Below are 57,671 nucleotides of genomic sequence, written 5' to 3'. Positions count from 1 at the left end.
CGAAGGGGCGCCGGTCCAGACCCAGGACGATGTCCGCCATGGGCGGCTGGACCTGGCCTTTGGCTATGCATGGCAGGCCGACACCGATCTGCGCCGCGAGCACATCGCAGACGTCCGCCTCCAGGTGATGTTGGCCGCCGGGCACCCCCTGGCCGGACGCAAGTCGGTGCACTTGGCCGAGATCGTGCACGAACCGGCCGTGATCCTCAATGTGCCGCCCACCGCCGAGCGGCTCATTGCGCTGGTCCAGTCGCTTGGGCTCGAGCTGGACATCAAGTTGACCAGCACCAACATGGAAACCATTCGCTCGTTGGTGGGACGCGGACTGGGGTTCTCGTTCGTCAACAGCGCTCCGGCCACGGGGACCACGTTCGACGGGCTGGAGGTCGTCTACATCCCGGTGGCCGATGCGATGCCGCAGAACTCCATCGTGGCGATGCTTCCTGCCGGGCATGCGGTGCCGCGCAGGGTTTCGGCGGCGCTCGAGGTGCTGCGCGACGACGTCCGGTCCCATCCCTGAACGCAGGTCGCCGGCACGACCCGCACACAGCGGCGACTGCCACCTCCGCGTTGGTCGGCCATGGCAGATCGTCGGAATCCTTGGATTGGAGGTGTTCTTACGGAGATTGGCCCGGGATGTCTGCTGCTTTCCGTGGGGATGGGCGTGGTGGTTCATGAGATCCATGGCGCGTTGTTGACGTGTCCGATGCCCGTGGTAATCGCGGACGAATAGCCGTGTCGACGCAACAACAATGCCCGGGGTACTCCGAGCGGAACGGAATATCCCAGGCGTTGCCTAGCTAGCTTGAATGGAGTGAGGCTTACCCTTGCAGGCTTGCGTTTCTTTCGCGGCGCGAGGACTCGTTGACAGGCGCCTGGATTGCCGCACCCATGTCCGCATCCAGGTTCTGGATGTCGGATCCTGAGCGGTCCTTGGCGTACAGCAGGGCAACCAGCGACATGGTCGAGAAGGACATCCAGAGCAGGGCTACCAGCCAAAGGTCCCCGCCGCCGGCGATGACCAGGGCGGTGGCGATCATGGGGGTGAATCCTGCGCCAAGTGTGGAGGCCATCTGGTAGCCGATGGAGGTTCCCGAGTAGCGCACCGCAGTCGGGAAGAGCTCGCCGGCGAAGGCGCCGTAGGGCCCGGAGGTGAAGCCCTGGACAAGGCTCAGACCCAGCACGATGGCCAGCATGAAGGCAACCGTGTTGCCCATGTCGAGCAGCGCCATGACCGGAAAGGCCAGGACAATGGCTCCTGCGTTGCCCCAAATGAGGATCTTTCGACGGCCGAGCTTGTCGCTGAGCTTCGAGGCAACGATGATGGCCAAGACGGTGAAAACGCCGCCGAAGGCCTTGATGTTCAGTACCTCGGTCTGTGCCAGGATGGCTTGCTGCACAGCGAAGGAGATAGCCCAGGCACCCATCAGGCCCTGCGCCATCTGGCCGGAAAGCCCGGACACCATGGCAATCAGCAGCGGCTTGCGGTGATGGCGGAAAAGCTCGGCAATGGGAATGCGCTTCTTGGCCTCCTGCGAAGACTTGGAAACCTCGGTAAAGACGCGGGATTCGGAGACCTTCATGCGGATGAAAATGGCCAGCATCATCAGCACGGCGGAGAACACGAACGGTACGCGCCAGCCCCAGGCCAGGAACTGTGCCTTGGGCAGGGTCGACATCGCCGAAAGGATCAGGGTGCCTAGGATGGTTCCGGCCGGCGCCCCCATGTAGGCGAAGGCGGAGGCGAAACCGCGTGAGCCCTTCTTGGAGTTCTCAAAGGCAAGCAGCATGGCCCCGCCCCATTCCCCGCCCACGGCCAGGCCCTGGAAGACACGCAGGGAGACCAACAAGATGGGCGCCCAGATCCCGATCTGTGCGGTGGTGGGCAACAGGCCGATCAGCGTGGAAGCGATGCCCATGGCCAATACGGTGGTGATCAAGATGGCCTTGCGCCCGATCTTGTCTCCCAGGTTGCCGAAGAGGAACGCGCCGAGGGGCCGGGCGATGTAGCCGACCGCCAGGGTGCCGAAGGAAACGAAGAGCGCAACGTTCGGGTCCAGGTCTGCAAAGAACACTTGGTTGAACACGATGCCTGCGGCCGTCGCGTACAAGATGAAGTCGTAGTACTCGACCGCTGTGCCGAGGAAGCTGGAAAACAGGATCCTGCGCATCTCCTTCGGATTGGCGTGATAGACCTTTCCTTCCGGTGCTGGGCTTGCCGGATCGGCAGTGCTGCTGTGGCTCATGGCGTGGTCCTTTCAGTGCTCGAAATTGGGAATTAGCGACTGGTCGCGCTGGAGGAAGACAATCGGGCGGCGGCGCGGGCGGCGGGGCCGAATGGAATGACTTCCAGGTCGTCCGGGATCGAGAGGGTCCCGGCAAAAGTCGAGCGGGCCTCTTGCCAGGCTTCCGGCGGTGAATAGCTCGGTACCAGGTGATGGAGCGCCAGGTGGGTGGCATCGGCATCGCTGGCGATTCGGCCGGCTTCCGCCGCCGTGGTGTGTGCGCGGCGGTGGTGGTCCATGGTTGCCTGCAGCATCTGTGCGTCGGAGTATTGTGCGGCAAGGACTTCCAGATTGATGGCCTCGTGTAGCAATAGGTCGGTGCCCCGGGCAAGGCGAACCACGTTGCTGCAGGGTGCGGTATCCCCGGATATGGTTACGGATCCGCCAACGGTCTCGAAGCGGAAGGCGTAGGCCGGGGCGGTGGGATGGTGGGAGACCAGAATGGCCGTGACGGTCACATGTTCGTCCCGGAAGACTTCGATGGGTTCCATCTCGGGGGCGACGTCGGTGTCGGGGTCAAACCCGATTCCCCCGGGCAACCGGATCTCTCGCGGATCGAACTGCGCCGCAGGGGAAACCGCGAGGGAGTCGAAGATCCGGTCGTTGCAGTCGGTCGCGTAGGCCGAAAGGATGCCTGACACCAGACCCTCGATGCCGGGTGTTGGGCGATGCGGGGCAATCGGCGTTGGGGTGGCCGTGGCCCGCGGGGAGAGCGGCGGCAGCTTGCCGCGGTCGCCCGGTCCGACGATGGGAATCGGTCCGCGGAGGCTGTTTTTGAGTTCGAACGCCCCGAAGAGGAGCAAGGAGGGCAGATCGACGGTGTGGTCGGAGTGCATGTGGGTGATGAAGATACCGCCGAGGTTCGACATCGATAGGCCGGCTGCATTCGCCTGGCGGCCGGCACCCTGACCACAGTCGACCAGGTACCAGGTTTCGCCGACCACCACCGCAGTGGCAATACCGAACCGCGGCGTACCCTCGTGGTCCTTCCACCAGCGGGGTCCGCCCGCGGTGCCGAGGGTGACTACATAGGGAATCATCGGAGATGGGCTGGCATCGGTCATGGTGGAGCTTCTCGCTTTCCGGCGGGTGGATGAATAAGTCGGAGACGGGGCTCCTGGCAGGAAGGCTTGCGTGCCGACTTATTGCTTGACTCCATCTTGGTGTCGCCCATCACATTTGCCTAGCTAGAATAGTTGCACGCGGTCATAAGGAGAGCTAATGAGCGAAATCACGCTGCGGCAACTCGAGTACTTCGCGGCGATCGCGGAAACCCAGTCGGTCACCAATGCGGCCCGTCATTGCCATGTCAGCCAAGGGGCGGTGAGTCTGGCGCTGGGACAGTTGGAGCATGCCCTGGGAGTCACGCTTGCGATGCGGCAGCGGGGCCGCGGCATTGCGCTGACGCCAGAGGGGCAGGAGGTTGCCACGCGGGCTCGATTCATTGCCGACCAGGTCGAACGGCTGCGCGACGCCGTCTCCAAGGCGCACACCGGCCTGTCGGGGCGGCTGAGTATCGGGGTTTTCACGACGTTGGCGGTCCACGTGGTCCCGCATCTCATCGATTGGTTCTGCGCTCGCCACCCCGAGGTGCAGCTGGTGTTCGTCGAGGGCAGCGGCCCCGAAATCCAGGAGGCATTGTTTGCCGGGCGCACGCAGCTGTCAATCGGCTACGAGACCCAGTTCGGCCAAGACTGCACGATGGAAGTGCTCCAGGAATTCCACCGGAAGGTCGCTGTGAGCCCTTCGCATCCGCTGGCAGAATACGAGGAAATTGGTTTTGCCCAGCTTGCCCAATTCCCTGCGGCCTTCCTGAACCTGGAACCGGCACTGCAGCATACGCTGGCGGAATTCCAGCGTCATGGCGTCACCGCGAACGTCGGCTGGCTTCTGGCCAACGTGCCCTCCATCCATTCGATTGTGGGCCGGGGATTGGCCTACTCGCTGCTGATGCAACCGACCGAGAACAGCATGGAGGATCGCCCGCTGGTCTTCCGTTCCCTCTCCGATGAAACCCAGGCCAACTCGCTGGTGGCAGCGGTGCCCACGGGCGTCAGTCGCAGTGCCATGGTGGCGGAAGCGCTGGCCGCCCTGCATGCCCAATGGAAATGAGGCAGGTCGGGCCGGATGCCTTCCGGACGGGAATCCGCCCGGATGCTGTCCGGGTATCTGCCGTGGATTGGAATTTGCGGATCGGCGGCGCTCCGCACGCTTCTCCAGTGGAAGAAATTGGGGTGGCGGATCCTGAAGGTCTACGGCTTGGGACCATGGCCGGACATCGGCCATCCGCTATTACTGAAAATGTAGGGGACGAGTCCGCGGCGCCGCTGGAGGTCAACCAATCCTGATGGCCCGAACACCCAGCGCATGGTTCCTGCCCGCCGCCTTGCCGGTCCGGTCCAGGATCGAGGTGATGAGCTCTAGGGGTGGCGGGTGATCCGGCAGCGCGGCAAGGTAGGCTTCATGTGCGCCGAGCGAGGCGACCGCGAGGTCCACCGACTGCTTGCTGACGGGTATGGCGTGGGTGTTTCGGGACTCGGTGACCAACAGCCATGAGACTGACCACGCTTCGTCCACCGCTTCGCCGCCGGGGGTGCGAAAGAGCCATGGGTTGTCAGCGTCCCGGATTGCGTCCACGATGGCAAGCCCCGCAGCCCTGTGGTCCGCGTGGTTGAGTCCCCATGGGGTCTCCAGGTCCCACGTCATGGTCATGACCGCATCGGGTTTGAATCGGCGAATGTGCATGGCAATTCGCTGCCTCAGGGCAAGCCCCGGTTCCAGCAGCCCATCGGGAAAATCCAGGATGGCCAAGTCGGAAACCCCCACGATTTCGCAAGCGCGCCTTTGTTCTTCGGCGCGAAGGGGACCCGCGGCGGCCGGTGGCAGGTTCCGTATGCCTGATTCGCCCGATGTCAGCAAGAGATAGCCCACCTCGACTCCCTTGGAAGTCCACTCGGCCACGACGGCCGAAGCGCCGTATTCCATGTCGTCGGGGTGCGCCACCACGCATAACACGCGTTGCATGGCTGAATCGTCCAAAATCGGAAGCGGTTTTACTGGACCGAAATCTTTTGCAACCGCGGAATCCTTGCCCATTCATTCAGTGTAGGGCTTCATGCATTGCCTCTGGCGCGGTGGTTTCGGGCGATCCACCGCTGTTTCCCCGGGCAAGGGACGCTTTCCCGGCAGCCCCCTATTTCTCACGAGCCTTGAACCATGCCGCTGTAGCGGCCATGGCTACTTCAGCTGCAGGGCTCAGGTGTCGGTCGCGGGAACCAGTGCGCGTCCGATGCCGCGCACCGCGGTCTGCAGGGCCATCACCGCAGCGGGCAAAAGGTCCGAGCCGCGCGGAAGCACCACCGCCAGGACCGCCAGCGCATGGCCGCGGCCATCGAGGATCGGTGCGGCGGCGCCGGTGGATTCCGGGTCGATGAGCCCGTCGAAGGTCGCGTACCCGCTGCGCCGGATCTCGGCCAGCTCGTGGCGCAGCTTCGGGTGGCGGGCCAGCATGGCCTCGCCGTGGCGTGCGAGGTACCCCTCCAGCACGCTGGCGGGGGAGTAGGCCAGCAGGGCCATGCCCATGGAGGTCAGGTGGACCGGCATGCGGCCAGCCACGTTGGCCTGGTTGACCACCGATCCGGGGCGCGAGAGCCGCTCGATGACCAGCACGTCGTCCTCGTGCAGCACCGCCAGCTGGGTGTTCTGGCCCACCAGCTGGTTGATGTCCTCCATGAAGGGCAGGGCCGCCTGGCGCAGGCTCAGCGTCGAGGCGCTGCGGTTGGCCAGTTCCCACAGCCGCAGCCCGAGGCGCACTTGGCCGTCGGTGTCGCGGGCCAACAGGCCGTGGGCAACCAGGTTCTCCAGCAGCCGGTAGGTGGTCGCCCGGGGCACATCGGCGCGGCGGGCGAGCGCGTTGACCGTCAACGTGGGATTTTGCGCGTCAAAGGCATCGAGGATCCGCACGAGGCGGTCCAGCATCGAGTCGCCGCTGCGCGAATTGGCCATGAAACCACTGTAGAACAGTTGGAATCCGGTATTGGCCGCGAGGGACAGCGGACGCGCGGCAGCGCCGCGTGGAGATTAAAGTAACCGCGGCCAATCTTCCGGATTTCGGCGGACAAAGCCTACGATGAGCACAGCAGGCAACCAGGTGCAATAGGTTCATCCGACCCCGCTTTTTGCTGTTTGACAAGCGGTTCCCCGTCCCGTGGACCCACATGTGGCAACACCTGGTCCACCGACCAAAGGAGAAGCACGTGGCCGAGCCAGAAGACCCCGGGAAGAAGCTGAACGAACGTCCCGAATCCATGCCCGAGCGCAGCCGCTTCGGCGTCAGTGAACGGCGCAAGGACCCGGTCGCCGAGGAATTCCGTGCCCCGATCACCAGCACCGAACTGAGCAAGGGGCCCGGCGAACTCGTCGAGCATGCTGGCCCCACGGTCAACTGGCGCGTCTTCCTGATCTCCGCGGCCATCATCCTCGCCTTTTCCATCTGGGCCATCATCGTGCCGGACAACGCTGCTGCCTCGATGCGGGCGGCTGTCTCCTGGATCTCGATCAATCTCGGCTGGTTCTACGTCGTGACGGTCACCCTGGTCGTCCTTTTCGTCCTCTGGGTCGCCTTCTCCAAGGAGGGTAGCGTCAGGCTGGGACCCGACCACTCGCGACCGCAGTACAACCTCTTCACCTGGGTTGCCATGCTCTTTGCCGCCGGCGTGGGCATCGACATGCTCTTCTACTCGGTGACCGGACCCATCACCCAATTCATCGCCCCGCCCTCCGTCGACGCCGAGTCGGCCGCCGCAGCGCAGGACGCGGTCGTGTGGACGATGTTCCACTACGGCATCGCCGGCTGGTCCATGTATGCGCTGCTGGGCATGGCCATGGGCTACTTCGCCTACCGCTGGGGCATGCCGCTGTCGATACGCGCGGCCCTCTACCCGCTGCTGGGCAAGCGCGTGCGGGGGGTGACGGGCGATGTCATCGACATCTTCGCCCTGGTCGGCACCGTGTTCGGCGTGGCAACCTCGATGGGCATCGGCGTGGTGCTGCTCAACGTCGGGTTCTCCTGGCTCTTTGGCCTGCCCGAGGGCCTGGCCCTGCAGATCGCCCTGGTGTTGGTGGCGGTCATCATGACCATTGCCGCCTGCACTTCCGGGGTCGACAAGGGCATCCGGCTGGTCTCCGAGCTGAACCTCTGGTCGGCTGCGGCCATGATGCTCTACATCCTGATCACCGGCAAGACCTCCTTCCTGCTCACCGCCTTGGTGGAGAACATCGGGCGCTTCATCTTCACGCTGCCCGAACGCACCCTGCAGACCTTCGCCTACGAGGACGGCGGGGCCGAGTGGATGGGCAGCTGGACCCTCTTCTTCTGGGCGTTCTGGCTGGCCTGGGGCCCATTCGTCGGCCTCTTCCTGGCCCGCATCTCCCGTGGCCGCACGCTGCGCGAATTCGTCATCGCCGCGATCACCGCCCCGGTGCTCTGCGACTTCTTCATCGTCTCGATCTTCGGCAACAGCGCCATGAGCGAGGTGCTCGGCGGCAACACGGAGTTCGCGAAGCTGGCCATCGAGAGCCCGGAACACGGCTGGTACGCGTTGCTGGAGATGTTCCCCGGCGCCCCGTTCCTGATCGGCCTGGCCACGCTCTCGGGCCTGCTCTTCTACCTGACCAGCGCCAACTCCGGCGCGATGATCATGTCCAACTTCTCCTCATCCATCCCCGACCCCTCGCAGGACGGGGCCAAGTGGCTGCGCATCTTCTGGGCGCTGGTCACTGCGGTGCTGACCGTGGCGATGCTGATAGCAGGCGGGGTGACGACCATGGAGCACGCGACGCTGATCTTCGCGCTGCCGGTGACGATCATTGCCTACCTGGTCATGGCCTCCTTCTCCAAGGTCCTGCGGATGGAACGCGCCGAGCGCGAGGGCCACGTCATGCGCCGCCGCTCGGTCGCCGCGCACGGCGGGGCCGCCCCGGAGAAGACCTGGCGCCAGCGGATGGCGCAGCTGCGCGCCTACCCGTCCAACAAGGCCGTCGCGCAATTCGTGGAGCGGACCATCCACCCGGCCCTGGAAGAGGTGGCGGGCGAGTTCAACAAGCTGGGCTACCAGGCGGAGCTGACCTCCACGCCGAACGCCAAGACGCACATCGACGAACACACGCTGCTGGTCCACATGCACGACCACCGCAACTTCCACTACCAGGTGGCGGCGGTGGAGGCGCCGGTGCCCGCGTTCGGCGCGCGCACCGTGTCCCGCGAGGTCGATGTGTACTTCCGCCTCGAGGTCTTCACCCAGACGGGAACCGAGGGGTACGACCTGATGGGCCTGAGCAAGCAGCAGGTCATCAACGACGTGCTTGACCGCTACGAGGCGCACCTGTCGTTCCTGAAGTACTCCTCCGAGCACGACTACGCCTCGATGCTCACGCCCCCGCGCCCGGCCACGGGCATGATCCCGCAGGTGGACGCCGCCGCCGACGAGGAGGAAGGGAAGGGCCGGGAGTAGCGGGGCGCCGCGGGGGACTCAGCCGTTCCGGGCTTCCCCCGCATCTGATCCAGCGAGAAGTACCGCATATTCTCCGGAAGGTTGCCAACGATAGGACGAAGGTAGTCGATTGTAAGTAGCCGCCCCCGCTCGCGGCCTGCTGAGTGCAGTAGACGCTTCTCAGTTGTCCACAACGCGTCTGCACAATCAGCCTAGAGTTCCGGAGAGGCGCACAGACTTGAAATATGGATCTATTGATTCAGGAACAAAGGCCTTCAGATGAGGTCTTGCCTGGCCGCAAAAGGATGCTGCGGTCGATTTCAGAACCCTTCGTTCTGGCTACGCCTGCCGGAGTTCGAATCCGTACTCGGCTCCGCCCAACAGCCGCCGAAGAATCCGCCTTAGCGATGATTGGCGAGCACCTTGGACGCCTATATCGTTCGGACCTCGCGGAACGAGTGTCCCTTGGACTTGTTCCGGCCGCTCAACGCCAACGCACACAACGTAAGCGGGCCATCACCAGCCGCTCGTCTTCCCGGTGGGCCGGAGCCATTACACGCTCTGCCGAAGATCAATATCAGCTCGCCATGCGTGCATTAGCTGCCGAAATCTCCCAGCTGCGCTCAACTGTCGATGCCTTGCAAAAGAGAATCGATGTACCGGTTGGAGCCAAAATTAATGGGATTCGCGGATATCAGAGTCGATCAGAGAGGTTTCGAAAGACACGTCGACTGGCCCAGATCAAAGGACGGCTCGCTGTTGCGGAAGAATCCCTCGGGGCCGGCAGGCCACGGATCACAGTGGGTGGTCGGAGGCTCTGGAAAACACGAAATCACCTAGACGAAGCTAGCCTGACTCAAGATGAATGGGCGCAAAAATGGGTAGCAGCTCGGCTTTTCCTAACTGCTGATGGTGAAACAGGGAAACGTGGAGGCAACGAGACAATCCGTATTGGTGCCAACGGCGGCATGGTGTTGAAGGTGCCGGCTCCGCTTTGCGAGACCCTGGGGGACCACCTTGCTCTCGAGGTACCGGTGACGTTCGCCCACCGACGCAGCGAATGGGAGGATCGGGCCGCTAATAATCGGTGTATTCGATACGACATAAGTTACGACCCGGTGAAAGAGCGTTGGTATGTGGATGCATCCTGGAGCTACGGCGATACTCCAGTCCCAAGGCTGGAAACACTGATATCGACTGGACTGGTCGGCGTGGATTTGAATGCCGATCACTTGGCTGCCTGCCGTCTGGATGCCTCAGGTAATCCGGTCGGGGCACCGATCAGCATCCCTCTGGAACTGGCAGGTAGGTCGGCTGGCTCCCGGGACGGGCAATTGCGGGCATCGATCACTGCTTTGCTGGATTTCGCTCGGGATACAGGTTGCCAAACCATTGCTGTCGAGGACCTGAATTTCCAGCGGGCACGGGACACCGGACGGGAAACCATGGGCCGAGGTGCCCGCGGCAAACGATTCCGCCGTACCGTCAGTAGTATCCCAACTGGCAGGTTTCGCGACCGGTTGGTGTCGATGGCCGCCAATCGGGGATTATGCGTGATTGCCGTGGATCCGGCCTATACCTCTCGGTGGGGTAGCCAGCACTGGCAGAAACCACTACAAGCTTCCGGTGGAACGGTGACACGGCACCATGCCGCGTCCGTGGCCATCGGCAGGCGTGCCCTTGGGTACCCGATCAGGCGACGGGAGGACGGACCCCGCACACGACAGAGGACGCTTGCGGGCGAGCCCAGTCCCAGGCCCGGTCAGGCGCGCAGGGGTCCAGCCGTCGTCATAGGCCGGGTTCGCCCAGCGGCCACGAGCCGCCAGGGTCCGCCGGGAACCAGATGATGGAGGACTCCCAGGACCGTTTGGGGAGCAGGCGCGCGATTCATGTGCGCAAAGTAGAGGAACGGTTGAGATGCATGATGCCGATTCGGTTTTGTGGCCAGTGCGATGCATACGACACCCCCGACGGGCGGGTACTGTATGTGCGCTGCGGCGCCGGTTGCGGTGCCCGGCGCATCGACCTCCAGGGTCCGTCCACTCTAGCGGGGAGTCCACGGCCGTATCGGGGTGGCGCGGGCAATATGGGTCAACCCCTTGATGGCCGACCCTCCCGGTGATAAAGTTCATTTAGTGAACAAGCGTTCGCGATGCGAACAAATCGACCAGGAAGCCAGGACCCCACATCATGAAGCAGGCGTACCTCTACGACGCGATCCGCACCCCCTTCGGCAAGATCGGCGGAAGCCTTTCCTCGCACCGCCCCGACGACCTGGCCGCGCACGTGGTCCGCGAGCTCGTTGCCCGCGCGCCGCAGCTGGATCCGGCTTCCATTGACGAATCGATCTTCGGCAACGCCAACGGCGCCGGCGAGGAAAACCGCAACGTGGCCCGCATGGCCACCCTGCTGGCGGGCCTGCCCACCTCGCTGCCCGGCACCACCATGAACCGCCTCTGCGGCTCCTCGCTGGACGCGGCCATCGCCGCCGCCCGCCAGGTCAACACGGACGACGCGGACCTGGTCCTGGTCGGCGGCGTCGAATCCATGAGCCGCGCCCCGTGGGTGCTGCCCAAGACCGAGCGTCCCTTCCCGATGGCCAACCTGGAACTTGCAAACACCACCCTGGGCTGGCGCCTGGTCAACCCGGCCATGCCCAGTCAATGGACCGTGTCCCTGGGCGAGGCCACCGAACAGCTGCGCGAAAAGTACGAGGTCACCCGCGAGGACCAGGACGAGTTCGCAGCGCTCTCACACACGCTGGCAGCCGAGGCCTGGGCCAACGGCAAGTACGACAACCTCGTGGTCTCCGTGCCCCCGGCCAACAAGCGCGGCACCGAGGTGACGATGGATGAGACCATCCGCCCCGGTTCCACCGCCGAGACCCTGGCCGGGCTGCGCCCCGTCTTCCGCGACGCCGCCACCGGAACCGTCACCGCCGGCAACGCCTCGCCGATGTCCGATGGCGCCTCCGCAGCCTTCATCGGTTCCGAGCGCGGCGGCGAGCTGCTGGGAGCTGCCCCGCTGGCCCGCATTGCCGGCCGCGCGTCCTCGGCACTTGACCCGCAGTACTTCGGCTTCGCCCCGGTGGAGGCCGCCAACAAGGCGCTGGCCAAGGCCGGGATCTCCTGGTCCGACGTCGCAGCAGTGGAACTCAACGAGGCCTTCGCCGCCCAGTCGCTGGCCTGCGTCCGCGCCTGGGACATCGACGCCGGAATCGTGAACGCCTGGGGCGGCGCGCTGTCCATCGGCCACCCGCTGGGAGCCTCGGGCCTGCGCATCCTGGGCACCCTGGCACGCCGCCTGCAGGAGAACAACCAGCGCTGGGGCGTTGCAGCCATCTGCATCGGCGTCGGCCAGGGCCTGGCCGTCGTGCTGGAAAACCCGAACGCCGCCTAGGCACCCTCGGGGGAGTTGAACCCCCCCCATCCCCTGACCGAACAGATTTAGGAGAGAACAACTTATGGCACCACGTATTGCCACTTCGGCGGCCGAAGCCGTCGCCGATATCAAGGACGGAGCCACAGTGCTCATCGGAGGCTTCGGCAACGCCGGCCAGCCGATGGAACTGATCGACGCACTCATGGAGTGCGGCGCCAAGGAACTGACCGTCGTGAACAACAACGCCGGGCAGGCCGACGCCGGCCTGGCCCTGCTCATCAAGGAACGCCGGGTCAAGAAGGTCATCTGCTCCTTCCCGCGCCAGTCCGATTCCTGGCACTTCGACGAGGCCTACCGCGCCGGCGAGCTCGAACTCGAGCTGGTCCCGCAGGGCAACCTGGCCGAACGCATCCGCGCCGCCGGCGCCGGCATCGGCGGGTTTTTCACGCCCACCGGCTACGGCACCATGCTTGCCGAGGGCAAGGAAACGCGCATGATCGATGGCAAGGGCTACGTGCTCGAGACCCCGATCAGTGCCGACTTTGCCCTCATCAAGGCGCTGCGCGCCGATGAGCTGGGCAACCTGGTCTACCGCAAGACCGCCCGCAACTTCGGGCCCATCATGGCCACCGCCGCGAAGCAGGCCATCGTGCAGGTTTCCGAGATCGTCCCCGCCGGGCAGATCGATCCGGAAACCGTGATCACCCCCGGCATCTTCGTCGATACCCTCGTCACCATCGGAGGCACCAAGTAATGAGCCAGTACAACTCCACCGAGGCCGCGCTGACCCGCGACGAAATGGCCAAGCTGGTCGCCGCCGACATCCCGGCCGGCGCGTTCGTGAACCTGGGCATCGGCCAACCGACCAACGTGTCCAACTTCCTCACCACCGAGCAGGGCGTCACCCTGCACACCGAGAACGGCATGCTGGGCATGGGCCCGGTCGCCACCGGCGAGGACGTCGACGAGGACCTGATCAACGCCGGCAAGATCCCGGTGACCGAGCTGCCCGGCGCCAGCTACTTCCACCACGCAGACTCCTTCGCGATGATGCGCGGCGGGCACCTGGACGTCTGCGTCCTTGGGGCCTTCCAGGTCTCGGCCGAGGGCGACCTGGCGAACTGGCACACCGGCGCTCCGGGCGCGATCCCGGCAGTCGGCGGGGCCATGGATCTTGCCATCGGTGCCAAGCAGACCTGGGTCATGATGGGCCTGTTCACCAAGACCGGTGAGTCCAAGCTGGTCGAGGCACTTTCCTACCCGGTCACCGGGCTGGGTTGCGTTTCGCGCATCTACACCGAGTCCGCGATCTTCGTCATCGACGAATCCGGGGTCACCGTTCGTTCGACGCACGGCATCACCTTCGAGGAACTCGACGCCAAGATCCCGGTGGACCTGATCAAGGCATAGCCCTGCAAGTCTGAAAGAATGGGGGCCGCCGAAAGAACGCCCCCATTCTTTTTGCCTTCCCCCGTCCATGTATTTTGGGCGGCAACCACCGATGAATACACAGGAGCCATTCGCCATGAGCCAGGATGCAGGAACCGCCGCAGCTGGCGGCTCCACCTCGGTCCAGTCCCTGGCCCGAGGCCTGGATGTCATCTGCGCCTTCGACGCCGAGCACCCCTCGATGACCCTGAGCGAGGTCGCCAAGCGCACCAACCTCTCCCGTGCCACGGCCCGCCGCTTCCTGCTGACCCTGCAGGAGCTTGGCTACGTGCGCGGGGACGGGAAGTTCTTCGAACTCACCTCCAAGGTCCTGCAGTTGGGATACTCCTACCTCTCCAGCGCCACGCTGCCGCAGCTGATGGAACCGGTGCTCGAGGAACTCTCCTCGCAGGTCCACGAGTCGGCCTCCGCCTCGGTGCTCGAGGGCAGCGAGATCCTCTATATCGCCCGGGTGCACACCCGCTCGATCATGCGCGTGGGCATCAGCGTCGGGACGCGTTTCCCCGCGGCCAACACCTCAATGGGCCGGGTGCTGCTGGCCTACCAAGCGCCCGGGGTGCTGGAGCAATTGCTGGCCGCGGGGGTGAGCGCGCCGACCGGACACGGGATCGGCAGCGTTGCGGAACTGCGCGAGGAACTCGAGCGCGTGCGCACCCAGGGCTACGCGATCGTCGACCAGGAACTCGAGGTGGGCCTGCGTTCGGTCGCGGTCCCGGTGTTTGCGGCCGACGGGGCCGTGGTCGCCGCGATGAACGTGTCCATGGGCGTGGGGCCGCAATCGCCGGTCAGTGCGCAGGACGCCGCGGCGCGCGTGTTGCCCGCGTTGCAGCGGGCCGCGCACCAGGTCCAGGAAGCACTGGCCGCCAGCCGCTAGGCGGAATCGGCGGAAGTGGCGACCCCGGTGGCCCGCGCCGGCACGGCAAGGGTGCGACGCGCGGCAAACTTCGCCGGTGCCGGACCGCTGCCGTCGGCCAGGTCCGCCAGGATCCTCCCGATGACCGGCGTGAACTTGAATCCGTGGCCGGAAAACCCGGCACCGATCACCAGTGGCCCGATGCGGTCCAGGACAAAATCCTCGTCCGGCGTGGTGGTGTAGGTACAGCTGACCTCAGTGAAGGAATCGGCATCGACGCCCGGGAGCCACTGCCGGGCGTAGTCCTGCAAGGCACGCAGCTGGAGCGGCTCGGCGGCGAAACTTCGCCGGTCGGGATGCGTCAACGCCCCGGTTCCGTGCCAGCCCGCCTTGATCCCCTCGCCGGGTGTCAGCATGCCGTAAACCGGGGAGTAGGCATTTTCAAAGCCGGGGGAACCCGGAACCAAGGTGTGGTTGAAGCCGGGCCACACATCCTCCTGCCGTCGCCGGGCAAAGTGCACCGGCTGTTCCTGCGTGATGCGCAGGGCCGGCAGGCGCACCGATCCGGGGAGCAGCTGGCCGGTCCAGGCGCCCGCGGTGACAACGACGCTGCGGGCCTCCACGGTTTCACTGCCTTCCGCGGTTTCCAGGGCCAGGTGGACCTCCCTGTCCCCGGTGATTTTCATCCCGGCGACCCGCACCCCGTGGCGGATGAGGGCGCCGTGCCGCTGCGCCACCTGCTGGAAGGACGGCAGGGCCAGGTCGGGGTTGAGCTGCCCGCCGTCGGGCATGTGCAGCGCGGGGCCCGTGAAGCGAAGGCCGCTCCAGCGCTCACCTGCCTCCGCGGCCGACAGTTCCTCCGCCGCGATGCCCGCAGCCGTCAGGGACGCCAGCACCCGTGCCTGTTCCCGCGGGGCGCCGTGGTTGACGATTCCCGCGCGCGTCACCTGGGTCTGGCCGCTTTGCTCGCCGAGCAGGTCCCAGAGTCCGAGTGCCTCGGCGAGCATGGACACGTAGACCGGATCCGCATAGCCAAGGTTGAGGTTCCGGGTACTGCCGTGGGATGCGCCCAGGGTGTGCCCGGGGGCGAACTGCTCCAGCAGCGTGACCTCGCGGCCGCGTGTAGCCAGCGCCCAGGCGGTGGCCGAGCCCATGGCCCCGCCGCCAACCACTACGGTATCCAAGCGGGTAACCATGTCGCGTGTTCCTTCCGTCGAACCACCAACCAGTCTATGCATCAGCCCGCCTGTCCGCCGCCGAGGCGCATGCCCGTGCATTGCCGCACGGCACATGTGCCCAAACGGGCCACCTCATCCCGGGTGCAAACGCTTCCAACTTCACTGTGACCTGGGCCATACTCGGAGGCGTGATCGGCAAGCGGCAATTGCCCCAGGTGCCGTCCGTGGAACCTTCGGAGGTTGGAAGTGGCTTCATCTCGCCCCAGCAGTGACAGTATCCAGGAGCGCAAGGGACTCAAGCGCGTCGTGGTCGCCTCGATGGCCGGAACGGTCGTCGAATGGTACGAGTTCTTCCTGTACGCGACGGCGGCAACGCTCGTCTTCAACAAGATCTTCTTCCCCGAGGCAGCCAACGAGCTCGACAACATCATCAAGGCGTTCCTGACCTACGCCGTGGGCTTCATTGCCCGGCCCATCGGCGGCATCGTCTTTGGCCACTTCGGGGACAAGTACGGCCGCAAGCACCTGCTGCAGGTGGCCATCATCCTGGTGGGCGTCACCACCTTCCTGATGGGCTGCCTGCCGACCTTCGACGCCATCGGCTACGCGGCGCCGATCTTGCTGGTGGTCCTGCGCTTCTTCCAGGGCTTTGCCGTCGGCGGCGAATGGGGCGGGGCGGTGCTGCTGGTCGCCGAGCACGCACCGGACAAGGAACGAGGGTTCTGGGCATCGTGGCCCCAGGCCGCGGTGCCGGCAGGCAACCTGCTCGCCACCATCGTGCTGCTGGTGCTCTCCTCCACACTGTCCGAGGAGGCCTTCCTGGCCTGGGGCTGGCGGATCGGCTTCTGGCTCTCGGTGGTCATCGTCGCGGTGGGCTACTACGTGCGCACCCGGATCTCCGACGCCCCGATCTTCCAGGAGGCCAAGGCTGAGCTGGAGCAGAACGCCGAGGCCGGCTACGGCGTGGCCGAGGTCTTCCGCCGCTACCCGCGCGGCGTGTTCACCGCCATGGGCCTGCGGCTGGGCGAGAACATCCTCTACTACATGGTGGTGACGTTCTCCATCACCTACCTCAAGACCCAGCTGAAGATGGACACCTCCACGATCCTGCTGCTGATGCTGGTGGCACACCTGATCCACTTTGCGGTCGTTCCGGTGATCGGGCGCTACACCGACAAGCTGGGCCGCCGCCCGGTCTATGCCCTGGGCGCCGCGCTCATGCTGGTCTGGGGATTCGTGGCCTTCCCGCTGTTCAACACGCAGAACGACTTCGTGATCCTGCTGGTGGTCGTGGCGGGCCTGCTGGTCCACGGCCTGATGTACGCCGGGCAGCCGGCCATCATGGCCGAGATGTTCCCGACCCGCATGCGCTACTCCGGGGTCTCCCTGGGCTACCAGGTCACCTCGATCGTGGCCGGCTCGATGGCACCGATCATCGCCACCTTCCTGCTGAGCATCTACGGGTCGTGGGTGCCGGTGGCGATCTACATCGGCATAGCGGCGATCATCACCCTGGCCGTCGTGTACTCCATGCGTGAAACCAACGGTATTTCCCTGCACGACATCGACGAGGCCGACCGGGCCCGGACGATCGTCATCAACACGGAGGCTTCGGAGGCCGCGGCGCGCGACAGCGTGAAGTAGTACCGAGACATGAGGCAACAATGCCTGTGGGAAGCGGCCATGGCCGCTTCCCACAGGCATTTGCGCGCCCGGGTTCCTACGCGGTGGCATCTCCCATGGCCGCAACCGCCGCCAGCACCGCCGGGTTGCGCAGCGCCTCTTCGCGCCCGACCACCCAATAAGTGGCGGCATGTGCATAGTTGCCCGGCAACAGACGCACCAGATCGGCCTCGAGGTCGGCCAGGAAGTCCGGCAGGATGCCGATCCCGGCCGAGGCCTTGGTCGCCGCAATATGGGAGAACACGCTGGTGGAGGTGATGCCCCGGGGCATCGGCGGCAGCGCTTCGGTCGCACTGTCCAGCTCGTCAATGGTCAGCGCGGATTCCACATAGTAGTTCAGGCGGTGCGAGACGAGATCGGCAAGCCCCTGCGGTTCCCCGTGGTCGGCAAGGTACTCGCGGGAGGCATAGAGCCCCAGGTGGTAGGTGAGCAGCTCGGTCGCCACCGCCTTGTGCACGTGGGGCTTGCCCACCACCACTTCCAGGTCGACTCCTGAACGGGTTTGCCTGGCCCTCTGGGTTGCGCTCATCAGCTCGACTGCCAGCCGTGGATGCTTGCGTTGCAGGGCGGCCATGGCCGGGGTCGCAAAATGCGCGGCGAAGGCGTCCGGCACCCCGATGCGAACCGTTCCGGCGAGTTCGCCGGTGGCACGGGTCTCGGTGAGGCCCGTCAGTGCCCGCTCGATGTCCTCGGCGACCCCCAGGGCGCGACGTCCCAGGTCAGTGACCTCCCAACCGGAGGGTGTGCGCGTGAGCACGCGGCCGCCCACTGCCTTTTCGAGGGCGGCAATGCGGCGCGACACCGTCGAGTGGTTGACGCCCAGCACGTCGGCCGCCGCGGTGTAGCGCCCGAGTCGGGCCACCGAGAGAAAAGTGATCAAGGATTCCAGATGGTGGTGGTCAAGGGTGCGTTCCATGCACTCATTGTGCGTTGACGCACATGAGTGGTGCAAACCTGGGCCCATCTTGTGCGTTGAACGGCAAGAAGTGGGCACATAGTGTGGTGCCTATCACGGCCCGATCGGGCGGACCACGGCGCAGGAGGAATCATGGCAGTTTACGGCTGGATCGGACTAGGAAACATGGGCGGGCCAATGACCGCAAATCTCGTTGCGGCCGGGCACCAGGTCAAGGGATACGACCTCAACCCGGAGGCCTGCATCGCCGCCAAGGAACATGGCGTCGAAATCGTTGGCTCCATTGCCGAGGCGGTCCAGAGATCCGATGCGGTCTTCACCATGCTCCCCAAGGGCGAGCACGTCCGCAGCGTGTACGAGGGCCATGACGGAATCTGGGCCCACGCCACCGCGCAGACGCTGCTGTTGGACAGCTCGACGGTAGACATCGAGACCTCGCGCTTTTGCCACGAAGGCTCGCTCGAGCGTGGCCTGAAATTCGTTGACGCACCGGTCTCCGGGGGAATCTCGGGGGCCGCCGCCGCAACCCTGGCCTTCATGGTCGGTGGAATCCCGGAGCACACGGCCGAAGCGGTGGAGCACATCAAGCCGCTGGCGGGCAAGACCATCGTGGCCGGCGGGGCCACGACCGGTATCGCCGCCAAGATCTGCAACAACATGATGCTCTTCATCGACCTGATGGCCTCGGCCGAGGGCTCCCAGCTGGCCGAGAAGCTGGGGCTGGATCCCAAGGTCTTCTGGGAGATCGCCTCGGTCTCTTCGGGACGCTCGTGGGCGCAGCAGACCTGGTACCCGGTGCCGGGCGTCATCGACACCTCGGCTGCAAACAACAACTTCGATGCAACGTTCCGGGTGGACCTGGCCCGCAAGGATGTCGGGTTGGCCCTGGACGCCGGCGAGATGACGGGAGTCAAGCTCCCCGCGGCGACCCTGGCACGCGAGCACTTCGACGCACTGATCGCCGAAGGCCTGGGAGACAAGGACTGCTCCCTGATCGTCAAAAACGTAACACCGGACGGCACCGTAGCCGGCTACACCCAGGAGAAGAAGTAACCCATGTCGCAAACACTTGAACACCTTTCCGTGTCCACCATCGGCCACCACATCGGCGGCACGTCCATCACCGACTCCGAACGCTTCGGCCCGGTCTACAACCCCGCCACCGGCGAACAGACCGGCCAGGTAGCACTGGCCAGCGCACAGACCGTGCGCGAGGCAACCACGACCGCGGCTGCGGCACAGCGCGGTTGGCGCCGCCTGGGACTGGCCAAGCGCAGCCAGATCCTCTTCACGGTCCGCCAGCTCATCGACGAACGCCGCGCCGAACTCGGCGCGATCATCACCGCCGAACACGGCAAGGTCCTCTCCGATGCCGACGGGGAGATCGTCCGCGGCCTGGAAAGCGTGGACTTCTGCACCGGGCTGATGCACCACCTCAAGGGCGAATACGCCGAACAGGTCGCCACCGGCGTCGATGTCCACCAGACCCGGCAACCGCTGGGCGTGGTCGCCTGCATCACCCCCTTCAACTTCCCCGCCATGGTCCCGCTGTGGATGATCACCACCGCCATCGCCGCCGGCAACGCGGTGATCCTCAAGCCCAGCGAACGCAACCCCTCGGCAGCCAACTGGATTGCCTCGATCTTCGAGGAGGCAGGTCTGCCGGCCGGGATCCTGAACGTCGTGCACGGTGACAAGGAAGCCGTCGACGAGATCCTCGCCAACCCCGGGATCACCGGAGTCTCCTTCGTCGGTTCCACGCCGATCGCCAAGTACGTGTATTCCACGGCGGCGGCCAACGGCAAGCGGGTCCAGGCGCTGGGAGGCGCGAAGAACCACATGGTCGTGATGCCCGATGCGGACCTGGATGCCGCCGCGGATGCCGCGATCTCCGGTGCCTATGGCTCGGCCGGGGAACGCTGCATGGCTGTTTCGGTCGTTGTGGCCGTGGGCTCCATCGCCGATGAACTCGTTGCCAAGATCTCCGAGCGCATCCCCGGGCTCAAGGTCGGCGACGGGACGCACCCGGACTCGGAGATGGGCCCGCTGATCACCGCCGCCGCACGGGACCGGGTGGCAGGATTCATCGCCTCGGCCCAGGAAGAAGGTGCCGAGGTATTGGTCGACGGCCGAAACCAGCACTTCGACTCCAACGGCTACTTCATCGGCGTCTCGCTTGTGGACCACGTGAAGCCCGGGATGCGGGTCTATGACGAGGAGATCTTCGGTCCCGTCCTGGCCGTGGTGCGCGTGGATGACTACGCGCAGGCCGTTGAGCTGATCAACTCGAACCGCTTCGCCAACGGCACGGCGGTCTTCACCCGCGACGGCAAGACCGCCCGGGAATACGAGTTCGACATCGAGGTCGGGATGGTGGGCATCAACGTGCCGATCCCGGTGCCCATCGGTGCCTTCAGCTTCGGCGGGTGGAAGGACTCGCTCTTCGGCGACACCCACATGTACGGCCCGGAATCCTTCAACTTCTACACCCGGCGCAAGGTCGTCACCAGCCGCTGGCCTGACCCGAGCGAATCCCAGATCGAATTGGGATTCCCCACGCACTGACCGAGTTTCCGCGCCAGGTTGGGTCGGGAACCCCCACGGGGGCGCTCGACCCAACCTGGCGTGGGGACCATCGAACACAGCCATAGATTTCGATTTAACCCAGGACAGGATAACGCGACATGCCCGAGACCATGAACGCCGTGGTGGTTTCCGAACACGGAGGCCCGGAAACCTTTGAATTTCGGCAAGCCGAGCGGCCGTCGCCAGCGGCGGGCCAGGTCCTGGTGCTGTTGTCCGTCGCGGGGGTGAACTACCTTGACGTCGCCCAACGCAGTGGGGCCACACCGTTGCGGGCCCCGTTCCTTGCAGGTGTCGAGGGCGTGGGAGTCATCGAGGCACTGGGCGAGGAGGTCACCGGGCTTGCGCCCGGACAGCGCGTGGGGTGGCTTGCCGGAGGCCAAGGAAGTTTCTCCGAGTTCGCGGTGGTCGATGCCTCCAAGGTGGTGGCGATCCCCGCCAGCATCGACGACGCCACAGCCGTGGCGGCACTGATGCAGGGCATCACTGCCCACTACCTGGTGCATGACACCTACACTGTCGGCCCGGGCGACACCGTGCTGATCCATGCGGCCGCCGGGGGAGTGGGCCAATGGTTGACACAAATCGCAAAGCTGAAGGGTGCACGGGTCATCGGAACGGTTTCCACCCAGGCCAAGCAGGATGTGGCGCTGGCCAACGGGGCGAATGAGGCCATCGGCTACGAAGGGTTTGCCGACAAGGTCCGCGAGCTCACCGGAGGGGAAGGCGCATCGGTCGTTTACGACGGGGTTGGGAAGGCGACCTTCGACGAAAGCCTGCGGGCCCTGCGGATACGCGGCGTGCTGGTCGCGATCGGCGGCGCCAGCGGACCGATTCCAACCCTGGACGTGAACTCGCTGGCCGGGCTTGGGTCCCTGTACGTCACGCGACCGACCGTGGTCCACCACGTGCGCACGGCGGAGGAAATTGCCGGTCGCGCCGCTGACATCTTCGGCTGGATCGCTTCGGGGGCCATCAAGGTTCCCCAGGTGACGCAGTACGGCATCGCCGATGTCGTCGAGGCGTTCAAGGCGCTGGAATCCCGCGGCACCACGGGCAAGGTGGTCCTGAAGCACTCGGCGGACAGCCGCCACAAGGAGTAACCGACGTGGCCGGGCGGATGGGTCCGAACCCGCCGGCTCCCGGGGAAGTCAATACTGTCCGGCGGCGTCGTACGCGGGATCTTAACGCGCGGTTCACCTCACCGTGGCCGCAGCGTTGTTCGGGACGGGCAGCGTGGTGGGTGTCCGTCCCCGACATCGAAGGATCCCCATCATGAGGCTTCGCACCATCACCCTTGGAATACTCACCGCATGCTTGGCCGCAGGGCTGGCAGTCCCGGCCGTTGCCGCGCCCGTCGTACCGCAGGAGAACGAGGCGCCGATCCTGATCGGCCACCGCGGAGCCGCCGGCGTCGCACCGGAGAACACCCTGGCCGCCGTCAAGGCCGGCAGCCAGTCGGGTGCCGACTTCGTCGAGATCGACGTTCAGCTCTCCAGCGACGGCGTCCCGTTCATCTTCCACGACAACACCCCCGCACGCACCACCAACGTCGCCGACGTGTTCCCGGAGCGCGTCAACGACCCGATCACCTCATTCAGCTGGAACGAGCTGCAGCAGCTCGATGCCGGATCCTACTTCTCGGCCGACTTCGCCGGCGAGAAGATCCCGCACTTCGATGCCGTGGCCGACGTTCTCACCGGCGAGACCGGCGTGTTCATCGAGATCAAGTCCCCGTCCCAGTCCCCGGGCGTCGAGCAGGTCGTTGCCGATGCCCTGGCCAACGATGCCGAGTGGAGCGAGCTGGAAAAGGCCGGCAAGATCGAGGTCCTGGGCTTTGACGCCGCCTCGAACAAGGCTTTCGCGGAGCTGGCCCCGGAGGTCCCGCTGCAGCAGTTGACCGGCACCGTCCCCGGCGACGCGGTCCTGGCCGACTACGCAACCTACGCCGATTCCTTCGGCACCAGCTACCGCACCCTCGACGCAGCCGGCGCAGCTCGGGTCAAGGAAGCAGGCCTGGGCCTCGGCGTTTACACCGTCAATTCCACCGAGGCCGCGGATGCAGCCCTGGAACTGGGCGTCGAGCGCATCACCGGCGACTTCCCGCAGCAGGTCAACCGGCACCTCAATGGCCAGAAGGTCTTCCCATCGAACAACGGAGTTGTCATCTCAAACGCGATCAACGACGTGCCGGGCAACGACCTTCAGCCGGAAACCGGCGAACACGTCATCCTGACCAATAACGGCAACCGCACGATCGACGTCGGCGGCTACGTGCTGCGCGATGCAGCCAACAACATCCTGCGCATCGGCAAGGGCTTCAAGCTGACGCCGGGAGCGGAACTGCGCGTGTACTCCGGGCCCGGTACCAACACTGCCGAAGCGTTCTACCTGGGCGGCGAGACCGCAGTCCTGAACAACGGCGGCGACTCACTCGGCCTCTGGACCGCCAAGGGCCAGCTGGCCGACACCTTCGCCAACTAGTTCCGGCAGCAGCAACTGCCGTACCAAGACGGCCGGGCCCACCCCAATCGCTCTAGGGGTGGGCCCGGCTTTCGCGTTGCCCCTGTTCACGGAAAGACAATTCAGCATCCGCAGGCTCGGGAATTTGTGGGCGTTACACCAAGCCGTTGCTGACGGGGCTAGGTGTATGGCCAGTCCTTGAGCTCGTTGCATGTTCCTGACTCATGAGCATTCACGACAAATTGGACGTCGGAATATAGTGCCGACTGGTTACCACCGTCGCTATTGGGTCGCCACGTTCCGGCCGTGGAGTTGGATTGAGCAGGTGGCCGTGGTGCACAACATGCAATCGTGGAAGCCAGCCTTGACATCTGCTTGAGTAAGTCGGGTGGTGGCAGCTCCAAATCCACAGCATGGCATTGAACGATGGTCTGGTGACCAACGATGTCGTGCAGTTGGGAGTGTTCCTGGCCTTGGGCGTATACGAGGTGCCCGGCAGTAAGTCCGAAGCGGATGCAGTATGCCAGCATCTGATATACGTCGGCATTGGGGTATTTCATGGAATCCGGAGCCTTGTACTTGGCGTCGATAATGGCTAATCGACGGTCAGGGCCATGCCAGACCAGGTCCGGTCGAAGTGCGAGTCTTCCTTCTTTATCGAGAAATGTTCCGGTTTCCTGCAGTTTTGCCTTGCCGCCGATGTCGGCAAAGTTGTGGGCCAAGGTGACAGTGACGAAGTCTTCGAAGATCTTCCACATATCGAAAAGGAAAGCATTGGCCGTTAGCTGTCCCTTAACGTGTTCCACCGAGGAGTTTCGGAGAATCATTTCCGAGAGGAACAACGCCTGACGATATCTGGAATTGAGTCTGGTGTAGTGGATATAGGGAAGTTCCTGACCTGGAATTAGCAGCTTGACGCCGTCAAATAGCGGAGTCAGTTTGCGCAGCCCTGACCGGGTTTCTGAATCAAGCATTGGAAGTTTCAGAAGTCGTTGCAAGGCAGAAAAGAGCAGCCTGTTTTCCGGCACATCAATCGTGAATTCGTCGTAGACTACCTGGGCTGGGAACGCCAGCCCTCCCTGGCGTCTGATTTGCGCCGCGATGTCGATTCTTCCGCGCACCATGGGCCGCGCGTCTTCAAAAGTTTCGTAGCCCTGAACGAATCCCTGCTTCCAGATCTTCGACGCCTGTCGTAGGAAAGCCACAGCCATGGCGTTCAGCAGATTCTTGTCGCTGTCTAGTTGAATTTCTTCGTTCAACCAGAACTTTGGATTCAACGCGAACTGCATCATAAAGAAAAGCTGTGAAATGGGAACCTTGGGACGGATCAAGATCTGTTGGCCATCAATTCTAACGACGCCGACCTTGCGGATATTGGCAATAGTCCATTCGCCACCACCCTCCGGGGTTACCGTTGCGATGCGCAACCGGTTGAGCGTTGAAGCAGCATCGTCGGACAAAGTATGGCGCTCCGGGCGGCTACTTTCGTGTAGTTCGAGATGCCTCATGGCCCTAACCGTCCACAATATTCAGATTCTCGGATCGATCTGTGGATTCTTTGTTCAAGTGCGCGCGGAGACTTTTTAACCCGTACTTTTCCTCAACGTCGACGTCCTCGCCGAAATGGTATTCGCTGAGCAACGGGAGGACATCGTATTCCCAGATCTCTTCCAGCTGGCCATCCAGGAATGTGCCGTTCTTGGGCATGAGATAGCTTGGCCCCAACTTGAAATCAGGGTTGTTGATCCTGAGATTGACCTCGTCCAAGAGCACCGCAGGCTCGGGTTCCAGCCCGTGGTGCTCCAGCCACTGGGGAAGAACTGATTTAACGGGTTGCTTGTCCGGATGAAGTTCAACGAAGGAGAAGCGCCGGCGCATGGCTGCGTCGAGCAATGCAATAGATCGATCGCTGGTGTTCATTGTTCCGATAAGGAAGAGATTTCGCGGCAGGATAAAGGTGTCTTCGTCGTTTTTGCTGTACTGCAATTTGATCGGCTGGTCGCGGTACTCCAGCAGGAAGTACAGCTCCCCAAAAATCTTGGCGAGATTTCCGCGATTGATTTCGTCTATTACCAACACATAGTTGTATTCGGGATTCTTGACGGCTTGCTCCACGATTCGCCGTAAGGGCCCGTCAGCGAGCTCATAAGTCAATGTGCCTGAGGCCGAAGTTACAGGGCGGTAACCTTGGAAGAAATCCTCGTAGGAATAGCTGGGATGGAACTGCACTATTTCCGTGTATTTGTCATCTCCGGCGATATGCTCAGCAAGTTTCAAAGCCACGAACGTCTTGCCAGTGCCCGGAGGCCCGAAAAGGATGATCTGCCGACGCCGTTCGATTAGGTCAAGTTGCTTCTGCAGCCACGCGGAGTGCATAAAAAGGCGCTGGGCCAGTGCCGGTGTGACGCGGGGGAATGGACGTAGTTCTCCAAGCATATGTTCGACGCTACTCGCCGGAACGGGCTCGTCTAGCTCTTGATCGGGTTCTTGGATATTTGCAGGTGTCTTTAGTGGGGAGACCTTCCATGCGTCGACATAAGGTTGTTCATTGAAATCGACGGCTTCACCGGACTTGATCTGCAGTTGAAGCACAATCGCGAAAAGATCTCGGTCGATGTCCCCTGTGCTTTCTCCGATTTCCCCGATGAAGGCTGAACGAATGGCTTCCTTATCACGGGGCGAAACAATGGACGTCAGCTTGTGCGGATGGACCAGATAGGCCAAAGAATTTCGTTGGGTGGGGAAACTATCCCCGGGCAGGCCCTGGACAAAGTCGCGCCAGGCCCAGGGATCTACGAGGAGTGTCTGCTTTTCATCCTCAGACTTATTACACCAGTCGTGCAGCAAGCGGATGATCAGAACCATGGCATCATATATTTTTTGGTTCATCGCGGGGCCGGGATTGAAGCTGCCTGCTTTGAAAGCCGTGGATACTTCCGCAGGAACCTGAACAGGGTGTTCCATATACCCCAGGAGCGTGTGTACGCGTTCCATTTTCTTTCGTTCGCCCACGGATTCCGGGTTCACTGGCAGGAGCTGCCAACAGACAAGCTCGGACATCAACAGGCGGGCGTCTTCTGAAACCTTGGCCAACTGACCCTTGAGTTTGTTAATGAAGTCTCCCGATCCGAAATCCGGTGCGCCGATGAAGACCGAACGGAGCTCATCTACCGGACCCGTTGACCAAATTTCACGGTCAGGCGAAAAAACAGAGTCGCCGTTTTGAAGCCCCCGATCAACGAATAGCTGGGCGGCGTTGCGAATGGACTCTTCGTCCTTGCTTCGGGCTACGATAATCGACTGAAGCTGCTCCTTTCGTTTGCCGGTGTACTCCACGCTCCATGCCTTGTAGCGGTGGCGTGCTTCCGCCACCAGATCAATGGCGTTTTCGTGGTCATTAAGGGCCTGCCTGCCCGAATCGGTGATACTCCACAGCCCGGTGCCGTCCTTCTCGAGCCAACCCGCCTTCACCAAGTCGACGGAGGACCACATGAGATCGATTTCGGCGCGGGTCTTTCCGTCGGATTTCTTCTCGACTTCGGTGCCTTCTGCAGGTATCCGGTCGAACACCTCGGAGGAGAGTGAATTCGGCCCGTAGGCTTTGGCGCGCCCATCGGGACTTGCGGAGAGTAGTTCCAGGACGAGTCGGACCCGTTTCGAATTGTTGTCAGAGGTAGGCATGATGAGCTCCGTTTCTTCTTACTAGCAGGTTACGCCTGCACATCCACAGAACGGTGGGTCGATCCCAGGGCGCATGTGTTGCCTAAAGTTCGCGCACATCGCGCCGGATCGGATGGTCCTCGGGAACCTGCACCAGCACGATCCGGGTGCCGTCCGGGTCCTGGATCCATCCCTCGATCAGTCCCCACGGTTCGGTCTGCGCCTCCCGAGCGATCCCGACGCCGAGGCCCGCGAGTCGCTCCAGCTCCGCCTGGACGTCCCGTACCTGCAGCCACAGCACCAGGGACGAGTCGCTGCCGACCTCGCGGGTGCCCGCAACCTCGAGCAGGCCGTTGCCCAGGAAGAACACCAGCCCGCGGTGCCCGGCGGGCCCGAACTCGCGGGACACCGCCAGGCCCAGCACGTCGCGGTAGAACGCTTGGGTCTCGGGCAGGTTCACGGGCCGCAACAGCACCCGGCTTGAGAGGATCTCCATGGATCCCAATCTACCGGCGGCAGGGGTCCCTAGCGCCAGGAAACCTCGTTGATGAGCGCCTGGCCCTCGGCCACATAGCCTGTCATCTCCGCCGACGGGACCATGGAACCGCCGGTTGACCACACCACATGGGTCGCGTTGGCCAACGCCGCATCATCCAGCCCGAACGCGGCGCGGTATGTTTCGTCTTCGAGGATGCGCCACGGGCCGGCGAACCCGGCCGCTGCGGAAGGCTCCACGTCGATGCCCTCGGTGTCGTGCAACAGGCCGACGAACGCCTTCATGCGCTCGTCGGTGACGGTCACGTATCCGTCGATCAGCTGCTGCAGGTGCTCGCCGACCAGCCTCGAGGGACGGCCCACTGCCAACCCGTCCGCCGCGGTGAGCCCGTCCAGGCCGATGTCCGCCACGGAAATTGAATCGTGCAACCCGGTGCGCACGCCCAGGGACATGCACGGGGCGTGGGTCGGTTCGGCAAAGACGCAGTGCACCGCGTCCCCGAAGGCAGCCTTGAGGCCGAAGGTGACGCCTCCCGGTCCGCCGCCCACGCCGCAGGGCAGGTGGACGATCAACGGGTGCCGCTCATCGACGGTGACGCCCAAGGACGCCAGCTGCCCGGCCAGCCGCGCCCCGGCGACCGAGTATCCGGCGAACAGGCTCAGTGAGGCCTCGTCGTCGACGAACCAGACACTCGGATCCTCTTCGGCGGTGCGGCGTCCGGCGGCCACGGCGTCGGAGAAGTTGCCCGCGTGCTCCACCACGGTGACGCCGCGGGAGCGCAGCAGCTCCTTTTTCCAGGCCCGGGCATCCATCGACATGTGCACGGTGGTGTTGAACCCGAGCTCGGAGGCGACGATGCCGATGGACAGGCCCAGGTTGCCGGTGGATCCAACGGCAATGCCGTGGCGCGAGAGCACCTCGCGCACCTCGGGCCGTTCCAGCACCCGGGCGTCGTCCGTCCCGGCCATCAGGCCGGCGGCGATGGCGATGCGCTCGGCGACCTCGAGCACCTCGTGGATGCCACCGCGTGCCTTGATCGACCCGCTGACCGGAAGCGCGTCGTCGCGCTTGAGCCACAGCTTGCCGGGCAAGTCCGCGCCAAAGCGGGCGCCGAGTTCGGCCTGCATGTCGGGGATGCCGACCAGCGGGGATTCCAAGATGCCGTGCGTAGCGCGGGTGTCAGGGAAATGCTCGGCGAACCAAGGGGCGAAGCGGCCGAACCGGACCCGGGCGTCGTCCACGATGGCCGGGTCGATGCCCGAGGCCTCGATTCCCGCCGCGGTGTCGGTGGGCGCGGCCGCGAACCAGGCGGTCTCCTCGGCCCGGGCCAGGGCAGCGACGACGGGATCGGTAAGGAGTTGCTCGAGGTCGAAGGCTTGGTTCATTGTCGTGGGATTCTCCATGTTTGCGGGCATTCTGCTTCCCAATGTAGGACACCGGATTGTCGGCGGCGAATCGGCGGCGGTCAGACCCGGCAGGACAGATGCTCGTAAGGCACCTCAGCGGCGGAGGGACGCACCGGTGGGAACGACCGTGGAATTCACGAGTGACAACCGTTAGCGTGAGTCCCGTGAAGAGTTTGCCCATCCAGCAGGAAGAAGGCACCACATGCGCGCGATAGTTTTCGAGGAATGGAAGCAGTTTCCGACGCTCAAGGAAGTCCGAAAGCCCGAGGCAGGTCCCGGAGAAGTCCTACTTAAGGTCGCAGGTGCCGGGGCATGCCATTCAGACGTGAGCATTTTCCAGGATTTCACGGCAGAGATGCCGGGCAACATGAAAGCGGGATTTACGCTCGGGCATGAAAACTCCGGATGGGTGGATTCAGTCGGAGAGGGTGTCAGCGGTGTCAACATCGGAGAAGCCTATTTGGTCTATGGTCCCGTTGGCTGTGGCCGGTGCAAGGCCTGCTCGCGTGGACAAGACACGTACTGTGAAAACGCCGCGACCAATCCGTACGCCGGGATCGGACTGGGGCGCGATGGCGGCATGGCCGAGTATGTCGCGGTTCCGGCACGCAACTTGATCCCGCTGGGCGATGCCGATCCGATTGCCGCTGCACCGCTCGCGGACGCGGCCCTTACCCCCTATCACGCGATCAAGGGTGCGCTGCCGCACCTGAATGCGGGCGGACGATTTGCGTTGGTCGTGGGCCTGGGTGGACTGGGCCAGATCGCGGTGCAGATACTCAAGGCGCTCACCGGCGCCACCATCATCGCCACGGACATGAAGCCCGAAGCGATGGCCAAGGCCGAAGAGGCCGGGGCCATCACCGTTCCATCCGGACCCGACCAAGTCCGGAAGATCCGAGAAATTACGGGCGGACGTGGGGTCGATGCGGCATTCGATTTCGTGGGTGTCACCCCCACGTTGGCGACCGCCACGGCTTCAATGGCGCAGGGCGGCAAGCTCGTCGTCGTCGGGATCGCCGGTGGCGTGCATGAGTGGAGCTTTTTCACCACTCCGTACGAGTCGGTCATCACCAACACCTACTGGGGAACCATTGAGGAGCTCCACGAGGTTGTCGACATGTATCGGGCGGGCCAGATCACTCCGGAAATCGAGACGTACTCGTTGGAAGACGGACTGGAGGCCTACCGGAAAATGGTGGCGGGCAAGCTGAACGCCCGGGCGGTCATCGTTCCGCACCAGGCCTAACGAATCGATGCCCCGTCGCCGCTTGCGCAAGCGGCGACGGGGCATTCGTCATGGGGTCGTGGTCGTCGTTGGTGCATGCCGCGCCAACGTGGCTCGGGCATGGCGCAGCAGCGGCTCGTCGACCATTTGTCCCTCGAAGGTGAACACACCGGCGGATTTCTCCGCCGCCGCCAGGACGTTTTTGGCCCTGTCGACCTGCTCGGTGGTGGGAATGAAGGCCTGGCGGATGAACGGCATCTGCCCGGGATGGATCGAGGCCTTCGCCCCGAAGCCCGAGGCCGCCGCGTCAACGGACTCGCCCAGCAAACCCGCGTGGTCGCCGATGTCGATGTAGACCGAATCAATGGCAACCTTGCCATAGGCTCCGGCTGCCAACAGGACCTGGGACCTGGCATGCCTGACTACATCCCGGTACGTGCCCGACTCCCTGCGGGAAGACGATCCTCCCAAGGAGGCGACCAGATCCTCGGCACCCCACATCATGGCCACGACGTTGCGAGTGCCGGCAATGACCTGGGCGTTGAGGATGCCCAGCGCGGTCTCGCACAGGGCCACGACCGCGTAGGCGGACAGCCGGGACAGGTCCTCGGGCCCCTCGGTCTTGGCGAGCATGATGGTGCGGTAATCGGTGGAGGACAGGGCCCGCAAGTCCGCAGTGAAGTCAGCGGTGCCCACCGGGTTCACCCGGACGATGGTGCGCTCCGGATCCAAGGGATTGTCCACCAGTGCCTGGCGGGCAGCCGACTTGTTCTCCGGTGCCACGGCGTCCTCCAGATCGAGGATCACCGCGTCGGCGCGTTCGAGCGCCTTGGCATATCGATCGGGGCGGTCCGCAGGGCAGAACAGGATTGCGGGTCCCATGGTGAAGATGCTCATGGTGCTTCGTCCTCGGTGTCGTAGGTGAGTGTTGCGACAATTTGGTTGGCCTTGACCAGGTCACCGACCCGCAAACGTCCCATCTGTACGGTACCCGTCCCGGGGGCCCGCATGGGGTGTTCCATCTTCATGGCCTCGATTGTCACCAAGATCTCACCGGCTTCGACCCATTGCCCGTCGCTGACTCCCACCGCGATCACGGTGCCGGGCATGGGGGAGCGGACATCGGGCGAGGCCTCGCCGGCAACGTGGTCGCGGTTGGCCAGTTCCCGGCGGAGCAGTTCGTGCCGGTCGGGGAATCTGACGGAGGCAACCCAGCCGTCGTGGCTGAGCCACAGGGTGGATTCGTCGCCAAATGCCGTTGCAGGATGTTGTTGAATCCCATCGACGGCAACCGAACCTCCGGGCAGGAACGCGACGTCGAAGTCCCTGCCGTCCATGGTGAACGTGCGTCCGGCTGCGGTGGGAACCGACGAGAGGGTGCGAATCCCGTCGTTCACCTCGAGGGTGGTGGCCAGCGCCGCGGGGGTTCCCGTCCTCCAGGAGTCCCGCGCGTGCCAGGTGCCGCCTCGGCCCGGGTGCCGCGTCATCTCCAGTGCCGCCGCGAAAACCATTTCGGTGTCGGTGACGGCGCGGAACGCCATGGATGGCATCTTGCGTTCGATCAGCGTGGTGTCGAGGTTTCCCTCGCGCACGTCGGTGTCCTCCAGCAGCAGACGCAGGTATTCGATGTTGGTCAGCACCCCCAGGATCTCGGTGTGCCCGAGGGCGGCATCCAGCCGGCCCAGCGCAGCGTCCCGATCGGCGCCCCACGCAATGACCTTGGCCAGCATCGGGTCGTAGTGCGGGGAGATTTCAAGACCGGTGGTCAGCGAGGAATCCACGCGCACATAATCCCCTGCCGGTTCGCGCACTGCCAGCAACCGTCCGGTGGAGGGCATGAAGTCGTGGGCCGGATCCTCGGCATAGACGCGTGCCTCGATGGCGTGCCCGTGCAGGGACACCTGCTCCTGGGTGAAGCCCAGCGGCAGGCCAGCGGCGATGCGAACCTGTGCCTCGACCAGGTCGATGCGCTCGCCGTCCAACCGGGCAACTTCTTCGGTGACGGGGTGCTCGACCTGAAGGCGGGTATTCATTTCCATGAAGAAGAATTCGCCCGGTGCCTCGTCCGAAACCAGGAACTCCACGGTCCCGGCACCCACGTAGTTCACCGAGGCGGCGGCGGCCACGGCCGCCGCACCAATCTCCTCGCGGATGCGCGCCCCCTCCGGGTGGTTCGCCAGCAGCGGGGAAGGTGCCTCCTCGATGACCTTCTGGTGGCGGCGTTGCAGGGAACATTCGCGCTCGCCCAGGTGCACGGTGTTCCCCTGGGTATCGGCCAGGATCTGGACCTCGATGTGCCGCGGGCTGCACACCAGGCGTTCAAGGAAAAGCGTGTCGTCGCCGAAGGAGCTCAATGCGGTGCGCCGGGCGCTGGCCAGCGCCTCCGGCAGCTTGTCCGCGGAATTCACGGCGACCATGCCCTTGCCGCCGCCTCCCGCGGAGGGCTTGATCAGCACCGGGAAGCCAATCTCGGATGCCGCGTCGATGAGTTCCTCGTCGCTGAGCTCGGGCTCGGCAATGCCGGGGGTCACCGGCACGTCGTGGGCAGAGACATGGTTCTTGGAGCGGATCTTGTCACCCATGAGCAACAGCGCATCCACCCCGGGTCCGATGAAGGTGATGCCTGCATCCTTGCATGCCCGGGCAAACTCGACGTTTTCCGAGAGGAACCCGTAGCCCGGGTGCACCGCTTGGGCACCCGAGGCCCGGCAGGCGGCAATGACGTTGCCGATGTTCAGGTAGCTTTCGGCGGCAGGGGAGCCGCCCACGTGGATGGCAACGTCGGCCTCGCGCACATGCAGCGACCGGGCATCCGCATCGGAGTAGACGGCAACGGACCTGATGCCCATGCGCCGGAGAGTGCGGATCACCCGGACGGCGATCTCGCCGCGGTTGGCAACCAATACCGTGTCAAAGAGTTTCGTGGTCATGTGCGCATCACATCCTGAAGAGGCCGAAGGAGGTTTCGGGCAAGGGTTGGGTGGCACAGACATCCAGTGCCATGCCAAGCACGCGCCGGGTGTCCACAGGATCGATGACCCCGTCGTCCCAGAGTCGGGCGGTGGAGTAGTAGGGGTTTCCCTGGTCCTCGTACTGTTGCTTCAGGGGTGCCTTGAACGCGTTCTCTTCCTCGATGCTCCACGTGGAACCGGCGGCCTCGATCCCATCGCGTTTCACTGTCGCAAGCACCGAGGACGCCTGGTTGCCGCCCATGACGGAGATGCGCGCGGCCGGCCACATCCACAAAAAACGCGGGGAGTAGGCCCGTCCGCACATCGAGTAGTTGCCGGCACCGAAGGACCCTCCGATGATGACGGTGAGCTTGGGGACCCGCGCGGTGGCGACCGCGGTGACCATCTTGGCGCCGTGCTTGGCAATGCCGCCGGCCTCGTAGTCGCGGCCCACCATGAACCCGGAGAGGTTCTGCAGGAATACCAGCGGAATGCCGCGCTGGTCGCAGAGCTCGATGAAGTGGGCGCCCTTGAGTGCGGACTCGGAGAAGAGCACACCGTTGTTGGCAACGACGCCCACGCGATGGCCGTGGATGCGGGCGAACCCGGTGACCAGCGTGGTTCCGTAGTTGGCCTTGAATTCGTGGAATGCGCTGCCGTCAACGATCCGGGCAATGACCTCGCGCACGTCGTAGGTGGCGTTCACGTCGGTGGGTACGGCGCCGTAGATTTCTGCCGGGTCCGCGATCGGAGCAGCGACCTCGGGGATGACATCCCATACCGGCTCGGGGGTGCGCGGCAGCGTTTCGATGATGTCGCGCACGATGGAGATGGCGTGGGCGTCGTTCTCGGCCAGGTGGTCGACCACGCCCGAGGTCCTGGCGTGAAGGTCCCCGCCGCCGAGCTCCTCGGCCGTGACGACTTCGCCGATCGCTGCCTTCACCAAGGGAGGACCACCCAGGAAGATGGTCCCCTGGTTGCGGACGATGACTGTCTCATCGCTCATGGCCGGGACGTAGGCACCTCCCGCAGTGCAGGATCCGAGGACCGCGGCGATCTGCGGGATCTTGCGTGCCGAGAGGTTGGCCTGGTTATAGAAGATGCGGCCGAAATGTTCGCGGTCGGGGAAGACCTCGTCTTGCATGGGCAAGAAGGCGCCGCCGGAGTCCACCAGATAGACGCAGGGAAGCCCGTTTTCCAGGGCGATTTCCTGGGCACGAAGGTGCTTTTTCACCGTGATGGGGAAGTATGTCCCGCCCTTGACGGTGGCGTCGTTGCAGACAATCATCACGTAGCGGTCATGGACCAAGCCGATGCCCGTGATCAGTCCGGCGCCTGGGCTGCCGCCCTCGTACATGTCCTCCGCGGCCAGCGGTGCGATTTCCAGGAAGGGAGAACCGACATCCAAGAGTGCCTGGACGCGGTCGCGGGGCAGCAGCTTGCCGCGGTCCACGTGGCGTTGCCGGGTCTTCTCCGAACCACCCTTGGCAGCGGTGGCCAGGCGTTGGCGAAGTTCGGAAACCAGCGCTTCCTGTTCGGTGGCGTTCTTGAGGAAGGCGGGGGCGGTCGTATCAATGGTGCTGGGCAGTATTTCCATGAATCCTCTTTCCTCTCGTGGTGTCTTGGCGGCGCATGGCCTTAACCGGAAATTGTGACCGAAGTTCCGGTCGGCTCGCTGGCCACAACGACAGGCGGGCGAATGTAGTCGATACCGTCGAGCATGGTTTGGTTTGCCGAGAGGATCTTGCAGGCCATGGCCACGAAGTTGTGTTGAACCTCGATGAGTGTCAGCCGACCGTCGGGCCGGTACCAGTGGGCCACACCGGTTCCCATTTCCATCAGGGCAAGGCGCGCCATGGTGGCATCATCGGTGGAGAAATCGCCGACGCGGATCCCTCGCTCGACGACCTGCGCAAAGAGCGATTCGTAGTCATCGCGCAACTTCTGCATGGCGGTGCGGTTATCGGGTGAGAGCGCGCGCATCTCGTATTCGGCCACCCGTGCCGTCAGCGGATTGGTGGCGGTGAAGCCAACGTGAGACGAAACCAGGGCCGCCAATTGGATGGTCGGCTCGGCGCTGATGCGCATTGCCGCCGCTCCGGAGGTGATCATCTCGTCAAGGCAGCTGCGCATCACCTGAACCAGCAGTTCTTCCTTGCTGCCTGCATAGTGGTAAATCGTGGCGGAGTTGATGCCAGCGGCCCCGCCCAGCTCTCGGATCCCGGTCGCGGCGAACCCCTGCCGGGCAAAGAGCAGTACGGCAGCCTGCTGTACCTTGCTGATGTTCACCATGGACCCCGCTGCTGAGTATGAAAACAGAACCAATCATTCGATTGGCTTCATGACTCCAGCAAACACCGTGACGCCGGTCACTGTCAATCAATTGATTGGGAAACGTTGGTGCATGGCTGATGCTGCAGGTTACCCGGGTGCGCAACCATGGTCCCGCCCGGGAGCTGGGCGGCGATACGCACTACCCGAAACCGCCCGACGCCATCGCCGCAGATCCGCGGCTACGGCGCGGTAATGACCTGGCCGGCGTAGGACAGCCCGCCACCGAAGGCGAAGAGCAGGATCGGGGTGCCCGAGGGCAACGGCTGATCCGCCATCATTTTGGACAGTGCCAAAGGCACCGAGGCAGCCGAGGTATTTCCCGAATACACCACGTCGGTGGCGACGATTGCGTTGGGGGCACCGATCTGCGCGGCCAGCGGCTCGATGATGCGCAGGTTGGCCTGGTGCAGCACGATCGCCCCGATTTCTTCGGGGTCCAGCCCGGCGCGTTCGATGACCTTTGCGGCGATCGCCGGCAGTTGGGTCACGGCCCATCGGTAGACGCTCTGGCCGTTCTGGGCGAACTTGCCGTTGTTGGATTCCTCGATGCGTATCGCATCGGACATCGAGGGCACCGAGCCCCACAGCACCGGGGAGATTCCAGATTCCGCGGAGGCCGTGACCACCATGGCTCCGGCACCGTCGGCGGTGAGCACGCAGGTGGTGCGGTCGGTGAAGTCGGTCGCGTCGGTGAACTTCTCCGAGCCGATGACCAGCGCGTTGGTGGCGCTGCCGGCGGCGATGGCGTGCTGGGCCAGTGCGAGTGCGTGGCAGAAGCCGGAGCAGACGGTGTTCACGTCGATGGTTGCAGGTCCCTGGTCCATGCCCAGCGCGTTGGCCACGCGGGCGGCCATGTTCGGGGAGCGGTCTCGCTCGGTGCAGGTGGCCACGATGACCAGGTCGATTTGTGTAGCGTCGAGGTCCCCGGCATTGGCAAGGGCCATGCGACCGGCCTCGGCGGCCATGGAGTCCACGGTGTCGGATTCCCCTGCCCAGCGGCGTTCCTTGATGCCGGTGCGGCGGGTGATCCATTCGTCGCTGGTTTCCACGAAGGTTTCCAGTTCCGCGTTCGGCACGATGCGCCCGGGCTGATAGTGGCCGAAGGAAACAACTTTGCTGGCGGTCAAAGGGTTGGCTCCTGCTTGCGGGAATGATCTCGCCTGCAAGGGTACTGCCTGGGGTGGTGTGCCGGTTATTTGCATGACGCGGGGCGGGCCGTCAGAGCAACTGCCCGCCGCGCTTGCGCGCCTGCAGCACCATGGTGCTCTGCAGGTGGGTCATCGACTTGCTCCACGAAGGATCCGACAGGAAGTCGTAAAGCTGAGCAGGGTTTGCGACCGTGATGTCGGCAACCAGCTGGCAGTCCCCGGCCACCGCGGCCGCGTAGCGGACCTCCGGACGCCTGGCCAGGGCCGCGCCGAGGGCCTCGACCTGGTGCGGGGCGGTGTGGATCCACAGCAGCGCCTCGGTGTTCAGCCCCAGCGCCTCGGGCTCGACCAGCGTGCGGATCGCCAGGTGGGAGTTGCGGATCAGCCAGTCGATGCGCCGGGACACCGTGGACTCCGACAACCTGACCTGGCGTGCGACGGCCTCCACGCTGGCGCGGCCGTCGCGCTGCAGGGCCTGGATGATCAGTTCGTCGTTTTCGGTGAGCCGGGCCGCTGCCTCGCGCACGCCCTGCTGCCGCGTGTCGTCCTGGGTCAGCTCGGTGTGCAGCGCGAGCTCCTCCGCGGCGGTCAACACCCCGATGCGCCAGCCGCGGATGGTGCGGAAGTACTTCAGCACCGGATAGGTCGAGCAGGAGATCAGCCCCGGGGTCGAGGGCACCTGCAAGGTGAGCAGCTCGTTCAAGGCATGCGCCTCGCAGATGACCTCGGCCACCACGTCGCCGACCCCCGTCACCATGTAGCTGAAGGTGGTGTCGGCGCGCTGGGCCAGCGATTCGCAGGCAAGTCTGGCCGTTCCCGGCGTGCACGCCAGGCGCATGATGACCGACGATTCGCGCATGCGCAGGGCAGCGACGGTGATGGCCTTGGAGGCGAGAAGCTCCGAGCCCTGCCTCGCCACGGTGCGCTCGTGCTCGTCGAGCACCTGGGCGATCTTGCGCCAGGTGGCGCGGCCGTCCACCTGGAGGGCGCCGATGATGCGTTGTTGCAGTGCGCTGAGATCGCCTTGGGCCATGGGGTCCCCTTTGTAGTGGAAGCTCGCCGACCACGGGTCGGCCAATGACTGGCAGGCAATGGCCGTGGCAACAGCGTATCCAATGCCCGTCCCGCTGTGGACTCCCGTGCAGGAACCAGCGCCCGGCACGCGCCATTACCGGATTTCCTGTCCCTTCAGTCCTGTTGCAACCCACTGCGGCGCGCGCTCGGCGAAGCTCGTTCGCTGCTCAAAGTCTCGGGCGTAGCACAGCAGTTCCACGTCCTTGTAGTGGTTGGCCGTCATTTGCAGGCCCACGGGCAACCCGTCGGCGGTGAATCCGGCCGGTATGGACAGTGCCGGCAGCGAAGTGCCGGAGATTAGGCATGCCGAGCGCATCCAGTCGAGGTAGGTGGTGGCCGGGACTCCGGCGATCTCCTGCGGGTAGCGCCAGCTGGCGTCGAAGGGCAGGACCTGTGCGGCGGGGCTCAGGAAGAGGTCGAACGTGGCGAAGAATTTCTGCACGGCGATTTCCAGCCGGGTTCGTGCCGCGGTGGTGGCGATCAGGTCCTCGGCGTCCAGCGCCCACCCCTTCTCGACATTCCAGATGACTTCCGGCTTGATGATCTCGCGCCGGGAACGCACCAGGTCGCCCAACATGGCGGCGAAATCGTACGCTCGGGTATTGCCGAAGACCAGGTCGGCTTCGCGCAGGTCGATGGAGGCCTCCTCGACATGCGCCCCGGCCTGTTCGAAGACGGCGATCTGCGCGTCCAGCACCTCCAGGACCTCCGGTTCGACCGGGACACCGATCCCAAAGTCCCTGCTGTAGCCGATCCGGATTCCGCGCAGCGCGTTTGGTTCCAGCTGCGCGAAGTCGCGGCCGGAGAGCGTGTTGGGTGTCAAGACCCTGTCGCTGTCGCCGGCGGTGGCCTCCATGAACAAGGCGATGTCGTCCACGGTCCGCGCCATCGGTCCGCTGCGTGCCAGCCATGACCACGCATCCGTTGGCGCGGGCATGGGGATCACGCCGTAGGACGGGCGGAAGCCAACCACGTTGCAAAAGGATGCGGGTATGCGCAGCGAACCGCCCATATCCGAGCCCTCGCCCAGGGGCTGGATGCGGGCGGCAATGACGGCGGCAACGCCCCCGGAGGAGCCGCCGGCACTGAGCGCGGTGTCGTAGGGGTTCGTGGTGGTGCCGAAGACCTCGTTGAAGGTGTGGGAACCGGCCCCGAACTCGGGAACGTTGGTCTTGCCCGTCCGAATGGCCCCGGCCGCGGCCAGCCGCGCGATCTGCAGGTCGTCGGTCTGGGGAACGTTGTCCTTCAGGGCGAGCGAGCCCTGGGTCGTGAGCAGGCCCGCGGTGTTGAACGTGTCCTTGTGCGTCATCGGCAGTCCATGGAGCAGCCCGGTGGACTTGCCCTGCGCAGTGGCCTCATCGGCCTTCGCTGCGAGTTCGCGGGCGCGGTCGAAATCGGTGGTGACGACTGCATTGATCGGGCCATTGACCCGCTCGATCTGCTCGATGTGGCTCTCGAGGGCTTCCCGGGCCGACAGGTCGCGGCGCTTGATCGCTTCGGTCATCTCCCGGGCGCCCATGTCTTGAATCGCGTTCACGTTTTCCACGTCCTTGCTTGATTGGTTGGTCGATCGGCGCTGGGCCGAGATTCCTGATGTCCACAGTCTGTGCGCGCCGCGGACCGTGTGAATAGTCTGGTCGGGAAATTGGTCCAGAATGCATGAAAACGACAAATCCATGACGAAATCCCTCATTGGTTGCCAGAATCCCGGGGGCGGCGCAATCTGGAACGAAAGAGACGTGGCTCATAGTTTAGCCGGGAATGTGGCTGACGGCGGCGGCGTCGATGAGACCAAAGGAGAAGTTGCCGTGCCGCAAATCCACCCCCTCGCTGCAAACCCGACATCCACGGATATCTGGGCCGTGGCGAACACCCCGATCCTCTGGATCTGCGCACTGGGCGTCTTCGCCGTGATCTTCGTGCAGACCTATCTCTATATCAAGGCCGCCCGCCGCGCGGCGCCGCACATCGGCATGCCGACGCGCGAACTGAAGGAATCCTTCCGGGCCGGGGCCGTCGCCTCCATCGGGCCTTCGCTGGCAGTGGTGCTGGTGGCCATCGCCCTCCTGGCGCTGTTCGGGACCCCGGCGGTGCTGGTCCGCATCGGGCTGATCGGCTCCGCCTCGACCGAAACGGCCTCGGCGTCCCTGGCGGCGATTTCCATGGGCACCGTGCTCGGCGGGCCCGAATACACGCAGCAGGTCTTCGCCGTCGCGTTCATGGCCATGTCCCTCTCGGGCGGCATGTGGATGCTCTCCACCCTGGTGCTGACCCCCGTGCTCAAGCGCGGCGGCAAGAAACTGGCGAAGGCCAATCCGGCGGTCATGGCACTGATCCCGGCCGCCGCATTGCTCGGCGCCTTTTCGATGCTGGCCATCGCGGAGCTGCCCAAGTCCAACATCCACGCGGTCACCTTGATGATTTCCGCTGCAACCATGTGCCTGTGCCTCTTCCTGGCCAAGCTGCTCAAGGCGCGGTGGCTCAAGGAATGGGCGCTGGGCTTCGCCATCATGGTCGCCATCGCCGCCGCCTACCTGATGCACACGGCCTAGCCCCGCGTTCCCTGCAAACAAGAAAGCAGAAAAACCATGACCACCCCCGTCGCCACCCATTCCGATGCCTCCATGGCCCGTTTTGAATCCGAGACCACGCGCTACGGATCCCTGACCATGCTTGCCGGTCTCGTCTTCTCGCTGCTCGGACCCGTCTACCTGGTCTTCTTCTCGGGCCTGGAGATCACCGGACCCATGGTCTGGATCGCGTTCGTCGCGGTCGCGGCCACCTTCGGGGTCTTTTGGTTCGTCGAGCCGCTGACCTACTTCCCGATCCTCGGCTCGGCCGCGATGTACCAGGCGTTCATGATCGGGAACATCTCCAACAAACTGCTCCCCGCCGCCATCGTTGCCCAGTCCAGCATCAACGCCAAGCCCGGAACCCGGCGCGGCGACCTGGCGGCCGTGATGGCCATCGGCGGGGCGGCCACCGTCCACCTGACCAGCCTGTTGGTCTTCGTCGGGCTGCTGGGCACGTGGCTGGTCTCGCTGGTCCCCGCCAGCATGATCGAGGTCGCCCGCCTCTACATCCTGCCCGCGCTCATGGGGGCCGTGCTCGTGCAGGCGATCGTGAGCATGAAGCGCCTGCGGCCGACAGTGATCGCGGTGGCCCTTGCCCTGCTGGTCCAATTCGTCATCGTCCCCGCCGCACCAAAGATGGCGCTCTTCGCCACCGCGCTGGTGGTCGTCTGCTCGATCATCCTCTCCTGGGTGCTGCGGGACCGAAAAGAAGTCCACACCGCCGTCGAAGTCGACTGATCCAACCCTCCGCCGGCCTCCGCCACACGCGGCGCCGGACACCGAACGAAAGGAAGCACCCACATCATGACCGCACCCACCCTGGACCTCGAGGGCATCGCCACCGACTGGATGCACGAGCAGTACCTGCACCTGCACCGGCATCCCGAACTCTCCATGCAGGAGCACGAAACCGCCGCCTACATCCAGGCGCGCCTGGCCGAACTCGGCATCGAGAACTTCCGCTGCGGCGGCACGGGCGTGGTGGGAATCCTGCGCAACGGCCCGGGCAAGACCGTGGCCTTCCGCGCCGACACCGACGGGCTGCCGATCAAGGAGGACACCGGGGCCGACTACGCCTCGACGGCGACCTCGCATTTGCCCGACGGCACCGAGGTCCCGGTCATGCACGGCTGCGGCCACGACACCCATGTCGCGGTGCTGCTGGCCGCGGCGCGATTCCTCGCGGAAAACAAGCCGGCGTGGCACGGGACGCTGGTGCTGGTGTTCCAGCCCGGGGAGGAAACCGGCGCCGGGGCCCGGGCCATGGTCCAGGACGGACTCTGGGAGCGGGCGCCGCGGCCCGACGTCGTGCTCGGACAGCATGTCTTTCCCTACGCGGCCGGATCCGTGCACATTTCCTCCGGCACCGCGATGGCCCTGGCCGACGCCCTGAAGGTGACCCTGCACGGGAAGCAGTCCCACGGCTCACAGCCGCAGGACTCCATCGACCCGATCCTGCTCGGCGCCCACATCATTGCCAGGCTGCAGGGGATCGTTTCCCGGGAGCTGGCACCGACAACGCCGGCGGTGGTGACGGCGGGGACGTTCCACGCCGGCCTGAAGGAAAACATCATTCCCGACCGCGCCGAATTCACGCTCAATGTCAGGACGCTGACTCCCGAGGTCCGCGCCACGGTGCTGGAGGCGATCACCCGGATCGTCAACGCGGAGGCCCAGGCCTCCAATGCGCCCGCACCCGACATCGAGCACGTCTACGACTTCCCGCGCTGCTACAACGATCCGGACCAGACGCAGTCGGTCATCGCGTCGCTGCGCGCCGAGCTGGGCCAGGAGCAGGTGGTCCTGGCCCCGCCGGTTATGGGCAGCGAGGACGTGGGGTGGCTCGGCGATTCCATCGACGTGCCCACCGTCTACTGGTTCTTCGGGGGATTCCCCGCGAACCAGGAGCATCCGCCGGTGAACCACTCGCCGTATTTCCTGCCCGAGATGGAACCGACCCTTTCGGCCGGGGTCCGGGCGGCGGTGGCGGCCATTTCGGGCTACCTGGCCTAGAAACCAAACGGGTGCGGAAGGCGACGATGTCTCCTTCCGCACTTGCATGTTCCGGCCCGGCACCGCCTCATCTTCCCGTCCTCCGGTGCGGGGTAGTGGCCGTCCACAGTCCGTCGGATGAAGGCGCTGTCGCGAGGTGTGCCGGCGCATCCGGCGGGCTTGGAGGTGGAGCTGGTCAACGTCCTGCGGGTGGGATTACGCCAGCGACAACAGTCGTATCGTGAGCCGATACACGATACGGTAATTTCGTGATCGTCAGTTTCCGGCACAAGGGGTTGGAAGCGCTCTATCGCGACAATTCCAAGAAGGACGTGCAGCCCGCGCCTGGGGCCAAGCTCCTCCGCATCTTGGGCGTGCTCGATATTGCGCAAACACCGCCTGACCTCGCCATTCCCTCGTTCCGCACGCATGAACTCAAGGGCGACCTTGCCGGACACTTCTCGATCTGGGTCAACGGCAATTGGCCTGTGACGTTCCGATTCGCTGGACAAGACGTCGAGCTCGTTGACTACAGGACTACCACTGAAGGAACAGCACCATGATGAAGAACCCACCGCACCCGGGTGAGATCATTCGCGAAGACGTGCTCGCCGAACTCGGCTTGACCGTCGCTGAAGCCGCGCTGAGGTTGGGGGTCTCCCGCGTGACCCTGAGCCGCGTTGTCAACGGACGTGCCGGCATCAGCCCGAACCTGGCCGTCAGGCTGGAGCTTGCCGGGACCGGTACCGCCCGAGGATGGCTTGCCATGCAGGTGAACTATGACCTTGCCCGGGAGCTGAACGGCAAGACACACGACGTGAAACCACTCGACGCCGCCTGAACAGTGGGCTAAACACGGGCACTCCCACGCTTCGATGAAGTGTGGGAGTGCCCGTGTTCGCGTTCGGCCAATGTGAGGCCCGAGCTTGTTGGCGCTACAACGCCCTTAGAATCACGGCGCTTCCCTGTCCGCCGCCGCCGCAGATGCCGGTGGCGCCCACGGATCCGGCGCCGAGCTCGGCGAGCTGGCGGGCAAGGGTGCCGACGATCCGGGCGCCCGAGGCACCGATCGGGTGGCCCAGGGCGATGGCCCCGCCCTTGGCGTTGACGATCTCCGGGTCGATGCCGAGCTTCGCGGTGGAGCGCACGCCCACGGCGGCAAAGGCCTCGTTGATCTCGACCGCCTTAAGATCCGCCGGCGCAATGCCGGTGCCTTCCAGTGCGGCGAGGATGGCATTGGCGGGCTGCTCGTGCAGCGTGACGTCGGGCCCTGCCACCAGGGCGTGGGAGACGATCTCGGCCATTGGCTTGATGCCCAGGCGTTCGGCGGCGGCCTTGCTGACCAAGACCACCGCGGCGGCGCCGTCGGTGATCTGCGAGGCGTTGCCCGCGGTGATGGTTCCCTCCTTGCTGAAGGCGGGGCGCAGCTTGCCCAGGGAATCGACGGTCGTGTCGGCGCGGATGCCGTCATCGGCCGAGACCACGGTGTCCCCGCGCCGGGAGGAAATGGTGAAGGGTGCGATCTCCCCGGCATGGAAGTCGGCGGCCGCGGCGGCCAGCTGGTGCGAGCGGGCGGAGAACTCGTCCTGCTCCGCACGCTTGATGCCCATGGAAGTGTTGCCGTCCTCGGTGGAGGAGCCCATGGAACGCTTTTCAAACGCGTCGGTGAGTCCGTCGAATTCGAGGGTGTCGATCATTTCGATGGCACCGTACTTGGTTCCGGCCCGGGCGCGCTGGACGTGGGGTGCCAGCGACATGGATTCCTGGCCGATGGCCACCACCACGTCTGCCTCCCCGGCGTCGATCATGCGGGTTCCTGCCACCACTGCCTCGGTGCCCGAGAGGCACACTGCGTTCAGCGTCAGGGCAGGGATGTTGAGGCCGATGCCCGCGCCGACGGCGGACTGGCGTGCCGGGTTCTGCCCGGCACCTGCCTGCAGCACCTGGCCGGCGAAGACTCGCTGGACCTGGTCGGCGGGGATCCCTGCACGTTCGAGCGCCGCAGCGGCGGCGTGGGCTCCCAGGTCAGTGGCCGACACGGTGCCGAAGGCCCCGTTGAATCGGGCGAACGGGGTGCGGGCGTACCCGGCGATCAGTGCGCTCATGCTGCTGCTTCTTCCTTGAGGTCAATGGTGAATGGTGCGCCGGTGGTTTCGCGCAGGGACTCGACGGTGATTCCGGGGGCCATGGCGCGCAGCACCAGGGCGGCATCGAGCACGTCGAACACGGCACGGTCGGTGATGATCCGGTCCACCACGCCGACGCCGGTCAGCGGCAGGTCGCAGGTTTCGACGATCTTCGGGGTGCCGTCCTTGGCCACGTGGTCGGTGATCACGATGACGCGCGGGGTGCCGGCCACCAGATCCATGGCCCCGCCCATGCCCTTGACGAGCTTGCCGGGAATGGTCCAGTTGGCCAGGTCGCCGTTGGCGGCGACCTGCAGGGCGCCGAGGATCGCGGTGGCCACATGCCCGCCGCGGATCATGCCGAAGGAGGTGGCCGAGTCGAAGTAGCTGCCGCCGGGCAGCAGGGTGACGGTCTGCTTGCCGGCGTTGATCAGGTCGGCGTCCTCCTCGCCCTCATAGGGGAAGGGTCCCATGCCCAACAGTCCGTTCTCGGATTGCAGGGTGACGCGCACGCCCTCGGGCAGGTTGTTGGCCACCAGGGTCGGGATGCCGATGCCCAGGTTGACGTATTGGCCGTCGGTCAGTTCGCTGGCGGCAATCGCCGCCATTTCATCGCGTGTCCACATGCTTGCTATGCCTCCTGGCGGACGCGCACGGTCCGCTGTTCGATGTCCTTGACGCCGTCGGTCGCGACGACGTGTTGCACGAAGATGCCCGGGGTGTCCACGAGGGACGGGTTCAGGTAGTCCTCGTGGATGAGTTCGGCCTCGGCGAAGGTCACGCGCCCGGCCGCGGCGACCAGTGGGTTGAAGTTCCGTGCGGTCATCCGGTAGCGCAGGTTGCCTTCCGGGTCGGCCTCGAAGGCGCGGACCAGGGAAATGTCCGCGACGATGCCGCGTTCCAGGATCGCGGCCCGGCCGTTGAATTCCATGGTTTCCTTGCCCTCGGCGACCGGGGTGCCCACACCGGTGGGGGTGTAGAAGGCGGGGATGCCCGCGCCGCCGGCACGCAGGCGCTCGGCCAGCGTGCCCTGCGGGACGAACTCGACCTCGAGCTCTTTATTGAGGAACTGCTGGGCGAAGAGCTTGTTCTCGCCCACATAGGAGGCCAGGACCTTGGAGACCTGCTTGTTTTCCAACAGCACGCCCAGACCCTTGCCGTCCACGCCCATGTTGTTCGAGACGATGGTCAGCCCGGTGGCGCCCGAGTCGCGCAGGGCGGTGATGAGTCGGTTGGGGATTCCGCTGAGGCCGAAGCCGCCAACCGCAATGGTCATTCCATCGCGCACCGTTGCGGCCAACGCCGCAGCGGCGTCGTCAATGACTTTCGTTGTCATGGTTCTCCTTGTGTCGTCCACGATGTGGAACGCTCCGATGTCCTGCTTTGACCGTACAGATCCGATGATATCCCGGTCAATGGATCGGGCCTATGTGACCTGGATTGCTCGATGGGTGGTTAGTTGGCTGAATCTCGACCATAATATGGACATGAATTCCTCGTTCCCCGGCGCCCAGGTGGTGGGCCGCATGGCGGCGGTGCTGCGTGCCGTCAGCACCGCGATGCCCAGGGGCATCTCCACGGCGGAGGTGGCCCGGGGCACCGGGCTGGCCCGCCCGACCGTGCACCGGCTGCTCGCTGCGCTAACGGCCGAGGGGTTTTGCGACCACGACAACCGGGAGGGGTTGTGGCTGCTGGGCCCGGAAATGTACCTGATGGGAACAGTTGCGGCCGAACGTTACGACATCACCGAGATCGCCCGCGACCACGTTGCCGCCCTGGCCGATGCCACGGGTGAAAGCGCATTTCTCTCGGTGCGGCGGGGAGACGAGACCGTGTGCCTGCTGCGGGCCGACGGGGCATTCCCGATCCGCTCCTTCGTGCTCTACGAGGGCAAGCGCTTCCCGCTCGGCGTGGCCTCGGCGGGGTTGGCGATCCTGTCGTTCCTGCCCGAAAAGGCGATCGAGCGCTACCTGGAAGGCCGGGACCTGGCTGCCGAGCATGGAAGCGACCACGCCCCCGACCCGTTGCGCAGGCGCATTGCCGAGACGCGGGCGCGCGGCTGGGCAGAGAACCCGGCACTGATCGTGGAGGGAAGCTGGGGGATGGGCGCCGCGGTCTTCGATGCCGCGGGCCAGCCCGCCTGGGCGCTGAGCCTGACCGGAGTCGAATCGCGGTTTTCCCCCGAACGGCGTCCCGAGATGGGGCGGCTGCTGATGCACCACGCGCACGAGCTGTCCAAGAAGTTGCGTAGTGACCAAGTGTTGCCCGCGCGCTGAGCCCAGCTCCCTGCGTTCAGCATGAGTCGGCCCAAACCGTAGCCGTCCAAGGCACCTGGGATGAATTCAGCCCAGGGGTCTGCGAATCCAATCAACTGTCGCAGGGCACCGCCAAAAGTTGGAATTCCCGCAGTGCCCCATTGAAGTCCCCCAGGAAAACTCGGGCGCAGGTCAGGAACGGTGGTGCGAGTTTCCATCGAGCTCCGCCGCCAGTAGTTCCCTCGCCTGGGAAAGGTGCCCATCCAACGCGGTGGCCGCCCCTTCTGGGTCGCCGGCCTCGATTCGTTCCAGAATAGCCGCGTGCTCGGCAGCAATCCGAGCGGTGTCGAGCAGTTCCAGCGACTGCACGCGTGTCATGCAGAGTCGAACTTCACCCAACAGTGACCGGTACATCGCGCTGGTCCGCTGGTTGTTCATCGCGTCGACCAAGGCGGTGTGGAATTCCATGTCTGGGTCGATGACTGTCGTTGCCGGCTGCGAAATGCGGGCGGTAATTTCAGCATTCGCGCGCACTGCCGCCGGTGGCACTGTCGTGGTCGTTGCCAGCCGACGCACCACCTCGGATTCGAGGTAGGCCCTGGCAAAATAAATGTCCCTGACCGAGTCGGCACCCAATGTCTTCACGCGTGCCGTTTTGTGGGCACCGCGCTCCAAGAGGGAATCGGCAACCAGCCTCTCGATGGCGGCCTTGGCCGTCGGTCGGGCAACGTCGTAGCTTCCCGCAACGTCGGATTCGGTCAGCGCGGTTCCCTGCTCAAGATCACCCTCATAGATTCGTCGGCGCAGGTCCTCGACGATTGCATCAATGATGGAAAGCGCGGTGACGCGTTGGCTCATGAAGACGGGATCCTTTGACTGGCGGGCAACCGAGACAACAATCGTGACAGATTTTCTCGAATTCAGCTTGATACACAAGTGTACTTGTTAGACAATCATAGGGTCGGTGTGGCGCCGGTCTCAAGGCCGTCGCACAACCGACGGCATATTTTCGATTCATGGAACGGAAGAGCCATATCTTGATTCCCACACTGCGCCGCGCGCTGGCCAATGACGACCAACTCACGCAGCGCCCCATCGACCTGCACGCCTACGCCAACGACGCCTCGCACTTCCTGTTGACCCCGCAGGCCGTGGCGATCCCGAGCAATGCCGCCGAAGTCGGCGCCCTGCTGAAAGCCAGTGCCGAAGTCAACCTTCCCCTGACGTTCCGCTCCGGTGGGACGTCGCTCTCGGGGCAGGGCGTCACCGAATCGCTGCTGGTCGACGTGCGAAAGAACTTCAAGGACATCGATGTCTTGGACAACGGCGCACGTGTACGGGTCCAGCCCGGAGTCACCGTGCGAGCGCTGAACGCACGGCTGGCACTCTACGGTCGCAAGTTCGGACCCGACCCGGCTTCCGAGGCGGCCTGCACCATTGGCGGCGTTGTGGCCAATAATTCCTCCGGCATGCATTGCGGAACCGTTGACAACGTGTACCGCACCCTGGAGTCAGTGGTCATCGTTCTGACAAGCGGCACCGTCATCGACACCGGTGCCCCGGATGCCAACGAGAAACTTCGGGCCCTTGAACCCGCGGTCTTTGCCGGTCTCGAGGCCCTGACCAAGCGGGTGCGCTCCAATGCGGAATCGGTGGCGACCATCAAGCACCAGTTCTCCATGAAGAACACCATGGGCTACGGACTGAACTCATTCTTGGACTACGAAGATCCCGCGCAGGTCCTGGCACATCTCATCATTGGCTCCGAGGGCACCCTCGGGTTCGTGGCCGAGGCAACGTTTAGGACCGTGCCGGCGTACAAGCACGTCACCACATCCTTGATGGTCTTTGATGACCTGTTCACAGCCAACGAGTCGCTCGAGGCGCTGGTGGGATCCGGAGCGGCAACCGTTGAACTGATGGATTCACTGTCGTTGAAGGTGGGTCAAACTCTGCAGGGAGCCCCGCAGATCATCACAGACCTCAACGTGCATTCACATGCGGCATTCTTGGTCGAATACACGGCTTCGAGCGCCGAAGAGCTGGCCGATCGCCAGGCCACGGGAATGTCCCTGGCCAACTCGCTCAAACTCAGCGCCCCGGCGCAATTCAGCCCGGACACAAAGACCCGGACCCAATTGTGGAAGCTGCGCAAGGGCCTCTACGCCTCCGTTGCCGGTGCCCGGGCCCAGGGAACCACGGCATTGCTCGAAGACATCGTGGTTCCGGTTCCGGCGCTGGCGCGGACCTGCGCCGAACTCTCGGTGCTCTTTGACCGGTACGAATACGAGAACTCCGTGATCTTCGGCCACGCCAAGGACGGCAACGTCCACTTCATGCTCACCGACGGATTCCACACCAGCGAACAGCTCGGGCGCTATTCGGCCTTCACCGAGGACATGGTTGAGCTGGTGCTCGGAGAGGGCGGATCGCTCAAGGCAGAACACGGCACCGGCAGGGTCATGGCACCCTATGTTCGCCGCCAATACGGCGACGAACTGTACGACGTCATGCGCGAACTCAAGATGCTGTTGGACCCTGCGGGGTTGCTGAACCCAGGGGTCATCCTGGATGAGGACCCGAAGGCGCATTTACGCCACATCAAGGTCACGCCGGCCGTGGACCCGGAAGTCGACCGCTGCGTGGCCTGCGGTTATTGCGAGCCCGTTTGCCCATCGCGGAACCTGACCCTGACCCCGCGCCAGCGCATCGTGACGCTGCGCGCGATCGAGACAGCCAGACTGGCCGGCGACACCAAGCTTGCGGCCGAACTCGAGAAAGACTATTCCTACGAGTCTGTGGACACCTGCGCTGTCGATGGCATGTGCCAGACTGCCTGCCCCGTGGACATCAACACCGGGACCCTCGTGAAAAAACTGCGGGCCAAGAACGTGAACACGGTGGAAGGTTCGGTGTGGGATGCCGCCGCGCAGCACTGGTCGGCGGTGACCCGGGGCGCCGGCAAGCTGCTGGGTGTCGCAGACAAGGTACCGCTTCCGCTGGTGCTGGGCGCCAACAAGGCAGGACGCGCGGTGCTGGGTGCCGACGTGTTGCCGCTGTACTCGCCGGAGTTGCCGGCAGGCGGGCGTCAGAGAGCACGACCCGCACCGGCGCAAGAACCGGTGGCCGTGTACTTCCCCGCCTGCGTGAACACCATGTTCGGGCCTGCCGACCCACGGCAGGAAGGAATCCAAGAAAGCTTCGGTGCCCTGGCCCGGCGGACGGGAGTGGAATTGCTGGTTCCGGAGGGCATTGATTCGCTGTGTTGCGGGACCCCTTGGTCCTCCAAGGGCATGGAAAAGGGCAGGGCCAGCATGGGGGAGCTCACCATCTCCGCCCTGCGCGCCGCCAGCCGCAACGGCAAACTGCCGATCCTCTGTGACGCCTCATCCTGCACGGAAGGACTGCGCCACGCCATCGAGGAGGAAGTGCCTCCCGCAGGCGGCCTGCCACTGCGGATCATGGACGTGGTCGAATACACGGCCGAGCACATCCTGCCGCTGCTTCCCGCGGGAAAGAAGGTGGCCAGCCTCGCGCTGCACCCCACGTGCTCCTCCACCCGGATGGGCCTGAACCCGGCGCTGCAGACCGTTGCCGAGGCTGTTGCCGACACGATACAGATCCCCGAAAACTGGGGCTGCTGCGGATTTGCCGGGGACCGAGGGATGCTCCACCCCGAACTCACGGCATCGGCCACGGAGGTACAGGCCGCCGAGGTACGCGCCTTCGGCGCGACCACGCATGCCTCGTGCAATCGGACCTGCGAATTAGGCATGACCCGGGCGACGGATCATCCCTACGAGCACGTTCTGGAACTGCTGGAGCGCACCACGCGACCGTGATGCCGGGCCGACGTCCGCGAGCGCTCGCGGGCGTCGGCGGCTGCCCTTGCTCGGGCAGTGGAGACCTGAGAATTGTCGCGCTTGAATTGCCGCGCTCGAATTGCCCACGAGCATATCGGCCTCGGTCTTGTTGCAGACGGACTGAGTTCGGCGCCCTCGGCGCCGGGCGAGTTGTCGGCATGAAATACACCCGCTCCGGAAGGCATTTCGATCGGCAACCATGGGAACAGTAACTGCCATTTGACCAGTCCTTACTCGGTTAATTCGGTTCGGACGCAGGGCTCGCACCTCTTCGATGGCGGGAATGGGCTCGTTGACAAAGGTCTCGAATGCGCGCTTGACAGGTCGTGTGACTTGCCTCATTCTGGATTACTGTAAACCTTTACAGTTTTGGTGTCCGGCATCACTGATGCGGCATTTCGGACCATCAATTCGTCAACGAAGACAGTGAGAGTGAGGTACCGGCGTGGCCAATATCCACGATGTTGCGCGTGCCGCAGGGGTGTCCATCGCTACTGTCTCCCGGCACCTGGCGGGCCAACGGATCCGCTCCACTGCTGCCGTTGACAGAGCCATCGCGGAACTGGATTTTCGACCCAACACCAGTGCGCGCGGCCTGAGGCTGGGCCGCCACAACACCGTCGCGGCCATCGTTCCGGACATCTCCAACCCCTATTTTGCCCAGATCGTCCGCGGCCTCGAGGAAACCATCGCCCCGGCAGGTCTGCGCGTGGTCGTCGCCAGCAGCAACGAGGATGCCGACACCGAGGTCCAGTTGCTGAATCGACTCAGCGATGCAGTCGACGCATTTGTGCTGGTGCCCGCCATCGAATCCGATGCCACCAAGCTCGCGCTGGAAAGGATTGCGCTGCCCACGGTCTTGGTCGACCGCGTCCTGCATGAGGAATCGGCTTTCGACGTCGTCGTGGTGGACAACGCCGCCGGGGCCGAGCTGGCCGCCCGGCACCTGGCCGGGCTCGGCCACACGCTCCTGGCCATCATCAGCGGCCCCCAGACTTCCCTACCCGGCCGGATCCGCCACGAGCAATTCGTCGCCGCCGCCGCGGAGGCCAATGTCGAGATCCCCGAGCGTTTCCGCAAGATCGGGCAATTCACGCAGGACTTCGGATACGAGGCCACCCGCGAACTGCTTGCCGAACCGGAGCGACCGACAGCCATCTTCGTGGGAAACAACCTCATGGCCCACGGTGCGCTCAAGGCCCTGAACGAGGCCCACATCGCCGTTCCCGCCGAGCTGTCCATGCTGAGCTTCGACGACTTCGCCCTGGCGGAACTCCTGAACCCTCCGCACTCGGTCATCTCACGCCCGGCGGGCCTCGAAGGCCAGATCGCCGGAGAGCGGATCCTGCATCGGCTCGCCCAGCCGGACGCGCCTGCCGTCAAGCGCATCCTGCCGGTGAGCCTGACCCTGCGTGCCTCCACGGCTCCTCCTCCGCGCACGGCACCCTGAACGCTCCCTTCACCTCAGCATTCCCCGGCACCCAGCCCAGCACAAAGGACACGGCCCCCAAACATGAACCCGAACACGCCCCGCGCCAGCAAGGTAGTGGTCATTGGCAGCATCACGTGCGACCTGACCACGTTCTCCACCCGCCTGCCAAAGCCCGGCGAGACCATTCTCGGCAACGACTTTTCCATGGTCCTGGGCGGCAAGGGCGCCAACCAGGCGATCGCCGCCGCACGCGCCAACAGCGAGGTCCACATGATCGGCTGCGTTGGCGATGATTCCTTCCGGGACCTGGTGCTGGATTCGCTGAACGCCGAGAACATCGACACCACCTCGGTGCTCAGCGTCGCCGGTCCCACCGGAATCGCGCACATCCGTGTTGACGATTCGGCCGAGAACGACATCGTCATGGTTCCCCTGGCCAACGCCAAACTCGGCGTGCAGCAGGTCACCGACGCGCTGGCCGCACTCGGCGCCCCCGGCGACGTGGCCTTGATCCAGCTTGAGATCCCGCATGCAAGTGCGATCGCCGCGGCGCACCTTGCCCACGCCTCCGGCATGACCGTGGTGCTGGATCCCGCACCGGCGCCGGCCACCGCCTTGGATGAGTCGCTGTGGGCCTCGGTGGACATCGTGACCCCTAACGAAACCGAGGCCCGGCTCATCACCGGCATCAATGTCACCGATGCCGCCACGGCGGTCGAGGCCGGACGCTGGTTCACCGACCGTGGAGTAGGTCGGGCCATCGTCACTCTGGCCGGTGCAGGAACCGTCGTGGTCTCATCCGGGGGCGCGGAGCACTACCCGGCGTTCAAGGTGACGGCGATTGACACCACCGCAGCCGGGGACGCATTCGCCGGTGCGCTTGGCTCCGCCATGGCGGCCGGCAACGAATGGGAAGAAGCACTCAACACCGCCATGGCCTCCGGTGCGCTGGCCGTGACGGTCGCCGGAGCAAGCCCCAGCATCCCCACCCGTGCAGCGGTCGAGGAATTCCTCGCCGCACACAAATAAACCCAGGCCCCCGAACGACAAGGACGTCAAGCGTGCGCAAGAACAACGGAACACTGAACCCGGCATTGAGCCGGGTCATCTCCGAGACAGGTCACACCGACGAAATCGTCATCACCGACGCTGGACTGCCCATTCCGGCAAGCGTCGAGCGGATCGATTTCGCACTGAAGCCCGGCACACCCGGGTTCCTTGAGGTGCTGGATGTCGTGCTCAACGAGATGGAGGTCGAGGGAGTGGTTCTGGCCCGGGAGGTCCAGGACCAGAGCCCGGCGATGTTTAGCGAGATCAAATCCCGCTTCGATGAATTGGGCATTGCCCTGCAGCTGATCCCGCACACCGAGTTCAAGGAACGGACCAAGGGCGCCCGTGCGGCGGTCCGCTCCGGCGAAACGACCTCGTACGCGAACGTCATTCTCCAGGCCGGGGTGGTGTACTAGCCATGGCCGTTGAAATAGTCGAAATCCACAAGTCCTTTGGCGAGAACGAGGTCCTGCGCGGCATCAGCCTGTCCCTGGCTCCGGGGGAAATAGTGTCCCTGGTGGGGGAGAACGGCGCAGGCAAGTCCACGCTGACCAGCATCATCTCCGGCGCCCACAAGCAGGACTCCGGCAAGATCCTCATCGACGGGACCGAGCACAGGTTCTCCGCCCCGCAACAGGCCATGGCAGAAGGCATCCAGGTCATCTACCAGGAAATCAAGCAAAACCTCTTCCCGCACCTGGACGTGGCCACCAACCTCTTTGCCCGCGACCACGAGCGCAGCTTCGGCTCGCTGTTCGTCCGCAAGAACCTCATGCATGCCACGGCCGCCGAGGTCCTGGCCCGGGTGGGCCTGGACGTTGACACCCGCGCGCCGGTCTCCTCGCTGTCCGTGGGGGAGCAGCAGATGGTCCAGATCGCCAAGACCATCCACAACAAGGTGCGGGTGCTGATCCTGGATGAGCCCACCGCGGCCCTTGACCAGCGCGAATCCGAGCAGCTCTTTGAGCAGGTCAACAAGCTCAAGTCCGAAGGCGTGGCCATCATTTACATCAGCCACCGGCTCCCTGAGGTATTTGCCCTCTCGGACCACATTGTGGTGCTGCGCGACGGACAGGTCTCGCTGCGCGGGACCCCGGACGAGCTGACCGAAAAGCAGGTGGTTGCGGCCATGGTCGGTGAGCAGGTCGACGACTTCTATCCCAAGGAAGAACACGCCACGTCCACCGAGCGGCTGGTGGTTTCCGGGCTCTGCCGCGGCGACGACTTCCACGACGTCAGCTTCACCGTGAACGCCGGAGAGGTCCTGGGCATCGGGGGAGTGATGGGCAGCGGCAAAAGCGAGATCCTGCGCTCGCTCTTCGGACTCGAACAGGCGCAGGGGCAGGTGCGCATCGACGGGAAGGATGCACGGGCCAAGAGCCCCAAGCAGGCCATCTCCCGGTCCATCGCCTACCTGACACCCGACCGGCAGGCCGAGGGCCTTGCTTTGGGCCAATCCATCGCGCACAACCAGTCCCTGGCCACGCTCGAGGAGATCAGCGCCGGAGGCATCGTCAGCCGCTCCCGGGAGCGGGCACGGTCCCTGGAAGTCTCCGGCAAACTGAACATCAAGACCACCAGCGTGAACGCCCTGGTCTCGTCCCTGTCCGGCGGAAACCAGCAAAAGGTCCTGCTCGCGCGCTGGCTCTTGAGCAACCCGAAGGTCTTGCTCATGGACGAACCCACGCGCGGGGTGGACGTCGGTGCGAAGGCGGAGATCTACCGAATCATCCAGAACGCCGCGGCCGAGGGAATGGCCGTGGTGATGGTCTCCTCGGACCTCCCCGAACTGGTGGAGATGTCTGACCGGGTGATCGTCATGCGCAATGGCACCCCGGTCGCCGAGTTGAGCGGCCCCCAACTAACCCAGCATTCAGTCCTTGAACACGCTTTGGAGAGTACCTCGTCATGAATCGATTTGCAGCAGTAGCGGATCAACTCCGCGCGGTCTGGATGCTGGCCATCGTGGCCATCGCCCTGGTCATCGCAACCCCGTTGTTCCAGCAACCCACCAACCTCTTGAACATCCTGGTCACCGCGGCGGTGGTCACCCTGCTGGCCATCGGCCAGACCTATGTCATCATCCTGGCCGAGATCGACCTCTCCGTCGGCGCCGTCCTGGGTTTCAGCGCCATGTCTTCCGCCATGGTCATGGCCGAGCACGGCTTCGTTGCCGGCTTCCTCGTCGGACTTGGCGTTGGCGCCGGGGCCGGGCTGGTCAACGGACTGCTGGTCACCAAGACGAGGATGCCATCCTTCATTGCCACGCTGGCCACCATGTCGATTTTTGCCGGGCTGGCGCTGCAGCTCTCGCAGGGCAACCCGGTGGGCGTCACGTCCAACGCGTTCCTGGGCATGGGCCAGGGCAAGTTCCTGGGCATCGCCAACCCCATCTGGATCATGCTGCTGGTCGCCGCGGTCGCCGGATATGTCTTGGCCCGCACCAAGTTCGGCCGGGAGCTCTACGCCACCGGTGACAACGTCGAGGCCTCGAGGCTCTCGGGCATCTCCACCGATCGCGTCAAGATCCTGGCCTTCACGATCTCGGGCGTGCTCGCCGCCATCGCCGGATTCATCCTCACGGCCCGCCTGGGAACCGCCCAGCCGACGGCCGGCACGGGACTCGAGCTTGCAGCCATTGCCGCGGTCATCATCGGCGGCACGTCCCTGGCCGGTGGTCGCGGCGCCATCATCGGCACGGTGATCGGCGGCATCCTGCTGGCCACCATCGACAACGGACTGAACCTGCTCAACGTCTCGCCCTTCCTGCAGAACGTCGTCAAGGGCCTGGTCATCCTGATCGCCGTCTACCTTGACCGGAACTCGGGCATGCTGGCGCGCATCTTCAAGGGCACACCCGTGGGCAAGGCGACCAAGCGGCCCAATGGAAAATTCGTGCTTCCTGCCATCGCCGTGATCGTCGCCATCGCCGTCATTGCCGTCGTCACGGTGGTGAACCGCGGCAATTCCGCGGTCGCCGAGGCCAAGAGCGCGACCCTGGTCATCTCCACGCTGAACAACCCGTTCTTCGTCTCCGTTGCCGACGGGTCCAAGGCCCAGGCCGAGGCGGACGGGATTGCCTTGGATGTGCAAAACGCCAACAACGACGACACCGCCGCGTTGAACCAGGCCACCACGGCACTGGTGAAGAAGCCCGACGTTTTGATCCTGGACCCGACCTCGAGTGAATCGGGTGGCTCGATCGTGCAGCAGGCCAACTCCGCGGACGTTCCCGTGGTCGCCTTCGACCGCATGCCCGACAAGGGCGAGCTGCGTGCCTTCATCGGATACGACGCCGTGGAGGCGGGCAAGAACGGTGCCAAGGCCTTGTGCGAGGCCGTCGGCGGGAAGGGCAATGTGGCCGAGGTCCAGGGCATCTTGGGCACTTCCGTGGCACGCGACCGTTCCAATGGCTTCCGCGAGGGGATGAAGGAATGCCCCGGTGTGAAGATCGTGGCGACGCAGACGGCCAACTTTGACCGCGGAAAGTCCTTGGACGTCACCAACAACATCCTCCAGGCCACCCGTCCCTTGACGGCATCTATGCGGCCAACGACGAAATGGCCCTGGGCTCGGTGGCCGCCGTGAAGTCCCGCAACCTTGTGGGCCAGGTGCAGATCGTCGGCAACGACGGCATCGGAGATGCACTGAGCGCGGTAAAGTCCGGCCAGATGTATGCGACAAACGCAGAGTCTCCCTTCGCCCTCGGCCAGGAAGTCGTGCGGATCGCCGGAGAGGTCGCCGCCGGAAACGACGTCAACAAGGAACAGGTCCTGCAGGGCCGGATCGTCGTCAAGGACGATGTTCCCGGATTCTGCGACTACCTCACCGGTCTCGGCGACGCCACCACATGCAAGTAACAGGCAACAAGACAGGAACAACGATGACCGAGAACACCGTGGACGGCCCCGAACTGGCCGGCCTGATTGACCACACGCTGCTGACGCCAGAGGCGACCCGGCAAGATGTACTGGCCGCGGCGGCCGAGGCGGCCGCGCTGGGCACCTATTCGCTTTGCGTCTCCCCGGCCATGCTGCCGCTGCCCGAAAGCACGGTTCCCGTGGTCGCAGTGTGCGGATTCCCCTCCGGCAAGCATTCGGCCGCCATCAAGGCCACCGAAGCCGCCGAGGCCGTGGCCAACGGCGCCTCGGAGATCGACATGGTCATCAACCTGGGCCTGGCCACGGCCGGGGACTTCGCCTCTGTGGAAGCGGAAATTGCCGCGGTCCGGGCGGCAGTGCCGGCACCGCGTGTCCTGAAGGTGATCATCGAATCGGCAGCGCTCAGCGATGCCCAGGTCATCGGCTGCTGCGAGGCATCCGAACGCGCGGGCGCCGATTTCGTCAAGACCTCCACCGGCTTCCACCCGGCGGGCGGCGCCAGCATCCACGCCGTGGAATTAATGGCCAAGACCGTGGGCGGGCGTTTGGGCGTCAAGGCCTCGGGCGGCATCCGTGACCGCGAAACCGCGCTGGCCATGATTGCTGCCGGTGCCACCCGGCTGGGGGTTTCGGGCAGCAGGAACCTGTTGCAGGGAACGGCGGCAACCTCGGGCTACTAATGCCCAATGCCAACGGGAGAAGGACGGTGCGCAAGCACCGTCCTTCTCCTTTTACCGACACTCACCGAGGGCACCGGCGCCGATTCCTTGCGAGTTGACCTACCGCGGTGTCCGCCCCGGTTCTAGGCTTGGAGCATGTCGCAGGAAGATCCGTCCTCCGCGGACATCGAAACGACCGACAGGCAAGCCGCCGCGAATGCAATGCCGCCCAAGACGGGGCACCGCACATTCATGCATGTG

General features: G+C 64.6%; 47 protein-coding genes and 1 pseudogene (2 of these 48 running past the window's edge). 27 read left to right on the top strand and 21 right to left on the bottom strand.

All coding sequences use genetic code 11. The annotated features are described in order from the left end of the window. Positions 1–520, top strand: partial view of a LysR family transcriptional regulator gene (locus ABD687_RS12495; RefSeq protein ID WP_310290732.1) — the 3' portion only. It extends 386 nt beyond the left edge of the window; 520 of the gene's 906 nt are visible here — the last part of the coding sequence; its start codon lies off the left edge, out of view; it ends in the stop codon at positions 518–520. A 301-nt stretch (positions 521–821) separates the two neighbouring features. On the opposite strand, the gene ABD687_RS12490 is transcribed toward ABD687_RS12495, so the two are convergent. Together ABD687_RS12490 and ABD687_RS12485 are read right to left on the bottom strand one after the other, a co-directional pair. Then, on the bottom strand, positions 822–2,246 hold the full coding sequence (locus tag ABD687_RS12490) for an MFS transporter (RefSeq protein ID WP_310290734.1): 1,425 nt from the start codon (positions 2,244–2,246) through the stop codon (positions 822–824). A 32-nt stretch (positions 2,247–2,278) separates the two neighbouring features. Next, positions 2,279–3,349 (bottom strand): MBL fold metallo-hydrolase, encoded by a 1,071-nt coding sequence (locus ABD687_RS12485; protein ID WP_310290737.1) that lies wholly within the window; start codon positions 3,347–3,349, stop codon positions 2,279–2,281. A gap of 157 nt (positions 3,350–3,506) precedes the next feature. On the opposite strand from ABD687_RS12485, the gene ABD687_RS12480 reads away from it, so the two are divergent. Beyond that, positions 3,507–4,397, top strand: coding sequence for a LysR family transcriptional regulator (locus ABD687_RS12480; RefSeq protein WP_264268684.1), 891 nt, complete (start codon positions 3,507–3,509; stop codon positions 4,395–4,397). 222 nt (positions 4,398–4,619) lie between these two features. Here ABD687_RS12480 and ABD687_RS12475 read toward each other — a convergent pair whose 3' ends face one another. Together ABD687_RS12475 and ABD687_RS12470 are read right to left on the bottom strand one after the other, a co-directional pair. Beyond that, positions 4,620–5,309, bottom strand: a complete 690-nt coding sequence (locus tag ABD687_RS12475) for a PIG-L deacetylase family protein (RefSeq protein ID WP_310290739.1) — start codon at positions 5,307–5,309, stop codon at positions 4,620–4,622. 231 nt (positions 5,310–5,540) lie between these two features. Then, complete coding sequence (locus ABD687_RS12470; protein WP_302263899.1) at positions 5,541–6,290, bottom strand: IclR family transcriptional regulator; 750 nt, start codon at positions 6,288–6,290, stop codon at positions 5,541–5,543. A 302-nt stretch (positions 6,291–6,592) separates the two neighbouring features. Between ABD687_RS12470 and betT the strand changes: the two genes are divergently transcribed. From betT to ABD687_RS12445, 5 genes are all read left to right on the top strand, one after another. Continuing rightward, complete coding sequence (gene betT / locus ABD687_RS12465) at positions 6,593–8,797, top strand: choline BCCT transporter BetT (RefSeq protein ID WP_310293434.1); 2,205 nt, start codon at positions 6,593–6,595, stop codon at positions 8,795–8,797. 2,169 nt (positions 8,798–10,966) lie between these two features. After that, positions 10,967–12,175, top strand: a complete 1,209-nt coding sequence (locus ABD687_RS12460; RefSeq protein ID WP_264268687.1) for a thiolase family protein — start codon at positions 10,967–10,969, stop codon at positions 12,173–12,175. 64 nt (positions 12,176–12,239) lie between these two features. Continuing rightward, entirely contained in the window at positions 12,240–12,911 is a 672-nt protein-coding gene (locus ABD687_RS12455; RefSeq protein WP_264268688.1) for a 3-oxoacid CoA-transferase subunit A, read from the top strand. Further along, positions 12,911–13,567: a 3-oxoacid CoA-transferase subunit B gene (locus ABD687_RS12450; protein WP_264268689.1), complete on the top strand. Its 657-nt coding sequence runs from the start codon at positions 12,911–12,913 to the stop codon at positions 13,565–13,567. The genes ABD687_RS12455 and ABD687_RS12450 overlap by 1 nt, the downstream gene beginning before the upstream one ends. A gap of 115 nt (positions 13,568–13,682) precedes the next feature. Further along, positions 13,683–14,480 (top strand): IclR family transcriptional regulator domain-containing protein, encoded by a 798-nt coding sequence (locus ABD687_RS12445; RefSeq protein WP_264268690.1) that lies wholly within the window; start codon positions 13,683–13,685, stop codon positions 14,478–14,480. Here the strand turns inward: ABD687_RS12445 and ABD687_RS12440 are convergent. Beyond that, positions 14,477–15,655 (bottom strand): FAD-dependent oxidoreductase, encoded by a 1,179-nt coding sequence (locus tag ABD687_RS12440; RefSeq protein ID WP_310290746.1) that lies wholly within the window; start codon positions 15,653–15,655, stop codon positions 14,477–14,479. The two genes, ABD687_RS12445 and ABD687_RS12440, sit on opposite strands and share 4 nt — an antisense overlap. 228 nt (positions 15,656–15,883) lie before the next feature. On the opposite strand from ABD687_RS12440, the gene ABD687_RS12435 reads away from it, so the two are divergent. Next, entirely contained in the window at positions 15,884–17,281 is a 1,398-nt protein-coding gene (locus tag ABD687_RS12435) for an MFS transporter (RefSeq protein WP_302263910.1), read from the top strand. A 76-nt stretch (positions 17,282–17,357) separates the two neighbouring features. On the opposite strand, the gene ABD687_RS12430 is transcribed toward ABD687_RS12435, so the two are convergent. Next, entirely contained in the window at positions 17,358–18,236 is an 879-nt protein-coding gene (locus ABD687_RS12430; protein ID WP_310290749.1) for a LysR family transcriptional regulator, read from the bottom strand. Positions 18,237–18,368: 132 nt separating this feature from the next. On the opposite strand from ABD687_RS12430, the gene mmsB reads away from it, so the two are divergent. The 4 genes from mmsB to ABD687_RS12410 all read left to right on the top strand — a co-directional run bounded on the left by mmsB (position 18,369) and on the right by ABD687_RS12410 (position 23,303). Continuing rightward, entirely contained in the window at positions 18,369–19,289 is a 921-nt protein-coding gene (gene mmsB, locus ABD687_RS12425; RefSeq protein ID WP_310290752.1) for a 3-hydroxyisobutyrate dehydrogenase, read from the top strand. A 3-nt stretch (positions 19,290–19,292) separates the two neighbouring features. Continuing rightward, the gene (locus ABD687_RS12420; protein ID WP_310290755.1) at positions 19,293–20,801 is read left to right on the top strand and encodes a CoA-acylating methylmalonate-semialdehyde dehydrogenase; all 1,509 of its coding nucleotides are present in this window, start codon (positions 19,293–19,295) and stop codon (positions 20,799–20,801) included. Between the two features lie 119 nt (positions 20,802–20,920). Beyond that, the gene (locus ABD687_RS12415; RefSeq protein ID WP_310290757.1) at positions 20,921–21,922 is read left to right on the top strand and encodes a quinone oxidoreductase family protein; all 1,002 of its coding nucleotides are present in this window, start codon (positions 20,921–20,923) and stop codon (positions 21,920–21,922) included. A gap of 172 nt (positions 21,923–22,094) precedes the next feature. Continuing rightward, positions 22,095–23,303, top strand: coding sequence for a glycerophosphodiester phosphodiesterase family protein (locus ABD687_RS12410; RefSeq protein ID WP_310290759.1), 1,209 nt, complete (start codon positions 22,095–22,097; stop codon positions 23,301–23,303). A gap of 158 nt (positions 23,304–23,461) precedes the next feature. Here the strand turns inward: ABD687_RS12410 and ABD687_RS12405 are convergent, their stop codons facing one another. The 4 genes from ABD687_RS12405 to dsdA all read right to left on the bottom strand — a co-directional run bounded on the left by ABD687_RS12405 (position 23,462) and on the right by dsdA (position 28,823). After that, complete coding sequence (locus ABD687_RS12405; RefSeq protein WP_310290762.1) at positions 23,462–24,790, bottom strand: McrC family protein; 1,329 nt, start codon at positions 24,788–24,790, stop codon at positions 23,462–23,464. Between the two features lie 4 nt (positions 24,791–24,794). Further along, positions 24,795–26,963: an AAA family ATPase gene (locus ABD687_RS12400; RefSeq protein WP_310290764.1), complete on the bottom strand. Its 2,169-nt coding sequence runs from the start codon at positions 26,961–26,963 to the stop codon at positions 24,795–24,797. 82 nt (positions 26,964–27,045) lie between these two features. Then, the gene (locus ABD687_RS12395; RefSeq protein WP_310290766.1) at positions 27,046–27,438 is read right to left on the bottom strand and encodes a VOC family protein; all 393 of its coding nucleotides are present in this window, start codon (positions 27,436–27,438) and stop codon (positions 27,046–27,048) included. Between the two features lie 29 nt (positions 27,439–27,467). Next, a complete protein-coding gene (dsdA, locus tag ABD687_RS12390) occupies positions 27,468–28,823 on the bottom strand; it encodes a D-serine ammonia-lyase (RefSeq protein ID WP_310290768.1) in 1,356 nt (451 codons plus the stop codon). A gap of 223 nt (positions 28,824–29,046) precedes the next feature. Between dsdA and ABD687_RS12385 the strand changes: the two genes are divergently transcribed. Further along, positions 29,047–30,093 carry an NAD(P)-dependent alcohol dehydrogenase gene (locus ABD687_RS12385; RefSeq protein WP_310290771.1) on the top strand — a complete coding sequence of 349 codons (1,047 nt, stop codon included), beginning with the start codon at positions 29,047–29,049 and terminating at the stop codon, positions 30,091–30,093. Positions 30,094–30,141: 48 nt separating this feature from the next. Here ABD687_RS12385 and ABD687_RS12380 read toward each other — a convergent pair whose 3' ends face one another. The 7 genes from ABD687_RS12380 to ABD687_RS12350 all read right to left on the bottom strand — a co-directional run bounded on the left by ABD687_RS12380 (position 30,142) and on the right by ABD687_RS12350 (position 39,098). Further along, entirely contained in the window at positions 30,142–30,969 is an 828-nt protein-coding gene (locus ABD687_RS12380) for an HpcH/HpaI aldolase/citrate lyase family protein (protein WP_310290773.1), read from the bottom strand. Further along, positions 30,966–33,002 (bottom strand): acetyl/propionyl/methylcrotonyl-CoA carboxylase subunit alpha, encoded by a 2,037-nt coding sequence (locus ABD687_RS12375; protein WP_310290775.1) that lies wholly within the window; start codon positions 33,000–33,002, stop codon positions 30,966–30,968. Before ABD687_RS12375 ends, ABD687_RS12380 begins: the two co-directional genes overlap by 4 nt. 7 nt (positions 33,003–33,009) lie before the next feature. Further along, the gene (locus tag ABD687_RS12370) at positions 33,010–34,620 is read right to left on the bottom strand and encodes a carboxyl transferase domain-containing protein (RefSeq protein WP_310290777.1); all 1,611 of its coding nucleotides are present in this window, start codon (positions 34,618–34,620) and stop codon (positions 33,010–33,012) included. A 41-nt stretch (positions 34,621–34,661) separates the two neighbouring features. Then, the gene (locus tag ABD687_RS12365; protein WP_310290779.1) at positions 34,662–35,315 is read right to left on the bottom strand and encodes a TetR/AcrR family transcriptional regulator; all 654 of its coding nucleotides are present in this window, start codon (positions 35,313–35,315) and stop codon (positions 34,662–34,664) included. Between the two features lie 221 nt (positions 35,316–35,536). Next, positions 35,537–36,484, bottom strand: coding sequence for a beta-ketoacyl-ACP synthase III (locus ABD687_RS12360; protein WP_310290781.1), 948 nt, complete (start codon positions 36,482–36,484; stop codon positions 35,537–35,539). Between the two features lie 91 nt (positions 36,485–36,575). Then, positions 36,576–37,538 carry an Lrp/AsnC family transcriptional regulator gene (locus tag ABD687_RS12355; RefSeq protein ID WP_264268705.1) on the bottom strand — a complete coding sequence of 321 codons (963 nt, stop codon included), beginning with the start codon at positions 37,536–37,538 and terminating at the stop codon, positions 36,576–36,578. Between the two features lie 135 nt (positions 37,539–37,673). After that, a complete protein-coding gene (locus ABD687_RS12350; protein WP_310293436.1) occupies positions 37,674–39,098 on the bottom strand; it encodes an amidase in 1,425 nt (474 codons plus the stop codon). Between the two features lie 298 nt (positions 39,099–39,396). Between ABD687_RS12350 and ABD687_RS12345 the strand changes: the two genes are divergently transcribed. The 5 genes from ABD687_RS12345 to ABD687_RS12325 all read left to right on the top strand — a co-directional run bounded on the left by ABD687_RS12345 (position 39,397) and on the right by ABD687_RS12325 (position 42,985). After that, the gene (locus ABD687_RS12345; RefSeq protein ID WP_302266398.1) at positions 39,397–40,131 is read left to right on the top strand and encodes a DUF5058 family protein; all 735 of its coding nucleotides are present in this window, start codon (positions 39,397–39,399) and stop codon (positions 40,129–40,131) included. A gap of 36 nt (positions 40,132–40,167) precedes the next feature. Next, on the top strand, positions 40,168–40,890 hold the full coding sequence (locus ABD687_RS12340) for a hypothetical protein (protein WP_310290783.1): 723 nt from the start codon (positions 40,168–40,170) through the stop codon (positions 40,888–40,890). A 66-nt stretch (positions 40,891–40,956) separates the two neighbouring features. Beyond that, positions 40,957–42,165, top strand: coding sequence for an amidohydrolase (locus ABD687_RS12335; protein WP_302263935.1), 1,209 nt, complete (start codon positions 40,957–40,959; stop codon positions 42,163–42,165). A gap of 248 nt (positions 42,166–42,413) precedes the next feature. Further along, on the top strand, positions 42,414–42,707 hold the full coding sequence (locus ABD687_RS12330; RefSeq protein ID WP_302263937.1) for a type II toxin-antitoxin system RelE/ParE family toxin: 294 nt from the start codon (positions 42,414–42,416) through the stop codon (positions 42,705–42,707). Next, positions 42,704–42,985, top strand: a complete 282-nt coding sequence (locus ABD687_RS12325; protein ID WP_302263939.1) for a HigA family addiction module antitoxin — start codon at positions 42,704–42,706, stop codon at positions 42,983–42,985. Before ABD687_RS12330 ends, ABD687_RS12325 begins: the two co-directional genes overlap by 4 nt. Before the next feature lie 94 nt (positions 42,986–43,079). Here the strand turns inward: ABD687_RS12325 and ABD687_RS12320 are convergent, their stop codons facing one another. The 3 genes from ABD687_RS12320 to ABD687_RS12310 are packed head-to-tail and all read right to left on the bottom strand — an operon-like array spanning position 43,080 to position 45,606. Continuing rightward, the gene (locus tag ABD687_RS12320) at positions 43,080–44,249 is read right to left on the bottom strand and encodes an acetyl-CoA C-acyltransferase (RefSeq protein ID WP_302263941.1); all 1,170 of its coding nucleotides are present in this window, start codon (positions 44,247–44,249) and stop codon (positions 43,080–43,082) included. After that, complete coding sequence (locus tag ABD687_RS12315) at positions 44,246–44,896, bottom strand: CoA transferase subunit B (RefSeq protein ID WP_310290786.1); 651 nt, start codon at positions 44,894–44,896, stop codon at positions 44,246–44,248. Before ABD687_RS12315 ends, ABD687_RS12320 begins: the two co-directional genes overlap by 4 nt. A gap of 5 nt (positions 44,897–44,901) precedes the next feature. Beyond that, on the bottom strand, positions 44,902–45,606 hold the full coding sequence (locus ABD687_RS12310; protein ID WP_310290788.1) for a CoA transferase subunit A: 705 nt from the start codon (positions 45,604–45,606) through the stop codon (positions 44,902–44,904). A gap of 151 nt (positions 45,607–45,757) precedes the next feature. On the opposite strand from ABD687_RS12310, the gene ABD687_RS12305 reads away from it, so the two are divergent. Next, entirely contained in the window at positions 45,758–46,546 is a 789-nt protein-coding gene (locus ABD687_RS12305; RefSeq protein WP_377700277.1) for an IclR family transcriptional regulator, read from the top strand. A 171-nt stretch (positions 46,547–46,717) separates the two neighbouring features. Here ABD687_RS12305 and ABD687_RS12300 read toward each other — a convergent pair whose 3' ends face one another. After that, positions 46,718–47,383: a GntR family transcriptional regulator gene (locus ABD687_RS12300; RefSeq protein WP_310290792.1), complete on the bottom strand. Its 666-nt coding sequence runs from the start codon at positions 47,381–47,383 to the stop codon at positions 46,718–46,720. A 158-nt stretch (positions 47,384–47,541) separates the two neighbouring features. Here ABD687_RS12300 and ABD687_RS12295 point away from each other — a divergent pair, with 158 nt between their 5' ends. The 8 genes and pseudogenes from ABD687_RS12295 to ABD687_RS12255 form a co-directional block, all read left to right on the top strand. Next, positions 47,542–50,367: an FAD-binding and (Fe-S)-binding domain-containing protein gene (locus ABD687_RS12295; protein ID WP_310290794.1), complete on the top strand. Its 2,826-nt coding sequence runs from the start codon at positions 47,542–47,544 to the stop codon at positions 50,365–50,367. Between the two features lie 466 nt (positions 50,368–50,833). Then, on the top strand, positions 50,834–51,838 hold the full coding sequence (locus tag ABD687_RS12290; protein WP_302263948.1) for a LacI family DNA-binding transcriptional regulator: 1,005 nt from the start codon (positions 50,834–50,836) through the stop codon (positions 51,836–51,838). Between the two features lie 63 nt (positions 51,839–51,901). Next, positions 51,902–52,849, top strand: coding sequence for a ribokinase (locus ABD687_RS12285; protein WP_302263950.1), 948 nt, complete (start codon positions 51,902–51,904; stop codon positions 52,847–52,849). A 32-nt stretch (positions 52,850–52,881) separates the two neighbouring features. After that, on the top strand, positions 52,882–53,286 hold the full coding sequence (rbsD, locus tag ABD687_RS12280) for a D-ribose pyranase (protein WP_302263952.1): 405 nt from the start codon (positions 52,882–52,884) through the stop codon (positions 53,284–53,286). A gap of 2 nt (positions 53,287–53,288) precedes the next feature. Next, positions 53,289–54,782 (top strand): sugar ABC transporter ATP-binding protein, encoded by a 1,494-nt coding sequence (locus ABD687_RS12275; protein ID WP_302263953.1) that lies wholly within the window; start codon positions 53,289–53,291, stop codon positions 54,780–54,782. Beyond that, positions 54,779–56,730: pseudogene (locus ABD687_RS12270) on the top strand (ABC transporter permease/substrate-binding protein). The gene ABD687_RS12275 and the pseudogene ABD687_RS12270 overlap by 4 nt, the downstream one beginning before the upstream one ends. 23 nt (positions 56,731–56,753) lie before the next feature. Next, on the top strand, positions 56,754–57,431 hold the full coding sequence (deoC, locus tag ABD687_RS12260; protein WP_302263956.1) for a deoxyribose-phosphate aldolase: 678 nt from the start codon (positions 56,754–56,756) through the stop codon (positions 57,429–57,431). Between the two features lie 135 nt (positions 57,432–57,566). Next, positions 57,567–57,671: the beginning of an MFS transporter gene (locus tag ABD687_RS12255; protein WP_302263957.1), read on the top strand. 1,335 nt of this gene lie beyond the right edge of the window; the window shows 105 of its 1,440 coding nt (coding positions 1–105); it begins with the start codon at positions 57,567–57,569; its stop codon lies beyond the right edge, outside the window.

The organism is Paeniglutamicibacter sulfureus, from assembly GCF_039535115.1.
Lineage (GTDB): Bacteria > Actinomycetota > Actinomycetes > Actinomycetales > Micrococcaceae > Paeniglutamicibacter > Paeniglutamicibacter sulfureus.
The sequence above is the reverse complement of the archived record's forward strand: the minus strand, read 5'-3'. Positions and strand labels throughout refer to the sequence as shown.

Excerpts from the sequence above, each read along its gene's own strand:
- ABD687_RS12490 (WP_310290734.1), bottom strand. The coding sequence starts at position 2,246 with ATGAGCCACAGCAGCACTGCCGATCCGGCAAGCCCAGCACCGGAAGGA.
- ABD687_RS12485 (WP_310290737.1), bottom strand. The coding sequence starts at position 3,349 with ATGACCGATGCCAGCCCATCTCCGATGATTCCCTATGTAGTCACCCTC.
- ABD687_RS12480 (WP_264268684.1), top strand. The coding sequence starts at position 3,507 with ATGAGCGAAATCACGCTGCGGCAACTCGAGTACTTCGCGGCGATCGCG.
- ABD687_RS12475 (WP_310290739.1), bottom strand. The coding sequence starts at position 5,309 with ATGCAACGCGTGTTATGCGTGGTGGCGCACCCCGACGACATGGAATAC.
- ABD687_RS12470 (WP_302263899.1), bottom strand. The coding sequence starts at position 6,290 with ATGGCCAATTCGCGCAGCGGCGACTCGATGCTGGACCGCCTCGTGCGG.
- betT (WP_310293434.1), top strand. The coding sequence starts at position 6,593 with ATGCCCGAGCGCAGCCGCTTCGGCGTCAGTGAACGGCGCAAGGACCCG.
- ABD687_RS12460 (WP_264268687.1), top strand. The coding sequence starts at position 10,967 with ATGAAGCAGGCGTACCTCTACGACGCGATCCGCACCCCCTTCGGCAAG.
- ABD687_RS12455 (WP_264268688.1), top strand. The coding sequence starts at position 12,240 with ATGGCACCACGTATTGCCACTTCGGCGGCCGAAGCCGTCGCCGATATC.
- ABD687_RS12450 (WP_264268689.1), top strand. The coding sequence starts at position 12,911 with ATGAGCCAGTACAACTCCACCGAGGCCGCGCTGACCCGCGACGAAATG.
- ABD687_RS12445 (WP_264268690.1), top strand. The coding sequence starts at position 13,683 with ATGAGCCAGGATGCAGGAACCGCCGCAGCTGGCGGCTCCACCTCGGTC.
- ABD687_RS12440 (WP_310290746.1), bottom strand. The coding sequence starts at position 15,655 with ATGGTTACCCGCTTGGATACCGTAGTGGTTGGCGGCGGGGCCATGGGC.
- ABD687_RS12430 (WP_310290749.1), bottom strand. The coding sequence starts at position 18,236 with ATGGAACGCACCCTTGACCACCACCATCTGGAATCCTTGATCACTTTT.
- mmsB (WP_310290752.1), top strand. The coding sequence starts at position 18,369 with ATGGCAGTTTACGGCTGGATCGGACTAGGAAACATGGGCGGGCCAATG.
- ABD687_RS12420 (WP_310290755.1), top strand. The coding sequence starts at position 19,293 with ATGTCGCAAACACTTGAACACCTTTCCGTGTCCACCATCGGCCACCAC.
- ABD687_RS12415 (WP_310290757.1), top strand. The coding sequence starts at position 20,921 with ATGCCCGAGACCATGAACGCCGTGGTGGTTTCCGAACACGGAGGCCCG.
- ABD687_RS12410 (WP_310290759.1), top strand. The coding sequence starts at position 22,095 with ATGAGGCTTCGCACCATCACCCTTGGAATACTCACCGCATGCTTGGCC.
- ABD687_RS12405 (WP_310290762.1), bottom strand. The coding sequence starts at position 24,790 with ATGAGGCATCTCGAACTACACGAAAGTAGCCGCCCGGAGCGCCATACT.
- ABD687_RS12400 (WP_310290764.1), bottom strand. The coding sequence starts at position 26,963 with ATGCCTACCTCTGACAACAATTCGAAACGGGTCCGACTCGTCCTGGAA.
- ABD687_RS12395 (WP_310290766.1), bottom strand. The coding sequence starts at position 27,438 with ATGGAGATCCTCTCAAGCCGGGTGCTGTTGCGGCCCGTGAACCTGCCC.
- dsdA (WP_310290768.1), bottom strand. The coding sequence starts at position 28,823 with ATGAACCAAGCCTTCGACCTCGAGCAACTCCTTACCGATCCCGTCGTC.
- ABD687_RS12385 (WP_310290771.1), top strand. The coding sequence starts at position 29,047 with ATGCGCGCGATAGTTTTCGAGGAATGGAAGCAGTTTCCGACGCTCAAG.
- ABD687_RS12380 (WP_310290773.1), bottom strand. The coding sequence starts at position 30,969 with ATGAGCATCTTCACCATGGGACCCGCAATCCTGTTCTGCCCTGCGGAC.
- ABD687_RS12375 (WP_310290775.1), bottom strand. The coding sequence starts at position 33,002 with ATGACCACGAAACTCTTTGACACGGTATTGGTTGCCAACCGCGGCGAG.
- ABD687_RS12370 (WP_310290777.1), bottom strand. The coding sequence starts at position 34,620 with ATGGAAATACTGCCCAGCACCATTGATACGACCGCCCCCGCCTTCCTC.
- ABD687_RS12365 (WP_310290779.1), bottom strand. The coding sequence starts at position 35,315 with ATGGTGAACATCAGCAAGGTACAGCAGGCTGCCGTACTGCTCTTTGCC.
- ABD687_RS12355 (WP_264268705.1), bottom strand. The coding sequence starts at position 37,538 with ATGGCCCAAGGCGATCTCAGCGCACTGCAACAACGCATCATCGGCGCC.
- ABD687_RS12350 (WP_310293436.1), bottom strand. The coding sequence starts at position 39,098 with ATGGGCGCCCGGGAGATGACCGAAGCGATCAAGCGCCGCGACCTGTCG.
- ABD687_RS12340 (WP_310290783.1), top strand. The coding sequence starts at position 40,168 with ATGACCACCCCCGTCGCCACCCATTCCGATGCCTCCATGGCCCGTTTT.
- ABD687_RS12335 (WP_302263935.1), top strand. The coding sequence starts at position 40,957 with ATGACCGCACCCACCCTGGACCTCGAGGGCATCGCCACCGACTGGATG.
- ABD687_RS12325 (WP_302263939.1), top strand. The coding sequence starts at position 42,704 with ATGATGAAGAACCCACCGCACCCGGGTGAGATCATTCGCGAAGACGTG.
- ABD687_RS12320 (WP_302263941.1), bottom strand. The coding sequence starts at position 44,249 with ATGAGCGCACTGATCGCCGGGTACGCCCGCACCCCGTTCGCCCGATTC.
- ABD687_RS12315 (WP_310290786.1), bottom strand. The coding sequence starts at position 44,896 with ATGTGGACACGCGATGAAATGGCGGCGATTGCCGCCAGCGAACTGACC.
- ABD687_RS12310 (WP_310290788.1), bottom strand. The coding sequence starts at position 45,606 with ATGACAACGAAAGTCATTGACGACGCCGCTGCGGCGTTGGCCGCAACG.
- ABD687_RS12305 (WP_377700277.1), top strand. The coding sequence starts at position 45,758 with ATGAATTCCTCGTTCCCCGGCGCCCAGGTGGTGGGCCGCATGGCGGCG.
- ABD687_RS12300 (WP_310290792.1), bottom strand. The coding sequence starts at position 47,383 with ATGAGCCAACGCGTCACCGCGCTTTCCATCATTGATGCAATCGTCGAG.
- ABD687_RS12295 (WP_310290794.1), top strand. The coding sequence starts at position 47,542 with ATGGAACGGAAGAGCCATATCTTGATTCCCACACTGCGCCGCGCGCTG.
- ABD687_RS12285 (WP_302263950.1), top strand. The coding sequence starts at position 51,902 with ATGAACCCGAACACGCCCCGCGCCAGCAAGGTAGTGGTCATTGGCAGC.
- ABD687_RS12275 (WP_302263953.1), top strand. The coding sequence starts at position 53,289 with ATGGCCGTTGAAATAGTCGAAATCCACAAGTCCTTTGGCGAGAACGAG.
- deoC (WP_302263956.1), top strand. The coding sequence starts at position 56,754 with ATGACCGAGAACACCGTGGACGGCCCCGAACTGGCCGGCCTGATTGAC.